We start from the raw sequence: 56,778 nt of genomic DNA on the forward strand, positions 1-56,778 counted from the left end.
CGCCTTGAGGAGCATGCCCAGGCTGGAGGCGGTCAGGCCCTTGCCCAGCGAGGAGGCGACACCCCCGGTGACGAAGATGTGCTTGGTCGTCGTAGCTGTGCTGTTTCTCAAAGCAGGCGGCGGCATGGCCAAGAGGGGGCTCCCGTGGTCGCGGCTGGCTGGGGGAAGGCACGGCTCGTCATGACGCATCGGTCGCGGCAGAGCCGTATCCGGAGATGTGCGTGAGGATCTCCGTGTCGCAGTCGAGAATGTGAGGTAGCGCTCCGAGCGTGTCGACGACGAATCCGTACAGGCTGGTCTCGTCCTCGACGCACACGTCAGCCAGGATGCTGTGACACCCTGTCACCGCGGCGCAGAAGCGCACCTCGGGACAGCCGGACAAGGCGGCACCGACGGTTTCGATGCCCGCCGGGTGAACCTTCAACCGCACCCGCGCTTCCACGGGACGGTCCAGGACGGCCGGATCGGCGACGGTACGCAGACGCAGCACCCGGCGCTCCAGGAGGGAGGCCACCCGCCGCCCCGCCGTGGCGGTGGAGAAACCGAGTTCCTTGCCGAGGTCGGTGAGGCTGACACGGGCGTTCCTCGTCAGGGCCTCGGCAACGCGCCGGTCGGTGGGCGTGAGGTCGTATCGACGTGCGGGTCCGGGCAAAGGCTGGACCAGGCTTGCCCGCAAGCGCTTCTCCTCCTCCTCGGTCAGGACGGGGGCGTGCCACTCGGCCTCGGTGCGAAACGCGCGCAGTGTGGTGTGTGCACTGACCACCGTGGCGTCGGGGAGGCCTGATATCCCCTTCAGCGGCAGGGAGGTCTGGCCCGGCCGTCCCTCCACGAGCAGATGGCACCACAGAAGGCCGGCCCCTCCGCTCACGACGGCGACGTTAAGTACACCAGGGTGCTTTGCCAATCCTTGAGAGGTATTTTCCAGACAATCCGTTGCGGTCCGAAGTCGGAGGTGTACGGAGTGTCCGAGTCCGCTGATCAGGGGGTCGTAGTCGGCCGTGCAGCGGATGGTCCCCGCGCTCAGGAGCCGCTGGACGCGCCGTGCCACCAAGCGCTCGTGCTCGCCGAGGATGCGCCCCACCTCTGCCACTCCAGCCCGGGGGTTGATCTGGAGCGCTGCCACGATGCGCTGGTCAAGGCCGTCACCGGCGTCTGAATCGTTCATCACGCCACAATGATGGCAGGATCTTTATCAGAAAACCGATGGGTGTTGTCGAGATCGATCATCTGAGGCAGACTCGCAGATCCATCGCCGAAGTGGCGCCTGGAGAGCTTGTCGTATCCGACCTGCCCGTACGGGCCGAAAGGACAGGGCTTTTGTTAGGCGAGAGCACCACCGCAGCAGTTCAAGAAGCCGTGACCTCCAGCGCGTTCCGCTCTGTTCTGGGGCGTTTCTGTTCCGGCGTCACCGTCGTCACCGCGATGGGACCCACCGGGCCCGCCGGATTCACCTGCCAGGCGTTCTCGTCGCTCTCCCTCGACCCGCCGCGCATCATCCTCTGTGTCAGCCGCACCTCGACGAGCTGGCCCGTCATCAGGAGCAGTACATCCTTCAGCGTCAACGTGCTGGCACAACACCAGCGTTCGCTGTGCGAGCGGTTCGCGCACTCCGGTGGTGACAAGTTCCAGGGCGTGGCATGGACCGCGTCATCGGACGGGGCGCCGCGCCTGGACGGTGCCACAGCATGGATCGACTGTCGCGTGCACACCGAGCACGACGGAGGCGACCACCTCGTGGTGATCGGCGACGTGCTCCGGGTCGAGGCACCGGCCGAGTCGCCACAGCCCCTGCTGTACTACCGCGGCGAGTACGCGCGGATCGCCAACGCCTCCTGACCGACGCGTGGCGAGGCGGCATTTCGCGCCGCACAGTGTGCAGCACCCCCTCCTTTTCCTTTCCTCTTTTCCGCGATGCCGTGCGCCGACGCCTGCCCGCGTGGCCCGCCGCATCGCACACCACCATGCCCGATTTCGGGCACGCCCACCCCTGATGAACAAGGAGTGATCCCGTCATGGAAACGAAGCCGAGCACTCGCACCGAAGCGACGCCCGCACAGCAGTCCGGCCTGCTCGCAGGGCTCGACGTCTTCGTGGGCGGACCGATCCAGCACGCCATCCTGGAGAACGGTTTCGTCGACCACTTGCAGGACGCGATCACCACGGCGATCGGCACCGTCCGGGACAACGGAGCGAATGCCTTCTCGGCTCACCTTGTGGAGAAGTTCGGGGCCGAGACGGCGTCGTTCACCCCTGAGCAGGTATCCGTGCGTGACTTCCGCTGGATGAAGAAGTGCGACGTCTTCGTGCCCGTCCTGCCGGTGCTGGAGGACGGGACCCTGCGACGCACGGACGGTACCCACGTCGAACTCGGCTGGGCCACGGCCCTGGGGCGTCCCATTGTCCTGATCACCAAGCAGCCCTTCGTCGACTCCGCGAGCCACCTCCTGAAGGGCCTGCACCGCGTCGGGCTCGTCCAGACCATCGACTTCGACGAGTTCACCGAGAAGCCGGCGCTGCTCACCGACGCCGTGCTCGCCGCCACCGAGCGGCAGCGCGAGGCCATCAGCGCGAGCCTCGTCGCCTGACCGTCACCCGCCCTCACCCCCACCTGCCTCACCCGCCGGACGGAGTCATCGAGTGCCCGACGCGTCGATCTTAGGCCTGCCTCTGGCCAACCCCGTGATAGTCGGATCCGGACTGCTGACAGACCAGGAACGCAACATCCGCCGACTCATCGAGCGGGGCGCCGGAGCCGTCGTCACCAAGACCATCCACCCCAACCCGCCGCAAGGCCTCGACGAGCGGATCATCCGTCTGCCCGTCGGGATGCTGAACAGCACCACCTACTCCAAACGATCGGTCAACCACTGGCTGAGTGTGCTGAGTTCGTTCGCCGACGACCGGCTGCCCGTCATCGCCTCCCTCCACGCCGACACCCCGGCCGAACTCGCCGCCTTGGCCAAGGACGTCGAGACGACCGGCTGCCAGGCCCTGGAACTGGGCATCTCCTGCCTCAACGAGGAGGAGGGGCTGGAGGACGACAACCCCGACCGGGTCTACGCCTACACTTCCGAGACCCGCGGCAGGACGGTGCTGCCGCTCTCCGTCAAGCTGGCGGTCGGCGAAGGGCTTCAGGACCGGGTGCGCGCCGCCATCGCAGGCGGCGCCGATGCCATCACCCTCAGCGACACCATCGGCGGCGCGGCCGTGTCCCCCGCGACCGGGCAGCTCGAACTGAACGGCGTCTTCGGCTACTCGGGTCCCGGCCTGAAACCGCTCGTCCTCGCCGCCGTCTGGCAACTGCGCAAGAGGGGCGTCGAGTTGCCCCTCATGGGCTGCGGAGGAGTGAGCAGCGGCCGCGACGTGGCCGACTACCTCAGCGTCGGAGCGAACGTGGCCCAGGTCTATTCGGCGCTGCACACCGACATGTACGAGACGCTGGAACGCATCGTGGCAGAGACCCGGGACCTCACCGGCTCCTCCGCCACCGCCCCGCTCCTGACGGAAACACCTCGGGAGGCGGCGATATGACCGCCCGACATTCCGGTGCCCCGCTGCTCACCGACCTGACCAGCGCCCAGGTCGCCGACACCGTGCGCGGACGTACCGTCGTGTGGCCCATCGGGGCGATCGAGCAGCACGGCCCGCACCTGCCGCTGTCCGTCGATCTGATCCTCGCGGAGGCATTCGCCACCGAGATCGCGAGAGAACTCGACGCGTTCACCCTGCCCGCGCAGGCCATCGGCGCCCGGTCCCTGCCACAGAGCGGCGGCGGGCTCTACTTCCCCGGCACGGTCTATGTGGCCGGCGACACCCTCGTCCGCGTCCTGCGCGAGACGCTCAGGGCGCTGTCAGCACTGCCCATGGCCCGTCTGATCGTGGTCAACGGACACTACGAGAACGAACCGTTCCTCTTCGAGGCGCTGGACCAGGTGCGAGAGCAGGGGCTGCTGGACAGCACGGAGGTCTTCGCGTTCAGCTGGTGGAGCCTGGTCCGGGACACCTGGACCGATGAGGAGATCCCCGAGTTCCCCGGCTGGCACGCCGAGCACGCGGGAATCACCGAGACGAGCCTCATGCTCCACCTGCGACCCGACCTCGTCACCGACGAACGTCCCGACCACGACAATCCTCCCCGGGCGGGTGTCTACCTGCACCCCGTCGACGTCGGACAGACCACCCACCGCGGAGTCCTGTCCTCGACCTCCGGCGCCGACGCCGGCCTCGGGGAGAAGCTGCTGCGCCATGTCGTGGACGAGACGACGGCCATGGTGCGCGACGGCACTGGGCTGCTCTTCGCCCAGACCCGCCCGGACCGCCGCCGCCCGGACCCGCAGCGCCGAACCGCCGCACATTCCGAAGGGAAACAGCCGTGACCCGGAAGTTCCACCTCGCCTGCATCTTCAACTTCACTCCGGACGACTGGCAGGGCCCCTTCGGCACCGGGGGCTCACCCTGGGACGGCAAGTTCCACACGGAGGTGGCCCAGGCGCTCGAACGGGCCTGCTTCGACTACGTGATCATCGAGGACAAACTGATGGTCCCGGAGAGTTACGGCGGTTCCGCCGAGCGAGCGCTGCGGCAGGGCATGGTCGTCCCCAAGCACGACCCGGTCCCGTTGGCCGCAGCGATGGGCCTCGCCACGTCCCACCTCGGTATCGTCGCGACGCTGTCGACCCTGGCGTACCCGCCGTTCATGACCGCGCGCCTCGCCTCGACGATGGACAGCATGCTCGGCGGGCGCTTCGGCTGGAACATCGTCACCAGCGCCGAGGACCTTGCCGCGCAGAACTTCGGACTGGACAAGCTGCCGTCACGGGACGTCCGCTACGCCATGGCCGACGAATACGTCGACGTCGTCCGGCAGCTCTTCGCCTCCTGGGACAAGGACGCCGTCGTACTCGACCGGGAGAAGGGGATCTACGCCGACCACACCAAGGTCCGCCCGATCCACTTCAAGGGTGAGCACTTCAGCGTGCGGGGTCCGTTGAACACGGTGCCCTCCCCGCAGCACCGGCCCGCGTTCGTGCAGGCCGGGGCCTCTCCCCGGGGCCGGGTCTTCGCCGCGCGCAACGCCGACTCGGTCATCGCCATCGCCAACGGGGTGGACGGGATGAAGGAGTTCCGGGACGACGTGCGCAAACACGCCGAGGCGGCCGGCCGCGACCCTGACGATGTCAAAGTCCTCTTCTGTGTGACGCCCACGCTCGGCGAGACGGAGCGGGACGCACGGGACAAGCACGAGCGGATGATCTCGTCGCCCCAGTTCATTCACGACATCCTCGCTGAGACCTCCGCACTCACGGAGATCGACTTCGCCCAGTTCGACCTCGACGAGCCCCTGCCGTACCGGCTCCAGACCAACGGCGAGCAGGGGTCGCTGGACCAACTCCAGCAGTGGGGCAGCGGCAAGACGCTGCGGGAACTGGTGATGGACGCCGCCGGCGGGTTGGTCTCCTCGGTGGAACTCATCGGCACCCCCGACCAGGTGGCGCAGCGGATGGGGGAGGTGATGGAAGAGGTCGGAGGGGACGGCTTCATGCTGACGACCCCGGTACTGCGGTTGAACCGCCACTGGGTCGCCGATGTCACCGACGGACTCGTGCCCGCGCTTCAGCGCCGCGGGCTGACCCGGGCCGCGTACACGCCCGGCCATACGTTGCGGCAGAACCTCGCGGAGTTCTGAGCCCGGTGGCAGACCGTGTCGAGCTCCGCTACGCACCGGTCGCTCCTGGATCCCGCAGCGCAGGACCTGCTGTTGCGGCAGGCGTACACCGAAGACCGCTTCACCGGCGAGGCAGTCCCCGGCGACGCACTGCGGGCCGTCCATGACCTCGTCCGCAACGGCCCGACGGCCTTCAACCAGCAGCCGCTCAGGATTCACCTCCTGCGCTCCGGGGCGAGCCGCCGCCGGCTGGTCCGTCATCTCTCGCCGAGCAATGGGGAGAAGACCCTTGCGGCATCGCTGACCGCACTGTTGGTGGTGGACACCGCGTTCCACCTTCGGCTGCCGGAGCCGTGTCCCGCATTTGCGGGAGCCGCCGCACTCTACGCGGAAGACCCCGCGAGGCGGGAACGATCCGCGCTGTTGAACGGCTCGCTGCAGGCCGCGTATTTCCTCGTCGGAATTCGCGCGCCGGACTCGCGGTGGGGCCGTTGAGCGGATTCGACCAGTCAGGAGTCGACCGGGAATTCTTCCCGGAAGCCGAGCAGTCGGCGCTACTGGTGGTGAACATCGGCAGCTCCGCAGGGACGGGTCCGCGACCACGCGGCCCGCGCCTGGCCTACGACGAAATCCACCGCTCCCTGTGAGAGCCGTCCGGCCCCGGCAGCCGCCCACCGTGCCACGGTCAGGCGGACCCGCCGGGATCGGACGGCGCCGCACAGCGCACCGTGTCGCGGTACCAGCGGCCCCACGTGTCCAACTGCTCCGTGATGGAGTCCAGCGTGTGGCCGACGTCGGTGAGCGCGTACTCGACCCGCGGCGGCACCTCCCGGTACACCGTCCGTTCCACCAACCCGTCCGCCTCCAACTCCCTGAGCTGGCGGGTCAGCATGCGCTGGGTGACACCCGGCAGGGCGCGCCTCAATTCGCCGAACCGGTGGGTTCCCGAGACCAGCTGCTTGAGAATGGCCAGTTTCCAACGGCCGCCGAGGAGCTCCATGGCGAACTCGACCGCGCAGTGATCCGAGGCTTCTTCGACGTTGGAACGCACACCTGACCTCCATTGGTATACAGCGTGGCACTAGAGGACACAAATGACCGTACTTGCGGCCCGCGTTGGTACTTCCGGAAGCTGAGGATATGACAGAGAGCAAGGTGCCCGCCGCGGCCGGATCAGCCGCCGGGACAGAGCGTGCAGAGCATTCGACGGACTCCGGGCAGCCGGGCCGGCCGGCCCTTCCCGCGCGACAGCGGTGGCTGGTGCTGGCCGTGGTGTCGGGGAGTCTCTTCCTGTGCGGCATCGACCTCACCGTCCTGCACGTCGCGGTGCCGAGCCTGAGCCGGGACCTTGAACCGAGCCCGGCCCAACTGCTGTGGATCGTCGACGTCTACTCGCTGACACTGGCCGCCCTCCTGGTGACCTGCGGAACCCTCGGCGATCGCATCGGCCGGCGCCGCATGGTGCTCAGCGGCTTCTTCACCTTCGGTCTCGCCTCCGCGGCGGCCGCCTTCTCGGCCTCGACCGTACAACTCATCGCCGCCCGGGCCGCGTTGGGCGTCGGCGCGGCGATGATCATGGCGTCCACCGTGGCGATCATCCGGGTCGTCTTCGCCGACGACCGCGAACGCGCCATCGCGATCGGCATCTGGACCTCAGCGCACAGTGTCGGGGCCACGATCGGTCCGCTGGTCGGCGGTCTGGTCACCGAGAAGTGGGGCTGGGGAGCGGTGTTCCTCATCAACGTCCCCGTCATCGTCGTCATCCTGGCCGTCGGCGCCCGGGTCATCCCCGAGTCACGCAACCCCGTACCCCGCCGCTGGGACGTGACCAGCGTCGCGCTGTCCGTCACCGGCCTGGCCGGCGTGGTCTACGCGCTCAAGCAGGCCGGTGAACACGCGGGGGTGAACACCGCCATCGTCCTCACGGCCCTCACCGGCAGCGCCCTGCTCTATGCCTTCGTACGACGCCAACAGCGCATCCGTGAGCCGTTGTTGGACTTCACTCTCTTCCGTGAGCGCAGCTTCACCACGGCCACCCTGTGTGTCATCGGCTGCTTCGGCAGCTACGTCGCCCTGCTGTTCTTCCTCACCCAGTGGCTGCAGCAGGTGGGCGCGTACTCGCCGGTGCGCGCCGGGCTCGCGCTGATGCCGCTGGCCGGTGCCAACGCCCTCGGTGCGGTCACGGCCCCCTGGGCGGCGAACCGGTGGGGCAACCGCTGGGCCCTCACCGGAGCGCTTTCCCTCTTCGCCGTCGCGTACGCCGCCATCGCGGCCGTCGGTGACACCGCGCACTACGGCGAACTCCTCATCCCGCTGCTCGCCGCCGGGTACGGCGCCGGCATCGTCATGACCCTGGGCGCCGACTCCATCATGGCCGCCGCGCAACCCGAGCGGTCCGGGGAGGCGGCCGCCATCCAGGAGACGTCCTTCGAACTCGGCGCCGGGCTCGGCGTCGCCGTCCTCGGCACCGTCCTGACCGCCGTGTACCGCACGGGACTGCCCGATGTGCCGGGCATCTCCGGAGAACAGCAGGCCAGAGCGGGGGAGTCGTTCGCCGCAGCGGAGGATGTCATGGCACACCTGCCGTCCCGGACCGCCGACGCAGTGCTGCACTCGGCACGGCACGCCTACGACCGTGGCTTCACCGCGGTGTCGGTGATCGCGGCGATCGGCCTGGCCGCCACCGCACTCATGGCTGCGGCCCTGCTGCGCCCCCGCCCGGCCGCGAAGCAGGCCGACGAGGACTGACCGGCCCCGGAAGACCAGGTCCCAGCCGTCAATGCCGGCCATCTGGACAGCGGTCAGCTGCTTCGGCATCTCACAGGTCGGAGAGCCCTCGCATGGGAGTGCTGGATGAGCCCTTCATAGTTCCGAGCATGGCGGCGGGCGTGCATCATCCACGCGAGCGACCTCTCGAGCCGGTTGAGGATCTTCAGACCGTTGTAGGCAGGGCGCTGGCCGGGTTTGTCGAGGACGAGGGCTGGGAGGACGTCGGGGTTCGGGGTGCCGTCGTCAAGGAGCACGGCGTCGTGTTCGGTGTCGCGGGTCACGATGCGGTGGGCGTCGTAGCCGTAGAGGTACTTCTTCTTGAGCGAGGTCTTCTTCTTGTTCGGACAGGGGTGGCGTCGACGCCCAGGGAGACCTCGGCCAGTCTCTGCCGTCTCGTCGGCGCCGGTGGGCGCAGTTCTCGACACGGTCGCGGTCGCAGGTCCGGGGGCGTGAAAGGCAGGCCAGGGCTGGACGGCTCTCACGCCCCCCAAGGGCACGGGCGCAGGGGTAGGGCGCCCGGGTGATTCCCTTGTGCGATGCGACGAGTTTGTGCGGTCTCTCGTCGTCGCGCTTTATGAATCTGTCACGCGGAATCCGGTCGCGGTATCTGTCAGCCGACTGCACAGCGACGGCCGTCGCCCTGTCGGAAGACGCCCGGCAGGCGGCACGCGCGGCAGCGCGTACCTGAGGTGTATTCGGCTGTCAGGTCCGAGCGTCGTTATCTGACGGCGTCGTTATCTGACAGGGTGCCTTCGAGTACGTCGCGGAGTTGCGAGCGGGCGGTGATGCCCAGCTTGGGGAAGACCCGGTAGAGGTGGGAGCCGACCGTGCGCGGTGAGAGGAACAGTTTTTCCCCGATCTCGCGGTTCGTCAGACCCCGGGCCGCCAGCTGGACGATCTGCTGCTGCTGAGGGCTGAGTTCGGTGAAGGCACTGGGCACGACGTCGGTCGCCTCGATGCCGGCGGCGCGCAGTTCTGCCTGTGCCCGCTCGGCCCACGGCCGCGCGCCGAGGCGGTTGAAGGTTTCCAGCGCGGCGCTCAGCAGCGGACGGGCCTCGGCGATACGGCGCCGGCGTCGGAGCCATTCCCCGTAGTCGAGCCGGGTCTGCGCCCGTTCGAACGGCCACTGCTCACCCGCGGGCTGCGCGAGCGCCGCCTGGAAGAACGGCTCCGCATGCTCGGGATCCGCCAGCAGGGCGCGGCCCCGGTCGATCAGTGCGGCCACCCGTGCCGACATGCCCGTACCGAGGCGCTTCGCCGACCGTTCCAACAGCTGTGCGGCGTGCTCCTGCTGCCCTCTGCGCACGGCTGCCGCCGCGAGTTCGGCCAGGACGGTGTAGGAGACGTGGTAGTGGACCGGATCGCCGTCGTCGGTGAACGCGGAGCGGAACTGTGTGTACGCGGTGTCGTAGTCGCCCTCGGCCACGGCCGCCATTCCCAGGGCCCGGCGTGCGAAGACCGCGACGGAGCGGCTCTCCAGCGGGTCGACGAGAGAGAGGGCTCGCTCGGCGAGCCGGCGTGCGGCGGGCGCGTCGCCGAGCAGTGCGACCACCGTGGCGTCGAGTGCCTGGGCACACGCCTCGGCATGGTCGAGCCCGGCCGATGACGCCATGGCCGCGATGTCGGCCGCCACCGAGCGGGCGTCGGCCCATCGGCCCTGCTCCAAGCGGGTCCAGCCGGCCGCGCATCCCAGTCCGTCCGGGAGCGGGCCATGCGCCTGCCACTGGTCGAAGGCCTCGTCGAAGGTTCGGGCGGCGAGGGTGGTCCGGTCGAGCAGCCAGGCGACGATGGCGAGCGCGGTCAGACGCTGGGCGTCGCCCTTGGCCTCGGCGATGAGTTCGGGCAGCACCGGTGCGAGCAACGCTCCTGCGCCGCCGGGGTCGGAGACGGCCATGACCCAGGCGTGCAGCGCCGCTCCGGCGGCATCGTCGGGCATGCCGGAGAGCAGGCTCTGGATCTGTCGCTGCTGGGACTCCTCGCCCGAGTAGTAGCGGACCACCGCTGCTGCGGCCAGCGCGTCGAGTACGAGGGGTGACCGGGTGTTCGCTGCCTCGTCGGCGACGCGCATGAGCAGGGCGAAGGCTGCTGTGTGATGGGGGCCAAGAGACATGAGCCGGCCGGTGGCCAGCGCGGCTCTGCCCCGCAGTGCCGGGTCGTCGGTGCACTCGCGGACTGCTGCGGCCAGGTGCTCCACCCAGCCGAGCTGACCGGTGAAGACGGCGCTGGCCGCGGCCTCGGTGAGCAGGCGCGCCCGGTCCTCGCGGTGCGGGCTGAGTTCCGCGGCGCGCTCCTGGGCTGCGGCGGCGGCCGCAAAGCCACCTCGGCGCCGGGCCCGGTCGGCCGTCTGCTGCAAGGCGGCCGATACGTCCCGGTCGGGGCGTACGGTCGCGGCGGCCAGATGCCAGGCGCGGCGGTCGGGCTCCTTGCGCAGCAGTTCCGCGAGAGCCAGGTGTGCCCTGCGGCGTTCCTCGAAGGACGCGGCATGGTAGACGGCGGAGCGGACGAGCGGGTGACGGAAAACGATCCCGGTTCCGTCCTGGCGTACCAGACCGGCCCGGTCCGCGGGCTCCCATGCCTTGTCGTCCGCCTCGGGCAGTCCCACGGCGGCTGCCTGCGCGTCCGCCGCGTCGGCGGCCGCGAGCAGCAGCAGGATGCGGCGGGTCGGTTCCGGCAGGTCCGCCGCGTGCCCTGCGAAGATCCGCTCCAGTCGGTCGGTGACCGGCAGCGGGCCCTCCACGCTGCTGCCCTCGGCGTTGCGGATCGCGGTGGCGTGGGCGAGTTCCACCAGGGCCAGCGGGTTGCCGGCCGCTTCCTCGAGGATCCGCACGCGGGTTCGGCCGGTGGGCGGTGTGGGCTGCCGGTCGAGCAGCCGGTTGGCGGCAGCACCGTCCAGCGGGCCGAGTTCGAGGCGCTCGTACCCCTTGTCGAAACCGGGCAGTACGGCCGCGGTGCGGACTCCGAGCAGCAGCGTGACGGGCTCGCTGTCCATGCGCCGCGCCACGAAGGAGAGCACGTCGAGGGATGCGCGGTCGATCCACTGGGCGTCGTCGACCACGACCAGCAGCGGGGCGGTCTCCGCCAGGTCCGACAACAAGGTCAGAACCGCCAGACCCACGATCATCCCGTCAGGGGCCTCGGCACACTCGTCGAGCCCCAGGACCGCGCGGAGCGCGGAGCGCTGCCGCGATGGCAGACCCTCCGCCTCGCCGAGAACCGGGCGCAGCATCTGGTGAAGACCCGCGAATCCAAGGTGCGCCTCGGATTCGCTCCCCACCGCTCGCAGCACTCGGTCACCCGCACTCCGTGCGCGATCGGCCGCGATGCCGAGGAGTGTGCTCTTTCCGGCACCGGGGTCACCCGTGAGGATCAGCACGTCGCTGTGGGACCGATCGGCGCCGACCCGCCGGACTATTTCTGCGGTCTCGCTTTCCCGGCCCACCAGCGCCGGACCGGAATTCCGCATCGAGCGCTGCTCCCCACGAGCCCTTCCATCGTTTTCCACGGATGCTCCAGGGAATTGAGATAGCCCAGATAGTAGTCGAGCCGTACGTCTCCGCACCGTCGGCCTCGGGATCGCCACGGCGGGACAACCGGTCGGTAGGCGCAAACGCCCCATCCGGTGGCCGACCAGCACCGATGCAGTCACGTGACGCATACCCTCGGCTGTTCGTCCGGCCACAGAATCGTGAAGCGAGCACGGTCGCGCCTTTCCGGGGCGGCGGGCAGGCACGATCGTGCGTCGCCGGTGGCGTCGTGCCATCACAGACGGGGCTCACGGAAGCCATACATCTCGACCGGAAGGCGCTGTCATGGTTACCGGACGCTCGTGGCTGGTCGGATTCGGATTCCGCACTCCATGCGGTCGGCTTGTACGCCACTTCTACGTCGTCGACGGCATGGCCGGTCCGGAGCAGGCCCGCGAGGCTGCTCTTGAGCGGGCGAACGCCCCGAGCGAACGCGCGGCGCATGGAAACCTGCGGCTCGATGACGGCTGTGTCGAGATGCGTCGCATGTCGCGTGACTTTCTGGGCGCCTGGCGGCTGTCCGTCCCAAGTCCGTGCACTGCGTAGCTCCTTGAACCCGGAAGCCATCGCCGACGGGGGCAGGCCTGTCAGCGCTGCGCGGTCGCCGATGCCGGCAAGGGACGCCCACGTGCTGCAGATCCCACGGAAGCAGTCACCTGACGCATACCGGACGGAACCCCGCATGCCGAGACTGGTGACGCGGGCGGTGGCCGGTCAGCACCCGAAGGCTCCCGCACGGCCGTGCACACGCGAAAGGACCTACAGAGATCCCATGGCGGCAAGGACAACGACATCGTTGTGGGACCGGTTCGCGGCCTTCGACCCTGGGCTCGTGCGTCTGACCTCCGCGATGCGCGCCGTGCTCGGCACCGCCGCGACCCTCGCCGTGCTGACAGGCCTGCGAGCGCCCGAGACGGCGCTCGTGGTCGGCGGCTTCACCGCGATGACGACGTCACTGGCCGTCAGCGACCTGCACCCGCGCAACCAGCTCATCACGCTCGGACTCGGCGTTCCGCTCTCCCTCGCGTCCCTGGCCGCCGGAGCCGCGCTGACGCCGTACCCGACAGCAGCCAAGCTGGTCTTCCTGGGGGTGATCCACCTCGCCGTTCAGGCCCGCCGGTTCGGTCCGCGAGGGCTGGGCCTGGGGATCTTCGGTTTCATGGCCTTCCTGCTGTCCCAGTTCACCCAGGCCCGGGCAGACCGCCTTCCGGGGTTCGGGGTATCGGTACTGGTTGCGTTCGGGGCCGTCACGGCCGTGTGGTGGTGCGTCGGCCCCGTTACGGCGTCCCGAGCCCTGAGGCGGCTGCGGCACGCATTCGACGTGCGTCTGCATGACGTCCTCCGGGACACGGCCGCGATGGTCGCCGCCGGGCAGGACGTCGACACCCGGAGCCGATCGTTGCAGGACCGCCTCGGCACACTGCACGCGTCAGTGCTGCTGATCGAGGACTTTCTCGACGAGCGCACCGCCGACGAGGACACCGAGGCCCTGCTGCCGCACCTCAGCCGGGTGGAGGTGGCCGCGCAGCGCCTGGCCGTACTGGCGGTCCGCGCGGTCCGCACCCCGGCGGCCCGCAGCGACCTGGCGGAACGGACGGCGCGACAGCGGCTCGCCCAGCGGATCCAGTCTCTCCGGCACCAGCCCATCGCCCGAACGGCCTGCGCGGCCGAGCGGTGCGCACAGGGGTACGAAGGTAGCCCGGCGAACCGGCCGACCGGCTCCGCACTCGTGCTGGACTGCTTGCCTGCGGTCGACGAACTCGCCGAAGCCCTGCGGGTTCTCGGCCCACGGGGTCGCCCGGCAGGACTCGGGACGCCTCCGCGCAAGCCCGCCTCACCCACCTTCGGGGCGCTGCTGCGCAGGGACACAGACAGCGAAAGCCTGCAGCGGGGAGCCACCCGTCAGGCGTTTCAGGTGACGGCTGCCTCGGCCCTCGCCACCGCGGGCGGTCATCTCCTGTCGCCGCACCTGTGGTACTGGGCCGTCGCGGCCGCATGGGTCGTCTTCATCAACAACGAGAGCACTGGCGAGGTACTGCTGCAGAGCCTCCGGCGGCTGGCGGGCACCGTCCTCGGCGTGGTGTTCGGCTACGGCCTCGCCGCCCTGGTCGGCGGAGACGGCCCCGTCCTCCTGGTCCTGCTCCTGCTGTGTATGTTCGGGAAGTTCTACACCCCGTCGCACGCCTACTGGGTCGTGACGTTCTTCATCACCGGCACGCTCAGCATGCTGCTCGCGCTGATGGACACCTTCTCGACGCACGTGCTGCTCCTGCGCGTCCAGGAGACCGCACTGGGAGTGTCCTGCGGGATCCTTGCCGCCGTCCTCGTACTTCCCACCACGGTCCGCCGCGCCAGCGACGAGGAACTGGTCGGCTTCCTGCGCGTCCTCGACCACATCCTGCGGGCCGTCGCGTCGGGAAGCACGGACACGCAACCCCCGACGAGCTGGGTCCGCGCGGCACATGACCTCGACCAGGCACTGGAATCCTTCCGCAAGGCCAGTCTGCCTCTCACCCATCCGTTTGCCCCGCAGCGCCGCCGCCGTCACCGAGCCCGCCACCTGCTGGAACTCCTCGAGGCCGGCGCGTACCACGCACGGAGCCTGGCCGCCACGGCCGAACGTCTCCCGGCGGGCCACGTCCCGGAGTGCACCGCCCGCCTCACCGCCGCGGCCGACCGCGCGCACCAGACCGTGACCCATCTGATCCGCGTCACCGGCCATCGACCCGAAAGCGTCCAACGAACGGCACGCCCCACGGTCATCGGGGCACTGGCCCTGCTCTCGGAGGAGCAACGCGTGAGCCGCAACTGGCTGTCGCCGGAGCACCGCCTGCTGCTGCACATCGATCGCCTCGACGCGACCCTGACCGCGCTCGTACGAGCCTTGGGCCCACTTGCCTCGGACGCCGACCGCACCACCGTGGTGCCCTCCGAGAGCGTGGACATCCCGTCGCCGCGCCACCCGGTCCAGGCTGCCGCAGTGAGTTGCGCCGTCCTCGCCGACCGGTGCGAACGCGCCCAAGCCGGTTAGCAATGGCCAGGTAGCGGTGTTCAGGTGCCGGTGAGAGTGACCGTGACCACCCCGAAGCCCCCTGTCCTTGCCCTTTCCGGCGTCAGCCACACCTACCAGGACCAGCGCCGCAGGACCACCGTTCTGCGGCAGATCGACCTCGACTTCGAGCGGGGCACCTTCTACACGATCCTCGGCCCTTCGGGCAGCGGCAAGACCACCCTGCTCAGCCTGGCCGGCGGCCTGGACAGCCCTACCAACGTCACCACCCGCTTCGACGGACAGGACCTGTCCGCCCTGGGCCCGAAAAGTCCCACGCCCTGAAAAGAACCGACCGGAAACCTCGACGCGCACGAACAGAACAAGTGCGTCATCGTCGTCACCCGCAACCAGGCCCTGGCCGCCGAGTCCGACCGAGTCCTGACCCCTGCGCAAAGGCTCCGACCGAGTCCTGACCCCTGCGCAAAGGCAAGGTGATGGCGGTGAGGAGGCCCGGCGACCGTTAGCCGGCACCCCGGCAGAACCCACTACCCGGCGGTACGACCGGCAAGCGGCCCGATACGGACCCGGCTTCGGCCTCGTGACCGCAGCGAGGTCGCCGCGTGCCCCGTGTGCCCGTTGAAGAGGCATCCAGGGATGGAACGCGGAACAGGAGCCGCCTTTCGTCGGCCTGCCAGGGGAGAGCCCCCTGCTCAGAGGTGTACGCACAGGTGCAGTCACGTGACGGATACCGCACCTGCCGGGGCCGCTCGTACGGTTGAGTAAATCCCCCGAATTCCAAGGAAATACCATGGAACAGATCACCCTCGGCAATGTCTCCATCACCCGGGTGTGGGAATACTACGGTTCCGTCGAAATGACGCCCGACACCTTCTTCCCGGAAAGCTCGAAGGAAGTCTGGGAGAACGGTGCCGACTGGCTTGCCCCGCATTTCCTGGATTCCGAGACCAACATCGTGAATTCGGCGATCCAGACCTGGCTGCTGCGTAGCGAGGGCAAGACGATCCTGGTCGACACCGGCGTGGGCAACCACAAGGAGCGTCCCTACGCCCCGGTCTGGAGCCGCCTCGAAACGGACTTCCTGGCCAACCTCGCCCGGGCCGGTGTCCAGCCGGAGGACGTGGACGTCGTGATCAACACGCATCTCCACATCGATCACGTCGGCTGGAACACCTACCTGGACGGGCGGCAGTGGGTGCCGACGTTCCCCAATGCCACCTACCTGATGCCGAAGGACGACTTCGACTTCTGGAACCCCGAGAACGGCCACCAGCCGCTGCTCGGCCGCGGCAACCAGAACGTCTTCGAGGACAGCGTGGCCCCGGTGCACCAGGCCGGCCTGACGCAGCTGTGGGAGAACAGCCACCAGATCGACGCGAACCTGCGCCTGGACGCCGCTCCCGGGCACACCCCCGGCTCCTCCGTGCTGACCCTCACCTCCGGCACGGACCGCGCGGTGTTCGTCGGCGACATGCTGCACAGCCCGGTGCAGATCCTGGAGCCGGACGCCAACAGCTGCTTCTGCGAGAACCCCGCCGAAGCCCGTGCCACCCGCCGCAAGGTGCTGGGCTGGGCCGCCGACAACAACGCGCTCGTGATCCCGGCGCATCTGGGCGGCCACGGCGCCACCGAAGTCGTACGCGAGGGAAGCACCTTCGCCGTGAAGGGCTGGGCGCCCTTCGCCCCGTACACCGAGCAGGGCTGAAGCCCGCGGAAAGGCACCACAGATGAGCCACCACCCCGAACCCGTCGTGACCACCGCGCAGGGAGCCGTCCGCGGTCTGCGTCAGGAGGACGGCACCGCCGCCTTCCTGAACATCCCCTATGCCGCCCCGCCCCTGGGCGCCGGCCGGTTCGCGCCGCCCGAGCCGCACGAGCCGTGGGACGGCGTACGGGACGCCACCGCCCCCGGACCCAACGCGCCGCAGTCCGAGCGCAAGCTCGGCAGCATCGACATGGCCCCCTACTTCGGCACCGGCTGGAGCCGCGGTGAGGACTACCTCACCGTCAACGTCTGGACGCCCGCCGTCGCGCAGAGCGACCTGCCGGTCATGGTGTTCGTGCACGGCGGCGGCTTCGTCGCCGGATCGACGCGGTCCGCGATGTACGACGGTTCCGCCTTCGCCCGCGACGGCGTCGTCCTCGTCACGCTCAACTACCGGCTCGGCATCGCCGGGTTCCTGGACCTGCCCGGCGCCCCGGCCAACCGCGGTCTGCTCGACGTCGTCGCCGCGCTGCGCTGGGTGCGGGAGAACATCGCCGGGTTCGGCGGTGACCCGGACAACGTGACGCTCTTCGGCCAGTCGGCCGGGGCCACCGTCGTCGGCGGCGTCCTCGCCACCGCGGAGGCCGCGGGCCTGTTCCGCCGGGCGATCGTGCAGAGCGGCAGCGGACTGGGCGCGTTCAGCACCGAGCAGGCCGCCCGCGTCACCGCCGCGGCTGCCGAGGTCCTGGGCGTCGAGCCGCACGTGGACGCCTTCGCGGAGATCTCCGACGAGCGTCTGGTGGAGGCCGCCTCCAAGCTCGCGGGCATCGACCTCAGGACCGCCACCCACGGCGACCCGCTGATCGGCCTGAGCCCCTTCAGCCTGGTCCTGGACACCCAGCCCGCCGAAGCCGTCGCCGCCGGACACAGCTCCGACGTCGACCTGCTCATCGGCACCAACACGGAAGAGGGCAACCTCTACCTGGTCCCGGTGGGCAAGTACGCGACCTCGACCGCAGCCGACGTCGACGACGCGGCGGCGCGCTCGCACCCGGATCCGGCGCGGCTCGTCGAGACCTACCGCACGTCACGCCCCGAGGCCTCCTTCGCGGAACTGCGCTCGGCCATCATGGCCGACGCCCTGTTCGGCGCTGGTACCCGCGCTCTGGCCGGCGCCCATGCCGCCCATCCGAAGGCCGTCACCTACGCGTACGAGTTCGCCTGGCGCTCCCAGGCCCTGGACGGAGAACTCGGCGCCACCCACGCCGTCGAGCTGCCCTTCGTCTTCGACCTCGCGGACCGGCCCGAGCTGAACGGCTCCGCCGCCCTGCTCGGCCCCGACAAGCCACCGGCGGATCTCGCGGAGCGCATGCACGAGACCTGGATCCGGTTCGCCGCCACGGGCGACCCGGGCTGGGACCCCTACGACACCGACCGCAGGGCCACGATGCACATCGACGCCGAGTGGACCCAGCTCGACGACCCCCGCAGCCAGGAACGACAGGCCTGGAGCTGACGCCCGTACCGCTCTCGCCTGCTCATCCCCTCCAAAGACCACCACCGCTTCAAGGAACACCGTGACCAGAACCGTCATCACCACCGAGCACGCCCCCTCTCTCCCGGCCCCGCTGTCCCAGGGCATCCGCAAGGGCCCCGTCCTGCAGGTATCCGGACAGCTCCCGTTCGACCCGACCACCGGCGAGGTCGTCGGCACGACGGTCGCCGAGCAGACCGCACAGGTCCTGCGCAACGTCACCGCCGTCCTCAAGGCGGCCGGCGCGGGCCTGGAAGACGTCGTGATGCTCCGCGTCTACCTCACCGACCCCGCCCACCTGCCCGAGCTGAACGAGGCGTACGCGGCAGCCGTCGGCGAGCCCTTCCCCGCCCGCACCACCGTCTACATGCAGCTCCCGCCGGGACTCCTCGTGGAGATCGACGCCCTGGCCGTGCTGGACGACTGACACAGCCACAGAACAAGGCCGGTCCGGCGCGGTTCAAAGGGGGACCGCGCCGGACCGGCTGGCCATTCCGGACAGCGAATTGGGGGAGGACGGGATGGATGGCCGTCTGCCGAAGGCGTGCATCAACCTGAGAGTTGTTCCGGCGGACCTGCTGGACGCCCTGTGCTCCCTGTCCGGGCGCCCTTCACCGCATTCAGGGCCCAATCCGGTACGCCGGGTCCATGGTCAGGTGCTCCACGCAGCGGCTTCGCTGCCGCCGGGCGCGCTGCAACCGGGCGATGTGAGCGCGGCCACCGATACGCGCCGGCCTCCTGAACGCCGACGTACCGCCCGCGGCCGAGGCGGCCGCCCGCTGCGTCCAGCACACGGTCGACGACCTGGGCCCCGTCGACCTCTGGACGTTGGCCCGCGACACCGCCATGACCCGCGACGACCTCGCATGGGGCGCTGCCGCGACCCTGGCGCGGGAACGCCTCGCACAGCCCGACTCTCTCGACGAACTCGCCGCGCAGGCCATCGTGGACGAACTCGCCGAACGGACCCCGTGCCGGTGGGGCCGTCACCACACAGACGCCGTTCGTGCCGCGCTGTACCGGACTCTGGCCGACCTCGCCGACCTGCTTCTGGAGGTGTCGGAATCCACCCCGACACCCCTGGACTGGACCGCCGACGACGACGGATGGCGGGCCTCGGCCGTGATCGGCGGAGTGGTCCACGACGTGGTGGTCCACAAGGCGGAGCACGCGCCCTCCGCCGCCCAGCCTGTCTGGCACCACCCGTCACCCCCAGGCGCACATGCCGCCTGGCAGTGGCGGATCACGAACGGACCGACCGGGCGCGCCTCCCACGGCTGCGGGCCGATCCCCTCCGCGCTCGCGGCGCGGCACGCCGCCGAGTGCGCGATCACGGCACTCGCCGCCGGAAGATGCAGTCTGTGAAGCAAGTGAAACTCGTTCCGTTCGCGGGGTACGACATCGACCGCGCCCTGAGCAGATGCCTGGACAGTCAGGGCAGTGGGAAACGATCTACGTGAGCGCGGGAAACGACCTCCGCCGCCCTCGCGTACCCGGTGATCAGCGAATTCCGCCGGTGCCCCACGGGGCGAGCAGTTGCTCGGGCATGGCTGCCTGTTGGTGCGCGACGATGCTGTACGCCCGGCCCTCACGGCGACTGTGGTCGGGGTAAGGCTCTGGCGGGCGATTGTTGGGCGCGGACTCGGGCCCCGTACTGGTCGGTTGTCTTGGAGCATCCGCCAGTAGGCGAGCGTTCAACGCCTGCTGGGTCCTCCGTAGGCGTCAGGGAGCCGGTGCCGTGCCGGCGTCGTAGGTGGCGCGGGCGGCGGTGATGTCGGCTCGGTGGCGTTCTGCCCAGCCGACGAGCCCGGTGAGGGTTGCGTGGAGTTCGCGGGCCATGGGTGTGAGGCTGTATTCCACCTTGGGCGGCACGGTGGGGTAGACGGTCCGGATGAGCAGGCCGTCGCGTTCCAGCTTGCGCAGGTTCAAGGTGAGCATGCGTCGGCTGATGCCTGTGATGGCGCGTTCCAACTCGGTGAAGCGGACTGGTCCGTGTGCGGCGGCGACGAGGATTCCGATGCTCCATTTGCCCGCGACGTGGTCGAGGACCTCGGTGAGCGGGCACGCCTCGTTGCTGACCTGGTTGGACACATCGGTGTGACTGCGTGACATGAAAGTGCCTCCTTTCGCCGCGCGTCATGGTTACAGAGGATGACCGCTGTAACAAGTCGTGCACCTTTGGAAGGAATCCCCGTGCGGAGAACCAACGCATCAGCACAGACATCACGTTGGTCGGCACTGGCCGTGCTCTGTTCCGGGCAGTTGATGGTTATTCTCGACGGGACCATCGTGAACGTGGCACTGCCGTCCATCCAGCAGGACCTCGGTTTCTCCTCGTCGGACCTGGCCTGGGTGGTCAACGCCTATCTCGTCCCCTTCGGTGGCCTGTTGCTGCTCTCCGGCCGGCTCGGCGACCTCATCGGACGCAAGCGCGTCTTCATCGCCGGCCTGAGCATCTTCACCACTGCCTCGCTGCTGTGCGGTGTGTCCCAGGACCCAGCGATGCTGCTCGCCGCCCGGTTCGTCCAGGGCATCGGCGGCGCGGTGACCTCCGCCGTCACTCTCGGCATGGTCGTGACCCTGTTCCCACAGCCGAAGGAGCGGGCCAAGGCCATCGGCGTCTACAGCTTCGTCCAGTCCGCCGGTGGCTCGATGGGCCTCCTCGCCGGCGGCGCCCTGACGCAGACCATCAGCTGGCACTGGATCTTCTTTGTCAACGTACCGATCGGCATCGCTGCTGCGCTGTCGGCCGGGCGCGTGCTCGCGTCCGAGCACGGTGTCGGCCTCGGCAGGGGAACCGACGTCGTAGGTGCGCTCCTGGTCACCTCCGCGCTGATGCTCAGCGTCTACACGATCGTCGAGACGACGAACTACGGCTGGACTTCCGCACACACGCTGAGCTTCGGCGCCGCGGCACTCGCCCTGCTCCTGGCATTCGTCGCCCGCCAGGCGAAGGCGGCCCACCCGCTCCTGCCGCTGCGCCTGTTCCGCTCGCGCAACGCCACGGGAGCGATGGGTATCCAGGCCCTCATGGTGGCCGGGATGTTCAGCTTCCAATTCCTGTGCGTGCTCTACCTGCAGAAGGTGCTCGGCTTCGACGAGATACACACCGGCCTCGGCATCTTTCCGGTCTCGGTCGCGATCGGCGCGCTCTCCCTCGGCTTCTCGCCCAAGCTGATTGCGCGCTTTGGCCCCCGTGCCGTACTCCTTCCAGGTCTCTCGCTCATCACGGCAGGTCTCGCCGCGCTCGGCCGCCTACCGGCAGGCGGGAGCTATGTCGTGGACGTCCTGCCCGCGTTGCTGCCGCTGGGCATCGGCTTCGGCCTCGCGATGCCGTCGCTGGCCACGCTCGCGATGTCAGCGGCCACGCCCCAGGACTCGGGGATCGCCTCCGGCATGTTCAACACCATGCAGCAGATCGGCAGCGCCTTCGGCCTCGCCGTCCTCAGCACACTCGCCACCTCGCATACGAATGCCCTGCTGGGCAATGGGGCAAGCACCGCCTCGGCACTCACGGGTGGTTACCAGCTTGCCTTCCGCATCGGCTCGGGCCTCGTAGCCGTCTCTCTCCTCCTCGCCGCCACCCTGCTGCGATCCCCCGCCACAGCACAACGTCCAGCGGCCGAGAAGAAGCCGGTCGCCGAGAACGCCGCTCGCTGACCAGGCGGCAACGCCGCGCCGGTCCCCAGAAGTGGACACCGGAACCGGGTGGAGGACGACGTCTACCCGCTCGTCAGCATCAAGAGCGCCTGCGCCTGGACGTCCCGGACAAGTCCGCGCAGAGCGTCCGACTACATGGCTCCGAAGCGATCAACGTCGAAACGGCGACGTTAAGATAGTGGGCGCATACACGCAGTGCTGGAAGGGGGCGCGTATGAGTGTGGAACTGCGGCACTTACGCGTATTCATAGCGGTGTGCGAAGCCAGGAGCTTCACCCACGCCGCCACGCGCATGATGGTCAGCCAGCCGGTGGTGTCACGGACCGTCCAACAGTTGGAGAAGGCGGTCGGAGCAGAACTGATCGACCGGAGCACCGGTGAGGCGCGGCCGACGGAGACGGGGGCCGTGCTGCTGGAACACGCCCGGGCGACGGTTGCCAGGTTCGACCACGCGCTGTCGAGCGCGCGCTCGGTCAACAGGCCACTCCTGCTCGGCTATACCTGGTCGATGCTGGACAGCCGGATCCTGAGCGCCGTGGAGACCTGGGAGAGCGATCACCCGCGAAATCCCATCGTCACGCGCCGTAGTGACGACCGGCTCGCCGGGCTGGGCGACGGGAGCACCGATGTCGCTCTCGTCCGCGAACGGCCGACGGGCCGCGCCGGCCACCCGGAGGACGAATACCGGAGCCTGACGCTGCTGAGCGAGGACCGTTACGTGGCCCTGCCCAGGGACCACCGGCTCAGCGGACGGACCGCGCTGCGGCTGGAGGATCTGACGACGGAGGTGTTCGTGGACAACACCGTCTCGGGCACCGTGCCTTCCGGGCTGTGGCCACCCGGCGGCGCGCCACAGAAACGGCTGCCGGTGGAGACGTTCGAGGACTGGACGTTCGCCATCGCCGCAGGACGCGGAATCGGTCTCACCCCGGCATCCACGGCCGCGCTCCGCCCCCATCCGTCACTGGCGTTCGTCGCATTGGCGGACGCCCCGGCCGTGGACCTCCACCTTGCCTGGCGGGCCGACGCCGAGCATCCGGCGCTCGCCAGGTTCACCGCCCACATGCAGCGGGCGTTCACCCCGTCCCCGTCTTCCTCACCCTCCTGATTCCTCTCACGCCTCCCTCTTACGTCCTGACGCATCAGCCCGTACGACGACGAACACGCCCGCCAGGACGACGAGCACGCCCAGGTAGGTCTCCAGCGGCGGCACCTGCCCGAGCCACAGGGCCGCCAGCAGGGCCGCCCCCGGTACTTCGAGCAGTGAGATGACGGCGACGGTGGCACCGCTCACCACCCCGAGCGACCGGTTCAGCAGCGAGTGCCCGAGCAGTTGGCCCGCGACGGTCAGCGCGGCCAGGGTCACCCATGTCCCGGCCGCGTACCCGACCAGCTCGCTGCCTGTGAACAGACACGCCGCCAGAAGAACCGCGGCCGCCGAGGCGTAGCAGATCAGCGTGTACGTCCCGGTGTCGAGCCGCTGCCGGACATGCTCACCGACGGACAGGTACGCCGCCAGGCACACACCACTCGCCAGCGCGAGCGCGTCCCCGGCCAGGGCGCGGGCGGACACCCCCACGTCGACGCTGCTCACGACCAGCACCCCGGAAATGGCGACGAGCATGCCCGCCCATCCGCCCTTCGGCACCCCACGGCCCCGGGCCCGGGCAATGAGCCCGGCCCACAGGGGCGTCGTGCACATCAGGGCCGTGGATGTCGCGACGGAGGTCATGGTCAGGCTCGGGATCCACATACCGAAGTGAGCCGCCAGGAACAGCCCGGCGAGCACGCAGTACAGGACATCGGACCGCCCGGGCCGCCGCCCGCGTGTCCGGCCGGCACCCCGTCGGTTGGAAACGCGGGTGAGCACGATCGCGCTGGCCGCCGCGTTGCGCCAGAACGCGATGGCCAGCGGGGGTGCCGCCGCGGCGGCGGCGAGGGGTGCGGCCAGTGAGATGCCGACGACCGCAACGGTGAGGAGCACCCACTCCGCGGGGGGCAGCGAACCGCCCGTCGAACGAGCGGGCAAGCGCGCCGCGACGCCGGGCGGCCGGGCCTCTTCTGCCTGGTCGTCGATCATGCTCTTCCTGGATTCCCTGTCTCCTCGGACTCGTTCACCAGGACGTGAACGAGAATCGCTGGTGCATCGCCCGGTCTGTGACGTAGAACTCCCTGGCTTCTTCCGCCTTGGCCACCAGAGCCGGATCGTCAGTGCGTTCCGCGATCTCGATGAGCCAGTCGTAACATGCCACGCTCGGCGTCTCCACAGTGAAGTGGAGCTTCGCCAGCGCGAATGCCAGGTCACGGAACGTGTGGCGGTTGCAGGCCGCCGAAAGGCGGCGTACGTCGAGCGTGAAATCTGGAGGCAGGGGACTCCGCTTGACGAGCAGCGGCTCGATGCCCGGCGTGTACGAACTCCGGTCGGCGAAAACGTCGGCCGGAGTGAATGGCCGGTCGAAGGAGAAGTCGAGGCAGAGCGATATCCGGCTGTCAGTCGAGAAGTTCGCCGCGCAGTGGACACCGGCGGCGTCCAGGAACCAGATCTCCCCCTTGCGCATCCGGAAGACCTGTTCCTCGTCGGAGTTGTAGGTGTGTTCGTTGTCCTCAAGCACCACGAGGACCCGGAAGTTCCGCTGCTGCGGCTCTCCATCCGATTCGTCAAGTTCAAGGAAATCCTTGTGCGGCATCATCGACGCGTCGACGATGTCCCTGCCACGGACCATGTCGAGCCGGTCCACTGCGAACGTGTTCCTGATGACCTCGTTCAGGTACGGGAGTTTCGTCGCATGCTCCGTCGGCCTGGCCGGGGACGCCGCTTCCCGGAACAGCGTGTCGTTGCCGTCCCCCGTATCGTTCCACAGCGGTACGTTCTTCCAGAATCCGCTGGTGAATTCGTCATACACCTCCTGGCCTTTCGGTAACTCTCGGATGGTGGCAACCTCGGGAGCCAGTCGAGTGTCGTCGAGGTTGAGCTTCCCAAGAATACGCGAGGTCATCTACTTTCCTTTGGTTCGATCTGTTATTCGGTGTTCCACCAGGAACACCGAAAGGACCACGGCGGTCATTCCGAGCCACTGGTGGGGACGGAGGGCCGTGCCGAACACGGCCAGGTCGAGCACCGCCGTGACAGGAGGGACCAGGTAGAACAGGCTCGCGACGCGCGTCGCGTTCCCCGTGCGCGCCATGGCGTGGAGAAGCGCCGTCGCGCCGGTCGACACAACGACGGCCATCCAGGCTTCGGCCACCCAGAAACCCGCGCCGGAACTGACGACGGGCTGCTCCGAGGTCAACGCGAGGAGCACGAAGACACAGCTTGCCGCCGTGTGCTGTAGGGCGATGCTCCGCCACAGCCCTATGTCCGTGAGCTTCCGCTGCGCGATGGTGCCCAGCGTCATGCACACCATCGCGGCCAGCGCCGCGCCGACTCCGTTCGTGGCCGTCAGCAGGTCCCCGGGGGCCGTGTGGTTGGCAACGACGAGCACGACGCCCCCGAGCCCGATCACGAGTCCCGCCCACGGGGCGCGCCGTCGACCGGCGACCGAAGCGGTGAGCAGAGGCTGTACGCCGAGGACCGCCGCCAGCATGCCGGGGGAGATGCCGAAGTCGAGGCTGAGGAAGAACATTCCCTGGTAGCCCACCTGCATGATGAGGCCGACGACGACGGCACGACCGCGATCGCCGCGGCCGACCGGCCTCGTGTCCCTCGTCCACCGGGTCACCGTCCAGGCGATGAGCGCGGCGAGGACGGCCCGGACGGCCAGGAAGGGAACGGGCGATGCGTACCGCAGGCCGAGTTCGGCGAATATCGCGCCGCTCGCCCACATGACCACGAAGGCCCACGGGGCGAGCGGCGCCAGTGAGTTCACCGACGTCCGGTACTCGGTCGCCGCCCGCATGTGTTCCCCTCCCTCAGTCCTCTGCACGGCCTCAGGCGGCTGGGGCGATGGAGAGACGCTCGTTCATCACGCGTTTCTCGACCATGTAGCGGCGCAGCTTCTCCGCCTTGTGGGTGAGGGTGTCGTCGCCGCTTCCCTTGCACACCTCGACCAGCCAGTCGTAGGTGGCCGTGATCGGGACGTCCGTCCTGAAGTGGACCTTGGAGAGAAGAAACAGGACGTCCTTGAAGTTGTCGTGGTCGATGACCGCGGCAAGCGCCCTGAGCCGTTCCGTGAAATCGGCGTCCTGCGGCTGCCGGAACGGCGTTTCCGGCGTGATGTCAGGGCGGTAGGTCTTCTGGTCGGTGAACACTTCCCAGTCCTCGAACGGACCGTCGAAGACGAAGTCGACACAGATTGACTGGCGACTCCTCGTCGAGAAGTTGACGGCGGCGTGGACCGATGCGGCGTCCAGGAACCAGACTTCACCCGGCCGCATCCGGAAGACACCGGTCTCGTCCGAGTGCAGGGCGGCCGGGTTGTCCTCCAACACCATGAACAGGCGGAAGTACTGCTCCTTGCGCTTCTCCAGTTCTACGAAGTCGCGGTGCGGTATCACCATGGCATCGACGAGATTGCGCGCCCGGACCATGGTCACCCTGCTCATGTCGAAGTGCTTGCGCACCAGGCTTTCCAGATATGGCAGCCGCTTGCCGTAATCCGTCTCCCGTGCCTGACTTTCGATGTCCCGGTACATGGTGTCGCTCGCCTCGCCGGAGGAATTCCACAGCGAGCAGTTCTTCCAGTAGCCGGAACTGAATTCGTCGTACGCTTCCTCTACGCGCGGGAAAGAGTCGATCGTAGCGAGGTCGTCGGCGAGCAGCACCCGATCGAGCTCTATCTTTCCGAGAATACGTGAAGGCATTAATCGTCCTCTACGTCGGCCTAGATTTCCTGCGTCCGGACTCATGACCCGACAAGAAAGGTAGCCGTCGGTCGCGTACAGACGGAAATGCACGGCACACATCACGGATACGGCCGGCACATTCCCCCAAATGAGCTCACCGAGCGACGAAGCCGCTGTGGCGCACGTCATAGTAAGCGCCTTTGTGCAACCTCGTACGGCCGGCCGGCTTCACACCTGCACCGCTAGGCCGTGCTCGACCATCGCTCCGTACGCATCGCTCATGCGGTGGCCGCATCCTCGGGCATGAGCTGGTCCAGGAGCCGGAAGGCACGGTGGGGAGAGAGGATGGCGCTCACCGTCCTCGAGGGCGAGGGAGTCGGCGCAGCCGACGAAGCATCGGGGGCCGATGTCCCAGATGATCGGCGACCGTAGATCCCCGGAGCAGCCTGGCAGAGCGACGTCGCCGGCTCCGATCTCCACGACGTGATCACCCTTGCCGTCCGGGGCCAGGGCGACGCCGGCGGACTTCTCACTCAGACGCTTGACGATCGCCCGCACCGAGTCGCCGGGCCTGGACGGCTGGACGCCGCGGATCAGCCGCCCTGGACGGGAGATTGCTCCCTCCGGCCTCGGCCCTGACAATGTCCGATCGCCCTCAGGATCGCGTGGCCCGCGCCAGGCACAGGCCACTGATACAACGTCACATCGGGTGGTCGCGGGGCACTTGGCGCACACGGGTGGAGCCCCTGAACAACTCGTTGGTGTCGCATCACCGAGCAACATCAGCAGGCCCTGGTGCCAGAGTCTTCCGTGTCGACGGCTGGGCCCTCCAGTTCGGTCGCCCTGGAGTGTGACTGTCACGCAGTGGCCATCTCCTGGCAGGTCATCGGCCCTTGACCGAGCCGGGCCCGCTCCACGAGCGCGCCAAGGACGCGCTGGTAGTCCACCGACAGCGCCGACCAGGCCAGCCCTTCACGCCACACCGGCACCTGCGACTTCGGCTTCGTTGCTTCCCGGGGCGCCGACTGCGCCTCTGCATTCCGCGGATCCTCGGTGACCTCTGCCGCGGCGGTGTTGCCGTCGTCCGGAGCCAGCACCGTATCGACCCGTCTGCGGGCGATCACCCACTCCTGCCATTCCTGCTCGGCCGCGGTGAGCTCGGCCTGGATACGGTCGGCCTCCTCACGCAGCCCGTCGACTCGACGCCGAGCGGCGAGTTCGTGCTGTTCCAGTAGTCCAACAACCGACGGCACCCGCGACCTCCCGGAGAGCAGCGACACGATAGGTGACGACTCCCACGGAACCACCGACCCTACGCCTGAGCAGCGAAAACGCCGTCAACAGGTACGGAAGGACAACAGCTGCTTAGGGGTTGACGCCCAGGGCCGGGTGGTGCGTGTCGCATCGTTGGACGTCCAGGGTGGGGCGGCTGTCTCGGCTGCCTGTAGACGGGGGCTCTGGGAGACCCAGGTTGTCTTGGGCCTGGTTGTCCCGATGGTTGGTGGCGAGGCTGTGGTCATGACCGACAGCAACAGCGATGTGACCGGTTTCCACGACCGTGTCGTCCTGATCACCGGTGGAACCAGCGGGATGGGCTTGGCCACCGCGCGTCTGCTCCTGGAAGCCGGCGCCGATATCGTCATCACCGGCCGCGACGATGCCCGCCTCGACCGCGCGGCCGAACAACTGGACAAGGTGTCCGACCGGGGTGCCCGGCTGTTCACGGTGCGGGCCGACTCCGCCAGCCTCACCGATCTCGACCGCTTGGCCGCCCTGATCCGTGAACGCCACGGACGGCTGGACGGGGTGTTCGCCAATGCCGGGGTCGGAGTGTTCCAGCGCAGTGGCGAGGTCACTGAGGAGGACTTCGACCTCAGTGTTGACGTCAACTTCAAGGGGGTGTTCTTCACGGTCCAGAAGGTTCTGCCGCTGTTCCAGGCGGCGGGTGGCGGTTCCATCGTGATCAACGCCTCGTGGACACTGCACCGGGGCCTGGCCGTCGCACCGGTGTACGCGGCTACCAAGGCCGCCGTCCACAATCTGGCCCGCACGCTGGGCAGTGATCTCGCCGGGCGCGGTATCCGGGTCAATTCCATCAGCCCGGGTTACATCGTGACCGAGATGTTCGATGCCGCCAACCCGGACCCTGCCTCGCACGATGCCATCCGCTCCCAGGTGCCGCTGCGGCGGCTGGGCCAAGCTCAGGACATCGCCGAGACCGTGGCCTTCCTTCTCTCCCCGCGGTCGTCATACATCACCGCCCAGGACATCGCCATCGACGGGGGCCTGGTGACTGCCATCCCCGCCTCCTGACGGCAGGTGGTGGCTGCCTGGCCCCGCCAGGGCCAGGCAGCCACCCATCACGACCGGCCACAATCGTCGTATGAGCACAGCGATCAACCTGGGCGAGTTCCTTCGCACCCGCCGCTCTCTCCTGCATCCCGAGGACGTTGCCCTGCCCGACTTCGGAGGTCAGCGCCGGGTCGCGGGCCTGCGCCGCGAGGAGATCGCGCAGCTCGCCGGAGTGAGCGTCGACTACTACACCCGGATGGAACAGGGGCGCATGCCCAACCCTTCGAGCGCGGTACTGGACGCCCTTGCCCGCGCACTTCGGCTGGACGGGGATGCCAGGCGGCACCTGCACCGCCTTGCCCGAGCACAGTCCGCGGCCCGGCACGTTCCCCGGCGCCAGGCCCGGCCGCAATGCGTGCGCCCCATGTTCCAGCGGTTGCTGGACGATCTGGTGGACATGCCGGCCATGGTCATGGGCCGGCGCATGGACATATTGGCCTGGAACACGGCAGCGGTCGCCCTCTTCGGCGACTATGCGGCCCTGGACCGAGCCGAGCGCAACATCGCCCGGATCACATTCCTCGACGAGACGTCCCGGGAACTGTACGCAGACTGGACCTCCTGCGCCCGCGGGAACGTGGCCTACCTCCACCTGGACGCGGGACGGCACCCCGAGGACCCCCAACTGGCGAGCCTGATCGGCGAACTGTCGATGAAGATCGAGGACTTCCGTCGCTGGTGGGCTGAGCACCCGGTGCAGGACAAGACCTCGGGGACCAAGCGATTCCGTCATCCGGTGGTCGGTGATCTGGAACTGGCCTACGAGACCCTGCGCGCAGCGGACGACCCTGATCAGGCCTTGATCACGTATGCCGCCGAGCCAGGCAGCCCATCGCACGACGGCCTGCGGATGCTACTGGCCTGGGCCACAGAGGCACCCTCCACGATGCCGGACGACGACCGCGCGCGCTGACCCTCTGGGCATCCGGGCCTCACCGCTGACAACTCACGCCCGCGTCACACGCGGTCCGCACTGAGAGGTCCTAACAGAAGTTGTCGTTCATGTGACTTTCGGTGTGGATGGTCGTTGGTCTGGTCGTGGGAACACGTCAGTCGAGGCCGTGGATCGTCTCGGACGAACTGTGATCACTCTGCGGGATCTTGTTCGTGCTGCATACCGGCATCCAGTGGGAGTACCTGCCTCAGGAGCTGGGCTTCGGCTCGGGCATGACCTGCCGGCCGCGCCGGGCCGCGTGGAACGAGGCCGGGGTGTGGCACCGACTGCATCTCGTGCTGCCGAAGAAGCTGCGGTCGGCCAAGAAGCTGGACTGGTCGCGGGCGGTGATCGACTCCTCCCACGTGCGGGCCGCTCGGCGGGACCCAACAGCGGTCCCAGCCCGGTCGACCGGTCGACCGCGCACGTCCAGGCAGCAGGCACCACCTCATCGCCGACGCCCAGGGCATCCCGCTCGCGGTGTCGCTGACCGGCGGCAACCGCAACGACGTCACCCAACTCCTGCCCCTGCCCCTGCTCGACAAGATCCCATCCGTCGCCGGGGTACGCCCGGTCATCGCAGAACAAGGCCAACCCCACGGCACCGGCCTGGGGGCATCTTCCGTTACCTGGTCGAGTGCACGATCGCCTGGCTGCACGGCTTCCGCCGCCCTCCGCACCTACTGGGAACGACGCGACGACATCCACGAAGCCTTCCTCGGCCTCCCCACCTGCCTGATCACTCACCGCCACGTCCAACGCCCTTGTTAGGACCTCTTTAGCCGACACCGCGCTTGTGGACTCGCCACCCGCGGACTGGGACACGTTCTCACTGGTCATCGATGCATCTTCCATGATCGGGAGTTACACCGAACGTCTTACAGCCCCCGGGGTGGCGGCGGGCGCGGCCGGAGTGATGAGGGTCACTATCGGTCGCTTTGTGACAAAGGCTGCAAATGCCAGTGAATCCTTTGCTTCGGCCAGGCATTCGGTCATCGTCGTGGGGGTCCGTCCGTGTCATCCCGAGATGGCCAGCCATGCCAGGAGCAAAAACAGAATGCAGAACTCCAGTTCCGTCCGTCTGCTGCGCCGTGCGGCCCTCGGCTGCGCGGTGGCCGTCTCGTTCGCCCTTGCCAGTCTCGGTACGAGCGCAAGCGCCGCAACCGGCGCCGGCGCGCAGGCCGTCCCTGTCGGCGCCCCGAGCGCTTCGATCGCCCACAGTGCGGCGACGTACGGCCGGACCGTGGCACTCACCTTCGACGACGGCCCGGGGCCGTTCACCGGTCAGGTCCTGGATCTGCTCGCCCAGTACCACGTACAGGCGACGTTCTGCCAGATAGGCAACCAGGCCGCCGTGAACCCCGCCCTGGTCAAGCGCATCCTCGCCGACGGCCACCGGCTGTGCGACCACACCGTGGACCACCCCCAGCCGATGCGTACCCTCCCGCACGCCACGCAGGTCCACGAGATCACCGCGGCCAAGGAAATGATCAGCAAGGCCGGCGGGCCGGGCACCCGGATCAGGTGGTTCCGTGCCCCCGGCGGCGACTTCAGCCCCGAAAACCGCCGGATAGCCGTGCAGGACGGTCTACGCCCGCTGGGCTGGACCGTCGACCCCCGTGACTGGTCGCGCCCCGGTGTCGCCTCGATCGTCGCCACCGTGAAACGGGAACTGCGCCCCGGCGGCATCGTCCTCATGCACGACGGCGGCGGCAACCGCAGCCAGACCGTGGCGGCCCTGCGCGAACTGCTCCCCTGGATGACCCGGCAGGGCTACAGGTTCAGCCTTCCCGCAAGCTGACGTAGCGGCTTAATTCCGACACACGAGGGGCCCAGGGCGACCGGCTCGTTGGCCAGCATCGCCAGGGCCGGCCAGCCGATGAGCAGCAGCGGGCCGCCGACTGCGATGACCGGACCGGGACGCCGGTCGGACAGCCGGCCGCCGACGGTGACGCCCACGAAGGAACCGCCGCCGAAGAGCACCAGAGCGACAGAGATCCACAACTCGCCCAGCCCGGCCCTGTCGGTCACCACAGGGGCGAGGAAGGTGAGGCTTCCGAAGGTTGCCGCATTCACTAGGCCGTATCTCTCAACTTCGTAGCCAGACGATGACCGCCGCAAGCACGGCTGCAGAGCGATAGACGATCGCGAGTTTGTCGTAACGGTGGCCAGGCCCCGCCACTGCTTGAGCAGGCTGAAAGATCGTTCCACGACATTCCTGCGCTTGTAGGTCTCGGTGTCCCAGAGCGCGGGGTCGTCCGTCACTGCGGCCCTTTCGCCTTCGGTTGGTCTGCTGATCGGCGCGCTCGGGGATCACAGTGCGGATGCCACGGGCTGCAAGGTCTGCGCGGACCTGCTTGGAGGAGTACGCCTTATCTGCGAGCAGAGCGTCCGGTGCGGTGCGTGGCCTGCCGCGGCCGAGTCGTGGGACCCGGATGTCGCCCAGCAAGAGGGGGAGGACCTGCGCGTCGTGGACCTGGCCCGCAGTGACTACGACGGCCAGCGGGCGGCCGTCGCCGTCCACGGCGTGATGGATCTTGGTTGTCAGGCCCGCGCGGGACCGGCCTACTGCGTGGCCCGCTGGCTCGCCGCCGGTCGCAGGAGATTCGCTCTCGCCGCGGTAGGTGGCAGCGCCGGTGTCCTTCTCCGGCTGGGCCGTGTTTGTGGCGTGTTGGTGGGCCCGGTTGATTGTCGAGTCGACCGAGACCGTCCAGTCGATAGCGTTGATCGAGTCCGTCGGGGCGGTCAGCTGCGTCAGAACCGTGTCCCAGGTGCCGTCCGCCGCCCATCTGCGATGACGTTTCCAAACCGTCTGCCAGGGCCCGAACGCTTCGCGGGGCAGGTCTCTCCAGGGGATTCCGGTGCGGTACCGGTAGATGATCCCTTCGATGATGCGGCGGTGGTCGGCGAACGGACGCCCTGCCCCCCTGCGTTGCGGGGAAGGCAGGGCGCCAGGCGCGCCCACTGCTCGTCGGTCAGCAGGCGTATGCGCCCGCTCGTGGTCACCGAGGCTGGTAGGCGGTGGCCAGCACGGAGACGGTGACCTCATCGGGCAGGAGGCCGTCATCGCTCAGGTCTGCACGGCTCACGTGGCGTGCGCTCGGTGTCATCGTCACCAGATCCAGGGCATCCAGCCTGGTCAAGGGTGCGGTGTACTCCACTTGTTCGGTGACGGCGGCCTCGAAGAATGGATCCAGCGCCCGGTGCAGGCGCTGTTCCTTGGCCGGGTCGATCGTGACCATCACAGGCAGCCGGTCACGCACCTCGGCTAGGTGCCGCTCGGTGGGACGGATCACGATCAACCGGCCGGTCGGGCGCAGTACGCGGTGGAACTCGGCCGGGTTGCGCGGGGCGAACACGTCCAGCACGACATCGGCCACCCCGTCGGCCAGCGGGAAGGGACGGAAGACGTCCCAGGCCACCGCCGCGGCTCGGTCGTGGGATCGGGCTGCCGAGCGTAGTGCACGCACCGAGGTGTCCAGACCCAGTCCACGGGCGCCGGGCAGGCGGTCGAGTACGCCAGCCAGGTAGTAGCCCGTACCGCACCCCACATCCACCACCGTGGACTGCTCAGACACGGCGCCGACCGCCATGCGGGCTCCGACTTCGCGGACGGGCGCGTAGGCGCCAGTGGACAGGAACCGGTCCCGGGCCTGGACCATGGCTGGGTCGTCGCCGCTGGTGGCGCGGGTGCCCGTCAGCAGACTGGCGTAGCCGTGGCGGGAGATGTCGAAGGTGTGGCCCACCGGGCAGCGCAGCGCGCCGCGGTCGGGGTGCAGGTGGCGCCTACGGCACGTTGGGCAGCACAGCAGCTCTAGGGACAGTTCGAGGGCAGGGGGAAGCGACACGGGCACGAGGCACTCCTGGCAAGGGGTGAAGGGAAGGGACCGTGCCTGCACGCGCACTTGGACCCGTCACTGCTTCAGAAAGGAACGGGCAGCGGCGGGAACGTGGTTCACGCAGCAGGCACGCCAAGGAGGGCGACGCCGTCCGACATCGCCCTCAACGCCTTCCGATCACAGGAAGCAGCAGTGCGGGGTGCTCATGAATGCCACGTCGTGAGTCTACGAGCATGGTCGAAGCCCCTCATGTCCCGACGGACTTGGGAGACACGACCTAGTGCGCCGAGCAGCATCACCAGAATCAACCGCGGCCGTGTGAGCTGGGCGAGCTCCGCTCGCAACCCTTGCCTGGCCGTCGCCCCATCTTCATCACGTCCTGCTGGGATTTCTTTCAGAATGCCGAGAGCTGCAGGCAGAGACCGGCGACAGCCCAGAAGGTGGCCCGCCAGCTGAGCAACGTGCCGAGCACCGAGCCGCCAGGGACACCGGCAATCGTGGCCACCGTCGTGCCTGACAACAGCACGGCCAGCGCACGTCCCTTCCTGCCGGGTGGAACCAGCGTGGCCGCAGCCGTCAGAGCGACGGCAAGGAACCCTGCGTTCGCGAGTGCGGCGACGACCCGGGTGGCAAACAGGACCGGGAAGCTGGTGGTGGCGCCGACGGCATGAGCTGCCGCGAACGTGAGGATGAATGCGAGAAGGCCGGCGTGCCGGGGCCAGTTGCGGGCAAGCGCGGCCACCAGGGGTACGCCGGGTACGCCGACAATCATGCCGATCGCGAAGGCCGAGGTGAGCACGGCTGCTGTCCCGACGGTGACGTCGAAATCCGAGGCGATGTCCGGTAAGAGGCCAGCGAGCATGAACTCCGAGGTGCCCATGGCGAAGACCGCCAGGGCAAGCAGGTACAGCGGGAGAGGCATCGAGTGGCTCCGGGGTGAGGAGAGGCACGAGAAGGTCATCTCGTCACCGCGGCCAGCCCCGAGCGCACACTCGTCGCAGCGCAGAAAGCGGCACGACGACAGGGCTACGAGCTCAGTGGTTCAGGGGGATGACGGCGTGACCGATAGCCCCGCCTTGTCTGACTCAGGACTCGACATGGCCCGCACGGTACCCGACCGATGCCCGTCGAAGCATCTTGGTTTCCCTGACATCGGCCTGTGTCACCAACGTCATGTCCCGCAACAGTCAGTTGGCCGGCCGAGGTCTCCTGTCCCGACTCCGCGCCAGGCGTCCTACAGATCGTCGGACAGCGGCAACTGGGCTCGTTGCAGCGCTTCTCGTCCAGACTGCACGAACGCCAAAACAGCTTGCCAGAAGGGGGCGTAACACTCGTCAAATCGCTGGCTTGCGTCGGCTTCGCCTCCGATCATGGCCTCAAGAGCCCGATAGTTTCCGGAGGTCGCACGGCGTAGTCGATGCGCTGCCGTCGCGACGTCCTGCGGCCCTTCGAGATCCACCACCGCTACGCGGTGACGAAGTACGGAGTACTCGTCGCGCAGCCTAAGGCGCAGATCCTTGAGGACACTGATCCGATTGTCCTCGTCGGGATCGCCCTGGGCGTCGGTGACCTTCCAGTAGAGGTCTCCCATTCGCTGTGCCTGCTCAATGACGTCCACATACGCGGCGCGACGCACTGCCCGTATGCGATCCGTTTGCTGGCTGATTGCAGCTGTCTGGGCTTGTATGCGTGCCGCCCTGGCCGTACCTCGGCTCGTCACCCAGCTCGCGACCACAGCAGTACCCGCGGTCAGGACCCCGACCCACAATGTGTTGTCAGCCATTCGATCATTGTTGATGGTCAGAGCACCCGAGTGGCCAACTATCGCTGAACCTGGTCATCTAACGGTGCGCGTCACAGCCGGAGCACTGCAGGCCCGCTAGACGAACTCCCCGACGACGACACCCTGACCGACGCCGACGCCCTCCATGCGGCACCCCAGCTCCCGTATGCCGGTGCCTCTCTGGAAGAGGTGAGCCGGTGAACTCCCACGCAGTGGTGCCGGAGGGCATCGCCCGCCCGAGGCAGGCGGGGTGGAAGCCGTGATGAGCCACGCAGTGAACCAGCCGGCCCGCTGTACAGGCCCGCTGCCGATCGTGCTGATCTCCGTCTCGTGCAGCTTCGCGATCGGTCTCGCGGTCCCCACCATCCAAGTCGCCCCCTGAGTTCCCGTCCCTGCTGGACGCAGCCGATCGGAAGGCCCCCCACCCCGAGAAGCCCCGGCAGGCGCGGCCGCAAACTCCCGCGCATCAGCTGCCGAACCAGGCGTCGATCAACTCCGGGCCGGGCGCGACGCAGATGACGGTGCAGCGGTTGAGGTCGATGGCGAAGTCCTCGCGGGCGACGTCGGGAGCCTGCCTGTGTCAGGCGGGGCTGAGGCGGGAGCGGGCCGAGCACGCGGATGCGGTGGGTGGGTCCGCTTATGACCGCCGTCTCACTTGCGCAACGGGTTCAGTGAGGGGAGCCGTGGATCAGCGCGGATCGCGGCCAGCGCGCCTCCTCGCCCGGGGCGGCGAGGGTGCCGATCAGCCGGGGAGGCCGTCCCGCAGCCGCCTCGGACGCCTCACCGAAGCCCATGCCGCCACGGGTTGCCCGGCCGGCTCGGCGGCCCAGCGTTCTGTGGCCGCCGCCGTCGGGCATGCGGCCGAGTTTCTTGACGACCGAGCCACCTGATGGTGCGTCAGCACCATCAGGGCCCGCACCGTCGCGATCGCGTACCACGGATGGATTCGCCTCTCGGTCAGGAGAGAACTGGTTGCTGGGCGGTAGCCCCCGGAGCCGCTCTCCGATAGCGTACCGACTAGACGGTATGAATGGGTGTGTCCCACTCGCCGTCGCGTGCTCGATGAACAGACACACTTCATCCGACACAGGACGGCGCCTCCTCATGATGCAGAACACGGACCACGCGAGCCTGGCCCTCGCACGCCAGACCTGGAGAACTCTTGAGCCCTACCACGGGGCCGTCTACTTCTCGCCCGAATCCACAGCCCAGTACGCCGAGTTGGGCGTGGACGCCAGGACGGGGTACTTCGCGTCCCGTTCCGCCGCACTCGGCGCCGCTCCGGCGGATCTGGTCATCGCGACGTTCTACAACTTCAATCCCCAACTGGTGCGCCGAGCCATACCCGCGGCATGGGAGGCCGCGCCGCCGCAGCGGTTTGCCGCCGCCCGGCTCGCCGGGATCGACGCCACGCTCCGCCGCATCCTCGGCGCGGACATCTCCTCACCGGCGCTGGCCCGCGCAGCGGAACTGGCCCGTACCGCTGCTGAAGTGGCCGTGCGCCATCCACAAGGCCGCCCCCTCTTCGCCGCGCACGCCGCACTGCCGTGGCCGAGCGCACCCCACCTCGTGCTCTGGCACGCGCAGACTCTGCTGCGGGAGTTCCGTGGCGACGGCCACGTGGCGGCACTACTGGCTGCCGGACTGAGCGGGCTCGAGGCTCTCGTCACGCACGCCGCCACAGGCGACATCGGCGCAGAGGTGCTGCGCGACTCGCGGGCATGGACGCCGGAGCAGTGGGGGCACGCCGTACAGAACCTGCGTGAGCGCGGATGGCTCGACGATGGACCCCGCCTGGCCTTGACCGAGGACGGTACGCGGCGCAGGGCGGAGATCGAGCACACCACCGACAGACTCGCGGCTCTCCCTTACACCACGCTCGGCCCTTCCGCCTGCGCCGAACTTTGTTCACAGGTGAGGCCGTTCAGCCTCGCGGTGGCCAAGGAGCTCCTGCCCTGGGCAGTCGACCGCCTCAGCGAAGAGAGCGCATGAGACAAGAGAGCGAGGCCGGGAATCTCGGCAGCGGCCCATCTCGACGATCCTCGAAGCAGCCGAGGTGCTCGCGGCGCTGCCCCGGCGCACGTCGCCTGGCCTGTGCAGTTGAGGTGCCTCGACCGGCACAGGCTTCTCACCTGACGGGAGTCGCATGCGGTGCGCTCAGGCGTGGGCGGACAGATCGGCGCTGCGGGGCAGGCACTGTGGACTCTTCATCGTGGACCGGCAGTCAACGTCCGTGATCTGATGCGCAGTTGGGCTACCCGCGCTGCCCAACGCATGATGCCCCCTCACGGGCAGGCGACGGCTGAACAGATGTTGCCCTGCCGGCCCGGGTCGACACCGCGCGGGTTCTCGCGCACAGGCGCACGGCCGCGCGCCTGCGGTAGCCGATCAGGGAAACGCCGCCGGCCTCTGATCGTCTCGCGCCCGGCCGACGAATGGATCCGTATCGCCGTCGTCGACCGGACTCCCACCCGCCTGCCGGTGGTACGCGAGGCCGGCGGCCGTGACCAGTGCGGCCAAGGCGCCAGGGGGCGGTGCGACACAGGAAGTAGGCGACTCCGCGGACGAGTTCGCCGGTCTTGTTGCCCTTCTTTCTGGGCACGGGCGAGCGACGGATCAGCAGATGCCGTTCGAAGTCATCGGCGGTGAGGGCTAGTGCTGTGACCGGCAACGTTCACCGGTTTGCCATGGATGAACGGAAAGCCAGGCAGGGCGGAACCGATGTCTGGACTACTGCGCTGAGGGAGCGCGCCGTGCGGTGAGCACGGGCTGGTAGTACCCGCTGGAGGCCGGACTGTGCCAGGTGACGTTGGTGAAGCCGGCTTCAGCCACGAACTCTGTCAGCTGCGGGGTCGTCAGCGCCCAGTAGGTGCTCCGGCGGACTCGGACATGCCAGGTGTTCTCCGCGGAGGTGAGCTGGAAGTGCTCCAGGTCGTAGCGCTCGCCGTCTTCATGCCAGTGCCACAGCTGGAAGGTGATCACTTGGCCATCGCGTGTTTCCGAGACCTGGGGAGGCGTCGCCGTGGGTCTGGTCTGGCGCGTCTCGTCATAGGCCCGGACAGTGATCACCAACAGTCCGTCATCTCGGAGCACCCGTCTCATGCCGAGGAGTGCCGCCCGGAGATCTTGCCCGGAGAGCAGGTGCGGGAGCGAGTTGTCCGCGCAGAGCACGACGTCGAATGACGTCTCCTTGAACGGCAGTTGGCGCATGTCAGCCGCAGCGGCCGGAAGCCGGATGCCCCGGGCCGCCGCCTCGGCGCCGGCGCGCGCGGCGGCGACCGGGCTCAGGTCGCTGCCGATGACCTGGTGCCCGGCCAGGGCCAGCCCGATGGCCTGGGTGCCGATCCCACACGAGCAGTCCAGGACGCTGTGCGGTCCCGCGCCGAGAGTTTGGCGGACGAGCCCGCCCAATACCTCGGCCTGGTAGGCAATGCTCGCGTCCCAGTCCCGGAACATCAGGTGGTAGTCGTGGGCCAACTCGTCGTAGAAATCCCGCACGGAGAGCTCGAACATGTATCCCACAGTAGTGCGCGGCCGCCAGGGAGGACGGGTAGTTCAGGCAGCGGCTGCCTGACTTCGGCCGCCCCAGCGGATGCCCTTCTCGCTGCGGATACGGGCGCGTTCGCGGCGTTGGGCAGCCAGCACGTCGGGGTGTCGGGTGTTCACGTTCCGCCAGCGGAGGTAGGCGTGGAGGGCTCGGGTCTGCGCGGTGTGGTTGCGGTAGTTGGAGTTGGCGATGGTGAACTGCCGCAATGGTCCGAAGTGGGCCTCGATCGGGTTGGCCCAGGACGCGTACGTCGGGGTGAAGCAAAGCTCGACCCGGTTCTTCTTCGCCCAGCTCCGGATGGTCTCGCCCTTGTGAGCGGAGAGGTTGTCCAGGATTACGTAGACCGGGGCACCGTCCGGGCGGGCCGCGCGGATCGACTTCAGGGCGGCCAGGGTGTTCGCGGCGCCCTTCTTCCTGCGGTTGACGCCCCACAGGGTGTCGTCGCCGACGGAGTAGCAGCCGTGGAAGTACCGGACGCCGTGGGTGCGGTGGTAGGTCGCGGGATGGCGCTCGGGGTGGCCGGCGCGGGCCCAGCCGGCTCCGGCGGTGGGACGGATGCCGAGCGGGCCGAACTCGTCGAACGCAAACACCCGGTCCGGGAAGTGCTCCAGCACGTGCTCGATCCGGTCCAGCTTGGCGTCGCGCTCGGGGTCGGGAGATTCCTTCCAGGTCTTGGTGCGCTGGAAGGTGACGCCGCGGCGGGCGAGCAGGCACCGTAACGCCTCGCGGCCGATCCGGATCACACGGCCGTGTACGCGGCGTAGGTAGGCGGCGAGTTTGCGGAGGGACCAGCGGGTGAAGGGCTGTCCGAGCTTGATGGGGCGGGTGGTGGCCGTCTGGATGACGAAGTCCTCGTCGTCAGGCTTGAGCAGGCGGGGTCGGCCTCCCGCCCACCGAGGGTTCAAGCAGGCCAGACCGATCTCGTTGAACCGGTGGATCACGTCCCGGACCGTGTCCTCGTCGGCCTGCACCAACTTCGCGATCACCGGCACCCGGTTCCCGCCGGCCGAGGCCAGTATCATCATCGCCCGCCGGTAGCGCACCGTGCTGGTGCTGCCCCGGCGCACGATCTGCTGCAGGTTCTGCTCCTCCTGGTCAGTCAGTCTGCGCACACGGACAGGCTCAGCCACCACACCCCCCAGCAGTCGGATCGGACGTCACCACTCATCCAACGGCCACGACCACCAACCCGGCGAACCTACGTGGTCAGAGCACTAGTTGGACGACGGTCCAGTCGTACTCGCGTGGCCCCTTGGCGCCATCACCGCACGAGTGGTGCCCAAATGCTTCCTCGGGCACCACGGCGTACAGCTCGCGGGCCTGACGGGTGCGGCTGTCCGGCAGCGGCAGCACCTCAACCTTGAGCTTGGTGAGCAAGTAGCGCACCCGGCGCTCCTCAAGCCAGGCGCGTAGCGTGCGGCACTGTCCGTACGCCTCGTCGGCAAGGAAGTAAGTGAACGGCACTCCGGCGCCCAGCGCCCGCTCCATCACGCACCGGGCCAGTTCCCGTTTCGTCTCTTGAGGTCGCCGGTCTCGTCCGTGATCAGTACCGCGTCGTCGGCCGCCAGGGCAGCAACTGCACAATGCAGGACCTGATCTGACGCCAGCGGCTCACCGAGGAAGACAAGGCCCCCCGTCTGATCACGGACCCGCTCAGGCCGCAGGTGCCTTGGGACCCCCACCTCTAGCGGCTGCGTGCGTGCCGGAGAGCGGATCTGATCGTCAGTCGGTCCGCGACACGGCCTCGACCACACTGATCTGATGGATCTTGCGCCGACGCGGGCTGCAGTGGACATCGACGACGTCCCCTACCCGGAACCGGTCCTTGAGCTCCGGGTTCGCTTCGCGTGAGAACATCGGTCGGCTCCACTGGTCGACCTCGAAGGACCAGGCTTTCCGCGTCGCCGGGTCCTCGATGGAGCAGCAGTAGTGCGTGACATCCGTGTACGGGTCGTCGTGGTGAGTGTCGTAGTCCCAGCGCGAGACGACGGCACCGCGAAAGCTCGACTCGTCGGGAACCGCCAGGACCCGACGGCGAGCCGGCAGCCACAGGCCCCACAGCAGTACGCCGGCGAGCAACGGAGCGGTGTCCCATTCCCAGGCCAACGCCGGGCGGTGCGCGGTCAGGGTCACCGCGACCAGGGTGCCAAAGGCGGCGCACACGGTCATGGCCAGCAGCACGAGCTGCCGCAGGTGTCCCCAGCGCGGGGGATCCAGCGGCCCGGCGTCCACGACGTGCCATGATCTGCCGTACGAGGACCAGATCCGCCGCGGTTCGCGTACGGGAAGCGCCGATTCGGGACCAGCTGCTCCCACTTGGCGTTTGGGCAGCCGATGCTCTCCAGCGCGGTCGTGGGTCCGCCACTCGCGCGCGGCCTGCCGTCCGGCGGCCGTCAACCTGGGCCCGGATTGGAGCGGGACGTCTGACAGCGGGACCAGCCCCAACAGGCTGAGCAAGAGGACCGCTTTGAGAATGACCCGCACCGACTCGGGACTGAACGAAATGCCGGCCCACAGGGGGCCGAACCAGGCCGCGAGGGCCGCACCCCGATACAGCAGCGTCACGTACTTGTTCCGGGCCTGCCGTATGAGGCCAAGAGCGGTCGCCTCGTTGCGGACACTGTTCTGAAAGCCGCGCCACCATACCCAGAACTCGTCGCCGTCGCCCGGCCCGAGGGCGCCGATCGGCACGCGGTCGACGCCGCCGCGGCAGCGCCGGCGGATCCGTTCGACCACCAGTTCCTCGACGGGCCGCAGCGGTGCCGAGTCGGCGGTCTGCGGGACGATCCGTACGGTCACCGTACCGTCGGCTTTCTCTTCACCCTGCAGTCGGCCCGTGCGGACCATTTCCAGGGCGGTGGTCTCGATGCCCTTGGGAGTTGGCTCCCCGTCTCCCATAAGGAGGTTCACCACACCCGCGGTCAGCATTCGATATTTCATACGCCCCCCAGAAATGTGACCGAGACGACTGTAGATGCTCTTGGGGATCACCGCATCGGGGAATTCACGCAGCCGAGGCATCGTCGAAGCTGATGTCCGAGCTGAGAGCCACGAGGTGTTCACCGCTGCCCTGTTGAAATAGCGGGCTCAGTGGGTGCGTGGATCTCTGCGGCGATTCAGCTGCGCGGGCGCGCTGTCGCCCTTCTGCGCACCAACGGGACCAGCGTCTCGGCCAGGCCACTGGTGAGACTCCGTCAGGTCGGGCCCCGTTACTGTTGGGCCGCCTGCGCAGGTGCGCAGTTGAGGGGCTTCGCCAAGGGGGGTACCAGGCATGTCAGAGGGGTTGGCCCAGTGGGGGCCAGAGCTTTTCATGACGCGGGAACGGGAGCTGCGTCGCGGCCTGGCACCCGAGAACGACGTGGGAAGGGACATAGCGCAAGGGGGGTTCGAGCCCTGCCTGCTGACCCTTCTGCGGCTGTCGGTGGGCAGGCACTCGAGCACGGGTCTCACCGGTGGGTGGTTCCCGAGGGCGCTTGCCCGCACCGGCCACCTCGTCCGCGCGGCTGAGCTGGTGTACACGATCAGTGACGAGCTCGAGCAGGGTACGGAACTACTGGAGCTGGTGCAGGCCGCGGCGGGCGCGGGAGACCTGGGCGGCGCTCAGGCGCTGGCCGAGTCGATTCCCCTACGGCAGGTGCGGGACCGGGCACTGGTCGCCCTCGTGCCGGCGTGGGCCCGTGCCGGTGAGCGTGACCGGGCCGTCGCTCTGGCGGAGAGGATCCGCTACCCGCACAACTGGGGGTGGGCCTGGGCCCTGTTGGCGAAGGCGGTGGCGGACAGCGGCGACATCGATGAGGCGCTCAGGTTCGCCGCTCGCGCCGACGACGTGGTGAGTTCTTACGCCGTCGGCGGGACGGAACAGGTCCTCGCCCTCCTCGTGGAGGTGGCCATCGCCAGCGGCGACCATGAACGGGCCGCCGCACTTGCCGACCGCGTGGAGGACATCACCCGCTCCCGCGACTCGACAAGGTGGTTCGAGCCACGGCCCCTGGCGGTGGTGTTGGCCCGCGAGGCGCTGGCGGGAGACCTTGACCGGCTCGATGCTCTCCTGCGCACCCCGCCCGGACCGGCCGTCGGCGCCGGGGGCACCCTATGCGGGTGGGCGCTCGGCGAAGCCGCCGAACAGGACATGGTGGTCCCGGAAGGAGACCCGGACGAGGCCGCCGTTCGCCCGTTCCCTCCCGGATCCCCGCTCGACGCCTGGGACATGGCCTGTGTGCTGGACGCGGTCGTTCACAGCGCCGACCAGGACGTGGTCCTGGCCCTGGCCGACCGCGCAGAGACACTGCTCGAGACCGGCGGCGGCCGTGATCACGACATTCTGCTGAGATCCGTGACACTCCTGCTGGCCAGGCATGGGCAGGTCGAGCGGGCCATGGCCCTCGCCGGCCGTCTCGACCCCGATCTGTCCGTGGCGCGGCAGGCGGACGTCGTCGGGGAACTGGCCCGGTCCGGTGACACGCGCGGTGCCGAAGCTCTCGCCTACACGATCAACGACCGCAGGGCACAGGACAGGGCGCTGATCGAAGTGGTCCGGGAGCTGGCCCGGCGCGGCGATCCGGGCTGGGCCGAGGCTCTCGTCCACTCGATCAACGACCGCTGGGCGCAGGGCGAGGCACTGGTCGCGGTCGTCCGGGAGACGGCCCGGCACGGCGATCACCCCCGGGCCGAGGCTCTCACCCGCTCGATCGCCCACCGCGCGACACGAGCCCGCGCCCTGGCCGCACTCGTGGAGTTGTCCGAGCCGTCCCACGCCCGCAGGCTCGCCGCGCAGGCCGTGATGGTTGCGGGCGACTGGCAGCCTGTTCTGCCGGTCCTGGAGCGGATCCTGCCCCGTTCCGTGGCAGTGGTCGCCGATCGGATGATGAGCTGATCCGGGGCAGCCTCCTGATTGTCAGTGCTGCCTGCGACACTCGTTCCATGATTCCCAAGCTGCCCTTGCACAGCCCTCGTTGGCTTGACCTCGACGGTGTGAAGGTCGAAGAGGTGAAAGCACTCCTGGAGCAGTTGTCCTCCGCGGCTGCCACCGGGAGCAGCGATGGATGGAGGCAGACTTGGACGTACCTGGCCGGCGGCCTGATGGACGACGGGACCGTCTTCGACGGGGCCTATGCGGCTCTGCCGCATCTCGTCGAGGCGGCAGCGGCCCTGCCTCCGGGACAGACCGCGGACTTCTGGGTGGACTTGGGATGCATCGTGACCGCGGAGGACAGGCCCCCCGTCCCGGCCGATCTCGAGACGGGGTTCGCCGCCGCACTGCGTCTGGCCGAGCGGGCGGCCACCCGAAGCCTCCTTGCCGCCGATACCGCCCCGCGGGTCTGCGCCCACCTCGTGCTCGCCTGCGTGGCCTTCGCCGGCCACCACATGGGCCAAGCGCTGTGGCGGTTCCCCGATCCCCGGGAAGGTGACCTCCTGCTGATATGTCCCGAGTGCGGGAGCGATACCGAGATCCCCGACTTCTTCGCGGACCCGGCACGTGCGCCCGCCGAGGCTCCGGCGCGCCCTGATCCCGCCCATGTCAGGCAGGGAGGACATCCCTGGGGCGAGGTCGCTGCCGCATTGCGGGAGGAGGCGGTGGGGGAGGAGTGGGAGCCCTTCCTGCGGGTGGCACGCGACGTCGCGGTGGCAGGGGTACCCCCCGAAACACCGGGACAGGCCGTCCTGTGTCTGGTTGTCGGCATGGTCGCGGCCGCGGGCACTACGCAACAGGACGCAAGGGAGTTGGCCCGCCAACTGAGGGCGCTCACCGGAGACTTCCGCTGCTGGGACTGCGAGCAGACCTGGACGATCGCCGACGGCCTGGCGGAGAACCCGGACGGTGCGAGCCCCCGGCTCCGTCTGACGGAGGCGTGGGCGGACTCCGACGAGTCGGGCGCCATGGGGGAGTCGACGGCGCCCGGACGAACAGGTGAAGCGGCGACTCGGTTCCGGCAGGACGGCAACGCGGTGCTCGCGGCCGACGGCACCCTCTGGGGCCGTATGTCGGTGTTCTCCGATGTACCGGTGTTCTCTGATTCGACGCCCGGCTCATCCGGGGGTGTCGACGCGCTGGCGGTGGTGTCCCGCCCGGGTCGGCCAGCGCTCGTGGCCGGCGCCGGGGACAGGGGCGTGGTGTGCCTGTGGGACGCGGCCGACGCCCGGCTCGTCCATGCCCCGCTGCCAGGACATCGTGACCGAATCCGCTCGATGACGGCCCTGCCCCTGCCCGACGGCCGCGTCCTTCTGGCGAGCGGAGGCGACACCGGGACGATCGCCCTGTGGAACCCCGTCACCGGGCAGCCGGTCCGTGAACCGGCCGGGCACTGGCCTGGCGGGGTGACCGGAATGTGTACCGCGATCGTCCCCGACGGCCGCCCCCTGCTCGTCACCGCCACCCCCCGAGGCGCGGTCCGGCTGTGGGATCCGGACACCGGTGAGTGCGTCGGGCGCCTCAACCCCTATGGCAGTCCGATCCAGTCGATCGCCGCCGTCCCGATCTCCGCCGGCCACACACTGATCGCGGCCGCGGATACCGGGGGCCGCCTTCATGTGTGGGACCCGGCCGTCGAGGACCCCTGGGAACGCGGCGCGGCCGTGCAGTTGAGCGCCCGTGCCCTCGCTGATGCCGACCACCGGGTGGCAGCCGTGGCGGCTGTGCCCACACCCGACCGAACCATGTTGGCCACCGGAGACAACCAGGGCGTGGTCATGCTGTGGGACCTTGCCACCGGTGTCCCGGTCGGCGACGGTCTGCCCGCCTCGACAGGCACCGGGGGCCTGCCGGTCATCACCGCCTCCACCCTGCACGGCGGCCGCACGGTCCTGGTCACCGGCACCCGTCACGGTCACCGGCTGCGGGTATGGGAACCGGAGACCGGCGCGGTGGAGCACATCGCCCTGGATGTGGTGCTCACCTGTCTGGCCACCGCGGGTCCGGACCTGATCGTCGGGCACGACCGCGGGGTTCTCAGCCTCCCGCTCACCAGACAATGAACGCGTTCAGCCGAAACCCGTCTCACCCCGTCGCGCGGAGCCTCGGGACGGATGCCGAGAACCCGCCCGACATGCGCGAGGACGGCGCGGTCGGCGGCGGTGAACGTGGGGTTGCCGACCTGACGCTGCAGGACCAGCAACTGGCGGCGCAGCGCCAGGATCCCGCTGTCCTTGTCGCGGTCGCTCATCGGCAGAAGGCGCAGGCGTGCGAGGGTGTTGGTGGCGGCGAGATAGGTCAAGCGCAGCAGCACGAAAGAATCATGATGGTGTACGCGCCTGTGCACGTGAAGAGACTGGGTGGGCTGGGGCACGGCCAGAGATCGGCGGTCAAGGCCGCGACCTGGGCGGATGATTTCTCGGCACCCGCAGTGCTGCGCCAGGTGCGGCTGCTGGTGCGCCCCGATACGGTGCTGCGGTGGCACCGCGACCTGCTCGCGCGTCACCAGCGCCACCTCCTGCACACCCCGCGCGAGTTCGAGGACTTCTACAACTCCCACAGGCCGCATCAGGGCATCACCAACACCCGCCCGCTGCAACCGCTCCCCAAACCGATCACCGACCCGGACGCCATCGCCCACCTCGACATACGACGACGCGATCGCCTCGGCGGAATCCTCCACGCGTACGAACATGTCGCGTGACCTGCGCGGACGAGTTTTCCGGCAAGAGCAATGTCACCGAGTTGCGGCCCTGGCCGGATGGGTGTTTCAGAGTGTCGGCAGGCCGAGCGCGATCATGGTGGACGACAGTCCGTGCCAGGTGCGTACGTCCCAGTGGGTGAGTTGCTGCCAGCGCTGAAGGCGGTACTTCACAGTGTTCGGATGCAGGTGCAGGACGCGAGCTGTTGCGGTGAGCGAGAAGCCGTTCTCGGCGAACCTGAGCATGGTCTCTGCCACGCCGGGGTGTTGTTGCGCGGCCTCTCGGCTCGGCTCGAGCAGCACCGCGAAGCGTTGCGCCGTGGGTGCCAAGGTGGCGAGCAGCCAGTGGTCTGCGAAGGATTTCACCTGTCCCGGATCCGTCAGGGGCAGCGCCGCTCTCGCGTCCGCCATGCTCATCGCCGCGCCGGGGAGCCCGGTCCGCGGCAGGCCGATGCCGAAGCTCGCGTCAGGGTTCTGCCGCTGGGCCGATTCGACCACGGCCTGCGGCGAGATGTCCTGGACCAGGGCGATCATGAGGTTGCCGCGGGTCGCGCAGCGCAGCGTGCCCGGCCACCGGCGGTGCCGCAGATCCATCATGCGCTCGTCGGTCCAGGCCTCGGCCGGTGAGCACAGCGCCTGGAACCCGCCGGCCGGGTCGAAGGTGAGGGCGGCAGCCAGTTGCTCGAGGTCGACGCCGGCGGGCGCGGCGGTGGCAAGTCCGTCGAGGAACTGGTGGGTCAACCTCAGGAGCGTGGCATCGGCAGCGCGGACGGCAACGCCGTACGCCTCGGCGGCCGCGCTGCTGGAAGCCTGTACCCACGTCCAGACCATCCCGACGATCGAAAGGAGTTGCGCGCCGGCCCGGGTGCCGTGCGACTGAGCACGCGCGAGCAGCACGTTCCACATCTCGCGGTAGCCGACGTGGTAGGCCTCGATGAGGGCGTGCAGCGGCAGGCCGGAGGCGGCGCGTTCGGCTCCGAGCGCATGTGCGGCCGCGACCTCTTCGCGGGTGGGCGAGCGGCGTGCGGCCACGCCGGTCAGCAGTCCCTGGTAGTGGCGGGTGACGTCGCGTTCCTGCTGCTCGCGGTCCACGATTCTGTAGCTCGGGATCTCGAGCCGTATGCGGTCGACGATCCTCGGGATCACCGTGGGCAGTTCTGCGGCGAGTGATGCGCAGAGTTCGACGACGGGCTGCCACGCCGCGGCGGTGTCGCCCTGCGCCCCGGCCCCTTCGGCCACGGGCTCCACCATGGCCCCTCCCGATATGTGGATTTCGTAGTGCTCTCTTTCGCGATTGCATGGCAGCGGCGCTGCGACCACGCTTCGACGATAGGAGATCAAGAACGTGCACGCTGCACTTTTGTGGACTTCGCAAAAACGGTGCGGGGAAGTTCTCGGATTCGGTTCTGGTCCCGCGGACTGCCCGTCAGCAGGCTGGACAGCGGACGCCGCAGGGGCCTGGCCTGGCCCCCGGCGAGAGGTCCTGAAGATCCGGGTGCACGGGAGGACGCGTGGAGACTCCGATGGAGTTCAGTCATGAATCGGTCGTCGTGCGACGCGGGCGGCGGAGCCGGCTGCCGATCGTCGTCGCAGTGCACTCCACTGCTCTCGGCCGTGCGGTCGGCGGCTGCCGGATGTGGGCGTACGACAGCTGGGAGGACGGCCTGCGCGACGCGCTGCGCCTGTCGGAGGGCATGACCCGTAAGTGTGCTGCCGCCGGACTGCCGAACGGCGGCGGCAAGACGGTCGTGGTCCTTCCCACCGGGCGGAGCCTCACCGCGGACGAGCGCCGCGCGGCGCTGCACGATGTCGGCGACATCGTGGTGGAGTTCGGCGGCGCGTACGTGACCGGTCCCGACGCGGGGACCGGACCGGCCGACATGGCGGTCATCGGCGAACGCACCGAGCACGTGTTCTGCCGGCCGCAGGCCGCCGGCGGAAGTGGTGACCCCTCGCCGTTCACGGCCCTGGGCGTCGTCGCCGCGCTGCGCTCGACCTGCCTGGCACTGTTCGGCTCGCCGGACTTGGAGGGCAGGAGATTCGCGGTGATCGGTCTCGGACACGTCGGGGAGCAGATAGCCCGGCAGTTGGCGGCCGCGGGAGCCGAGCTGATCCTGAGCGACGTCGACCCGGCGAAGCGCTCCCTCGGCGCAGAACTGGGCGTGGTGTTCGCCGAACCCGACGCAGCGGCCACCGCCGAGGTGGACGTGCTCGTCCCCGCCGCGCTCGGCGGCCTGCTGACCCGGGATCTGGTGGCGCGGCTGCGCTGCGGCGCGGTGGCGGGCGCGGCCAACAACCAACTGGCCGATCCTGGCGTGGCGGAGCTGTTGCGGGAGCGCGAGATCCTCTGGGCCCCCGACTACATCGCCAACGCCGGCGGTGTCGTCAACGCGGTCTCGCGCGAAGTCCTGGGCGACGAACCGGAGGAGGCGGTCAAGCGCATCGAGTCGATCGCCGACACACTGACCGGCCTGTTCGAAACGGCCGCGCACACGAAGATCACGACCGCGCAGGCCGCCGACGACCTCGCGCGCCGGCGCCTTGCCGCACCGGTTCCCACCGCGCCGAAAACGGCATGAACCCCCGGGTATACGTGCTGGCCCTGGCCACTTTCACCGTCGGCACCGAGGGGTATGTCATCGCAGGCGTGCTGCCGGAGGTCGCGCGCTCCATGGGAGAAGCCGAGCCCGACCAACAGGCTGACCCCGGCCCGCGTCCGCCGCGAATTTCTGCACCTACGCCCGCAGGCCGCCTGCCCCGCCAGAGCACCAAAACCTCCCACCCCGGCCCAGGACGGCCACCTGGCCGCAAGAACACCCGGCCCACCCGGCGCTACGACGTGCACACAGTTCCCAAACCAGGCACCGAGAAACAGCGAGCCAAGAAGTCAACAACCCCATGACCCCGCCGCACGGGTCAAAGATCAAGCTAAACGGACACCGGGAACCGTACCCACCTCGTCATCCTCGCTCGCGAGGCGGAACTTGTCGGGTGTACCCCCCGGCTGACCCATCGCCGCGCCGCCTCGCCGCGCCGGACGCCGCCGGAAGCAGCGGCAACCTCCGGCCGCTACGGGATCGCGCGCGCGGCCTCGGTGAGGGTGGTCGCGGTTCGTACGGCGCTCGCGACCGCGGCCTGCGGGTCGAGCCCGCACAGGTCGGTGAGTGTGAAGAGCGCCTCCGCGCTGACGACCACGGCGAGGTCTCGCTTGAGCTGGGCGAACGCCTCCGGATCTGTCGCCCCCAGCGTGCCCTCGAGGGGGGCGAGCGCGTGGTCGATCAGGCCGAAGCGGATTCCGGGGCGCGCGGACACCGACGCGGGCCGGGTGATGGTGGCCGAGATCATCGCGCGCACCGATCCCTGGCGGGCGAGTATGCCGCGAAGCAGGAACTCGCAGGCGAAGGCGACGCGTTCGACGGGGTCGGTGGAGTCCGCGACCGGGGCGAGCGCCTCTGCGGGGGGCGGCCAGGCACCGGCCAGGGCCTCGCTGATCAGTGAGGGCAGGTCGGGGAAGTATCGGTATGCGGTGGCCTCGGAGACGAGGGCCGCGCGGGCGACCTCGGGCATGGTCACCTCGCCTCCCGTGCCGATGAGCTCACGGGCGGCCTCCACGATCGCCGCACGGGTGCGCTTCTTCTGGTTGGCGCGGCCGGTGCCGGCCTGCGTCGTCGCCATTGGTACGCCCTCACTCCTGCTTGTGCATTCCGGACGCATCTTACCACTGTCGACCCTCGTTATGAGAGTGGACTTGCATGATGAGGGTTGACCCCCTAATCTCAACCCCGAGAGTTCGTGAGAGCGAGCTCTCATAAAGATGAAAGAGGACGGAGACGGCCATGAGTGACATGAACGGCACGAGTGAGGAGACCGGTGTGAACGACGTCTCCCTGGTCGGCCCCGACGGCGGCGAGACGATCCGCCTCGGCGCGACGCAGATGCGCATCCTCGAGGACGGCAGCACCACCGGCCACCGCATCGGCATCGGCGAGATCACCGTCGCCCCCCATACCCAGGGCCCACCGCAGCACCGCCACGCCCAGCACGACGAGGGCTTCTACGTCGTCTCCGGCACCGTGCACTTCACCGTCGGCGACACGACCCACGCCGCCCCGGCCGGCAGCCTTGCGATGATCCCGCCCGGCGCCCCGCACACCTTCGCCAACCTCGGCGACGAACCGGCGGTGATGCTCAACACCTTCACGCCCGACCTGTACGTGCAGTACTTCCGCGACCTGCGGGACATGATCGCCGGCGGCCAGGAGATGACCCCGGAGTCGACGATCGAGGTGATGAGCCGGTACGCCACGGTCCCCGCCACCGACTTCGCGTAACGACGGCCCGACCTTCCCTTCCTTCCCCCTCAGCCCAGCCCAGCCCACTCAAGGAGAACCACCGTGATCAGCACCACCTACCCCGTCACCCTCGATCAGGGCGACCTCGACATCACCGTCGACCTCCACGGCGAGCAGGGACACCCCTTCCTGCTCCTGCACGGCGGTGGCGGACCCCAGACCGTCGCCCCCTTCGCCCAGCTCCTGGCCGAGCAGCGGCCGGCGAGGATCTTCGCCCCCGTTCACCCCGGCTTCGGCGGCACCGCCCGCCCCGACTGGCTGACCGACGTCACCACTCTGGCAAAGGCCTACATACGGCTGCTCGACGTACTCGGTCTGGAGGACGTCGCCGTCGTCGGCAACTCCATCGGCGGCTGGATCGCCGCCGAGATCGCCGCGCTCGGCAGCGACCGGATCACCAGCGTCACCCTCATCAACGCGGTCGGAATCGACGTCCCCGGCCACCCCGTTGCCGACACCTTCCCGCTGACACCCGTCGAGTTGTCCCGGCTCTCCTTCCACGACCCCTCGAAGTTCCGCTTCGACCCGAGCGCGCTCTCCGACGAGCAGCGCGCGGTCATGGCCGGCAACCGCGCCGCCCTGCAGATCTACTCAGGCCCCGACGACATGGCCGACCCCACCCTGCGCGAGCGCCTGGCCAAGGCGAGCGTGCCCACCCTCGTCGCCTGGGGCGAGAGCGATCAGATCGTCGACGCCGACTACGGACGCGCCTACGCGGCGGCCATCCCGGACGCTCGGTTCGAACTGCTGCCGGGCACCGGCCACATGCCCCAGGTCGAGACCCCCGGACAACTCCTGCCCGTGGTCTGGGACTTCGCTGACGCCCACGCCACCAACCGACCCACCCACTGAGCCGGGAGCGCCTGGTGTCCGAGGCCCTGGAAGCACCCGAAACGTCGGAAGCACCTGAACGGGGGCAAGCATCCGAAGTACGCGAACCGGCTGACGTGCACCCTACACCGGCCGAACCCGCCCTCCGGCGGCGGCAGTCAATCGTCCTGGCCGTGTGCTGCCTGAGCGTGCTGCTGGTCAGCCTCGACACCACCGTCCTCAACGTCGCCCTGCCCGCCGTGCAGCGGGACTTCGACTCCTCGGTCTCCGGCCTGCAGTGGACACTCGACGCCTACACCATCGTGCTGGCCGCACTGCTGACGCTCGCCGGCTCCACCGCCGACCGCGTCGGGCGGCGGCGGATCTTCCGGCTGGGGCTCGTCCTGTTCACCACCGGGTCGGCGCTGTGCAGCCTGGCGCCGACACTCGGGTGGCTGATCGTCTTCCGGGTGGCGCAGGCACTGGGCGGCTGCATGCTCACCCCGGTCGCCATGGCCATCCTCACCAACACCTTCACCCAGCCGCGTCAGCGGGCGCGAGCGATCGGCATCTGGGGCGGGGTCGTCGGCATCAGCATGGCGGCCGGGCCGATCCTCGGCGGCGCGCTGGTGCAGTCGGCAGGCTGGCGGTCGGTGTTCTGGCTGAACGTGCCGATCGGCCTGGCCGCACTGCTCCTCGCCACGCTGTACGTCCCCGAGTCCCGGGCGCCCCGCGCCCGCCGCGCCGACCCGGTGGGCCAGCTCCTGGTCATCACCTTGCTCGGCACCCTGACGTACGCCGTCATCGAGGCGCCCGACCAAGGCTGGACCTCAACCCCGGTCGTGGTGTGCCTGATCACGGCGGCGGGCGCGCTGGCCGGCTTCGTCCCGTACGAGAACCGTCGCACCGAACCTCTCATCGACCCCCGCCTCTTCCGCAGCGCCTCCTTCAGCGGCGCCACCGCCACCGCGGTCTTCGCCTTCGCCGCACTCGGCGGCTTCCTGTTCGCCAACACGCTCTACCTGCAACGAGTATTGGGGCTGAACGCCCTGGACACCGGCCTGCACCTGCTGCCGATGGCGGTGCTGTCCCTGGTGTGCCCGCCACTGTCCGGACGGATCGTGGGCAGCCGCGGCCCGCGCATCCCCCTGCTGCTCGCGGGGGCGGGCATCGCCGCCAGCGGAGTGCTGGCGGTGCTTGTCACCCGCTCCACCCACCCCTCCTACACACTGCTCTCCCTGACGTACGCGCTGTTCGGCTTCGGCTTCGGCTTCGTCAACGCACCGATCACCGACACGGCGGTCGCGGGCCTGCCGCGCGCCCAGGCCGGGGTCGCCGCCGCGGTCGCCGCGACCAGCCGCCAGGTCGGCTCCTCGCTCGGTATCGCGGTGATCGGCGCCGCGATCGCCGCCGGGGCAGGCCCGGCAGCCTGGTGGATCATCGCCGCCTGCGGCCTGGCCATCCTGGTCCTGACCACCGTGACCACGCCCCGCCGACCCTCGCAGACGGCACGGCGACCGAGCGCTCATGACGCCGGTCACGCTGAGCGAAGCCGACTTCAAAACGCTACTTCGAAGACCATGCCTGCGGACATCCCGCGGTTCGCCCGCGAGTCCGACCGCTCGCCGAGGCAGCGAACACGCCTGCCGCGACCGGGCAACACCGCGAAACGACTCCCGCTCCCGCCGACCAAGCCCCGCTCGCGCCTGTACAGGCCGCGTCCACCGACTTGATCTCTCCCATGGCGGAAGGCAACCGCATCATGTCCCGAACCTCCTCGACGCTCGTCCTCGTCCCCGGCGCCTGGCAGGGCGGCTGGGTGTGGCAGCCGGTGGCCCGGCGGCTGCGTGCTGCCGGACACGAAGTCGTGACGCTGACCATGCCCGGCCCGGCCGCCAAGACTCCCGGGCCGACCTGCAGCTTTCCGACGCCGTCGACCACGTCGTACGGGAGATCGAGCGACGTGATCTGGACAACGTGGTCCTGGTGGGCCACAGCTGAGGTGGATACCCGGTTACCGGTGCCGCACACGAGGTGCACGATCGGCTGGCGCCACCTCATGGTCAACGCCGAGCGGAACACCGAACTCGGGGAGGACATCCGGACCCTGCGCCGCGAGGACGCTGACCGAACGTAATCCGCTCTGCGGCGAAACCAGGACCAGGCCAAGGCGATAGTCGCTAGAGGGCGTCTGAAAAGCCGGTCGGCGGGCTGATCTTGCGAGGCGCCGCACGAGGAGCATGGCCATGGTGAGGTAGATGGCGTTCTCCGAGCAGACGCGCAGGTACTCGTAGGCCTTCGATAGCCGGCGCACCGTCCCAGCCAGGCGAACGTCCGCTTTACCACCCAACGCCGCGGGACCACTGCGAAAAGGGGCACTGCCGGCAGCGTCCCCGCTGTCGTCCAGGTCGAGCGGAATCCTCCGTCACGGCTTTGCATGACCTCCACGGTGATGCCGGCGGCTTCCCGGGCCCAGGTATGGAAGTCGGCGCCGCGGTATCCCTGGTCCTCCCACATGTGCCGAAGGCGCGGGAAGGCATCGGCAGCCCGGGAGAACAGCACCACGGCGCCGTCGCGATCACCGACGCTCGCCGGGCTCACCCAGGTGACCAGGACAGTGCCGCGGGTATCGACGAGCAGATGGCGCGTGGTGCCGCTGACTTTCTTGCCGCCGTCGTACCGTGCAGGCCGCCGCGTTCACTGGCCCTGACACTCTGACTGTCCACGATGGCCGCGCCGGGAGTGGGATCACGGCCGATCTCCTCCGGCGGGACGTGTGCACTGCAGCTGACGATGCGCGACCCGCACATGTAAACCAGGTCTGGGCCGGATCAACGGGCACGGCCTGATGTGGCAGCTGAAGCACCTGCCCGCGCCGCAGGTGTCGGTCCTGGTCGCGGGCAGCAAGCATGGTGAGAAGGGCTACCCGCGCACCCTGGCGTTCATCAAGGCGGTCGAGGCGCCCATGCGGGTGGTGTCGATCCTGCCGGAGAGCGGCAGCCGCAACTTCCCGACCTTGGTGCGCGAGACGCCGGCCACCCTGAAGTGGATGAACCAGTAGCTGACCTTCCCCCAGGACGTCGTTCCCCGCCACCACAATCCGGGCCACACCGCTGTCCGCGCCTCCGGCCCCGAACCCTCCGAGACCCCCACCAAACGCAGGTGACGTAGGGCACCTACCCCTTCGGTACAGGGATGTCGGCGCTGCTCAGCGTCTGAGGTCGGTCCGTGAACACTCTCAGTCGCACGCGCAGATGGGCTCGGTGCGGGACGGAGTAGCGTCCAGCGGTCGGCACCAGAACGTAACGCGCCGACTCGTGCGGGCGCAGCACGGTGGGGCCGCTGCGGACGGTCCAGTACCCCGAGGCGTTCTCGCTGGTACTGGCCGCGAAGTTCGGGGTCAGCGGGGTGCCACCGGTGTTCGTCGCCTGTACGGTGAGCCGGCTGATCCCGCGGCTGTCCCCCCGTACATCACCCACTACCAGTCGGATCGGCGGGCCGCTCGCGGCGGCAACGGTCACGCACACCACGGCCGGAGCCAGCACCGCTGCGGCGACTGCCGTGCTGACGGCCCGCCGCCGGCCGAACGGCAACCGGGGCTGCCAGGCCGAGGCAACGGCGGACGCAGGGGCGGTCGCGGCGGCTGCTATCCAAAGCGGCGTCATCAGCAGGTAGTAGCCGTCCTGCGACCGCGTGGCCAGGTAGAACGCGCACCACGGCAGCACGGTCGCGGCCGGACCCAGCCGCCGCACGAAGAGCACGAACAGCACGAGCAGCCCGGCGGCCATCAGCATGCTGCCGTACGAGTAGAAGTCCAGCCGACTGCTGCCGTCGGAGAAGTAGTACGACAGGCCCATGATGCCCTGGCCGTGCAGCACCCCGTGCTGGGTGAACGGCAGAACCAGGCCGGAGAGCCAGGCCCGAGGGCCCTGCGCGATGAAGTACGCGTTCGCGGCCAGCGCCACGACCGCCGCGATCCCGGTGAAACGCGCGACCACGCCGAACGCGGCCCGTGCCGACAGTTCGCCGCGCCGCAGCGCGTACACACCGACCAGCAGGAACGGTGTGAGGAACCAGGGCAGTTGTTGGGTCGCACACGCGGCCCCGAGGAGCCCGGCGCGCACGATGTCCCAGCGGCCGAGCCGCCCACCAGCACCTGTCGCGGGCCAGCCGATCACCACCGGGATGAGCAGCACCAGCGCCGGGATGGCCGGATAGCCCATGGCCGCGTACCCCTTGAGCATGGGAAAGCCCAGACAGACCGCCGTCGCGGCCGACCGCCAAGGCGTCGGCAGCAGCCACCACAGCACCGCGGCGCCGACGATCAGCAGGAGAGTCGGGACGAGGGTGACCGCCTTGGCGCCGATCACCGCGTACACGGGGGCGATCAGCAAGAGCGCGAGCGGCGGGTAGGCGAACGAGTAGTCCGCGCCGCCCGACATCGTCTTCGTCACAGCGACCTGGTGCTGCTGAAACACCCACGGCCACTCGTGCCCGTACACCGCATGCCCGTGTACCAGTTCGTGCGTTGCCTGGGTCATCAGCACCGTCTCGTCGTTCATTGCACTGCTGACGGCGTACGAGCACAGTGCCAGCATGAAGCCCAGCAGCAGCGCTCCCGCGTCGACTTGCACGAGGGCACGCCGGCTGCGCACGGCGAGGGCGAGGATCGCGAGAATCAGGATCCCGGCGTAGCCGACGGTGATGACACCACCGACCGCCGGCCGCGTCGTGATCGCGGCATTCCAGTCGTCACGAGTACCGATGAACAGGCTGATGAGAGCCAGCAGCGTGATCGCTCGGTGCAATGGTGCAGGGGCAGCCGGTGACGGCACCCCCACACGGTGGGACGCAGTATCGGGGACAGAGACGGTGGCGTCGGCGGTCTTGCTCATGCAGGGA

49 protein-coding genes and 8 pseudogenes are annotated in these 56,778 nt (G+C 69.0%); 32 read left to right on the forward strand and 25 right to left on the reverse strand.

What is annotated here, in order from left to right; genetic code table 11:
- Positions 1–126: hypothetical protein (locus ACFY1U_RS48945; protein ID WP_390700662.1), on the reverse strand; the 126-nt coding region annotated here is incomplete at its 3' end.
- 52 nt (positions 127–178) lie between these two features.
- On the reverse strand, positions 179–1,165 hold the full coding sequence (locus ACFY1U_RS48950) for an Lrp/AsnC family transcriptional regulator (protein WP_390700585.1): 987 nt from the start codon (positions 1,163–1,165) through the stop codon (positions 179–181).
- Between the two features lie 38 nt (positions 1,166–1,203).
- On the opposite strand from ACFY1U_RS48950, the gene ACFY1U_RS48955 reads away from it, so the two are divergent.
- The 7 genes from ACFY1U_RS48955 to ACFY1U_RS48985 all read left to right on the forward strand — a co-directional run bounded on the left by ACFY1U_RS48955 (position 1,204) and on the right by ACFY1U_RS48985 (position 6,312).
- Positions 1,204–1,836: a flavin reductase family protein gene (locus ACFY1U_RS48955; protein ID WP_390700586.1), complete on the forward strand. Its 633-nt coding sequence runs from the start codon at positions 1,204–1,206 to the stop codon at positions 1,834–1,836.
- A gap of 176 nt (positions 1,837–2,012) precedes the next feature.
- Positions 2,013–2,585 carry a nucleoside 2-deoxyribosyltransferase gene (locus ACFY1U_RS48960; RefSeq protein ID WP_390700587.1) on the forward strand — a complete coding sequence of 191 codons (573 nt, stop codon included), beginning with the start codon at positions 2,013–2,015 and terminating at the stop codon, positions 2,583–2,585.
- Between the two features lie 52 nt (positions 2,586–2,637).
- The gene (locus tag ACFY1U_RS48965) at positions 2,638–3,531 is read left to right on the forward strand and encodes a dihydroorotate dehydrogenase (protein WP_390700588.1); all 894 of its coding nucleotides are present in this window, start codon (positions 2,638–2,640) and stop codon (positions 3,529–3,531) included.
- Positions 3,528–4,376, forward strand: a complete 849-nt coding sequence (locus ACFY1U_RS48970; RefSeq protein WP_390700589.1) for a creatininase family protein — start codon at positions 3,528–3,530, stop codon at positions 4,374–4,376. Before ACFY1U_RS48965 ends, ACFY1U_RS48970 begins: the two co-directional genes overlap by 4 nt.
- Positions 4,373–5,686 (forward strand): NtaA/DmoA family FMN-dependent monooxygenase, encoded by a 1,314-nt coding sequence (locus ACFY1U_RS48975; protein WP_390700590.1) that lies wholly within the window; start codon positions 4,373–4,375, stop codon positions 5,684–5,686. The genes ACFY1U_RS48970 and ACFY1U_RS48975 overlap by 4 nt, the downstream gene beginning before the upstream one ends.
- 15 nt (positions 5,687–5,701) lie before the next feature.
- On the forward strand, positions 5,702–6,160 hold the full coding sequence (locus tag ACFY1U_RS48980; RefSeq protein ID WP_390700591.1) for a hypothetical protein: 459 nt from the start codon (positions 5,702–5,704) through the stop codon (positions 6,158–6,160).
- The gene (locus tag ACFY1U_RS48985) at positions 6,157–6,312 is read left to right on the forward strand and encodes a hypothetical protein (RefSeq protein WP_390700592.1); all 156 of its coding nucleotides are present in this window, start codon (positions 6,157–6,159) and stop codon (positions 6,310–6,312) included. The genes ACFY1U_RS48980 and ACFY1U_RS48985 overlap by 4 nt, the downstream gene beginning before the upstream one ends.
- Before the next feature lie 38 nt (positions 6,313–6,350).
- Here ACFY1U_RS48985 and ACFY1U_RS48990 read toward each other — a convergent pair whose 3' ends face one another.
- Positions 6,351–6,716: a winged helix-turn-helix transcriptional regulator gene (locus ACFY1U_RS48990; protein WP_390700593.1), complete on the reverse strand. Its 366-nt coding sequence runs from the start codon at positions 6,714–6,716 to the stop codon at positions 6,351–6,353.
- Between the two features lie 89 nt (positions 6,717–6,805).
- On the opposite strand from ACFY1U_RS48990, the gene ACFY1U_RS48995 reads away from it, so the two are divergent.
- Entirely contained in the window at positions 6,806–8,413 is a 1,608-nt protein-coding gene (locus ACFY1U_RS48995) for an MFS transporter (RefSeq protein ID WP_390700594.1), read from the forward strand.
- A gap of 53 nt (positions 8,414–8,466) precedes the next feature.
- On the opposite strand, the gene ACFY1U_RS49000 is transcribed toward ACFY1U_RS48995, so the two are convergent.
- Both ACFY1U_RS49000 and ACFY1U_RS49005 read right to left on the reverse strand, forming a co-directional pair.
- The gene (locus ACFY1U_RS49000; protein WP_390700664.1) at positions 8,467–8,859 is read right to left on the reverse strand and encodes a hypothetical protein; all 393 of its coding nucleotides are present in this window, start codon (positions 8,857–8,859) and stop codon (positions 8,467–8,469) included.
- 293 nt (positions 8,860–9,152) lie between these two features.
- Positions 9,153–11,897, reverse strand: a complete 2,745-nt coding sequence (locus ACFY1U_RS49005; RefSeq protein ID WP_390700595.1) for an AAA family ATPase — start codon at positions 11,895–11,897, stop codon at positions 9,153–9,155.
- An 833-nt stretch (positions 11,898–12,730) separates the two neighbouring features.
- Here ACFY1U_RS49005 and ACFY1U_RS49010 point away from each other — a divergent pair.
- The 6 genes from ACFY1U_RS49010 to ACFY1U_RS49035 all read left to right on the forward strand — a co-directional run bounded on the left by ACFY1U_RS49010 (position 12,731) and on the right by ACFY1U_RS49035 (position 19,572).
- Positions 12,731–14,989, forward strand: a complete 2,259-nt coding sequence (locus tag ACFY1U_RS49010) for an FUSC family protein (RefSeq protein WP_390700596.1) — start codon at positions 12,731–12,733, stop codon at positions 14,987–14,989.
- A gap of 36 nt (positions 14,990–15,025) precedes the next feature.
- The gene (locus ACFY1U_RS49015) at positions 15,026–15,292 is read left to right on the forward strand and encodes an ATP-binding cassette domain-containing protein (RefSeq protein WP_390700597.1); all 267 of its coding nucleotides are present in this window, start codon (positions 15,026–15,028) and stop codon (positions 15,290–15,292) included.
- A 466-nt stretch (positions 15,293–15,758) separates the two neighbouring features.
- A complete protein-coding gene (locus ACFY1U_RS49020; RefSeq protein ID WP_390700598.1) occupies positions 15,759–16,673 on the forward strand; it encodes an MBL fold metallo-hydrolase in 915 nt (304 codons plus the stop codon).
- A 22-nt stretch (positions 16,674–16,695) separates the two neighbouring features.
- Positions 16,696–18,189, forward strand: coding sequence for a carboxylesterase/lipase family protein (locus tag ACFY1U_RS49025; RefSeq protein WP_390700599.1), 1,494 nt, complete (start codon positions 16,696–16,698; stop codon positions 18,187–18,189).
- Positions 18,190–18,250: 61 nt separating this feature from the next.
- A complete protein-coding gene (locus ACFY1U_RS49030) occupies positions 18,251–18,634 on the forward strand; it encodes a RidA family protein (RefSeq protein WP_234545155.1) in 384 nt (127 codons plus the stop codon).
- A gap of 419 nt (positions 18,635–19,053) precedes the next feature.
- A complete protein-coding gene (locus ACFY1U_RS49035; RefSeq protein ID WP_390700600.1) occupies positions 19,054–19,572 on the forward strand; it encodes a hypothetical protein in 519 nt (172 codons plus the stop codon).
- A 357-nt stretch (positions 19,573–19,929) separates the two neighbouring features.
- On the opposite strand, the gene ACFY1U_RS49040 is transcribed toward ACFY1U_RS49035, so the two are convergent.
- Entirely contained in the window at positions 19,930–20,319 is a 390-nt protein-coding gene (locus tag ACFY1U_RS49040) for a winged helix-turn-helix transcriptional regulator (RefSeq protein ID WP_390700601.1), read from the reverse strand.
- Between the two features lie 153 nt (positions 20,320–20,472).
- Here ACFY1U_RS49040 and ACFY1U_RS49045 point away from each other — a divergent pair, with 153 nt between their 5' ends.
- Positions 20,473–21,867, forward strand: coding sequence for an MFS transporter (locus ACFY1U_RS49045; RefSeq protein WP_390700602.1), 1,395 nt, complete (start codon positions 20,473–20,475; stop codon positions 21,865–21,867).
- A 214-nt stretch (positions 21,868–22,081) separates the two neighbouring features.
- On the forward strand, positions 22,082–22,975 hold the full coding sequence (locus tag ACFY1U_RS49050; protein WP_390700603.1) for a LysR family transcriptional regulator: 894 nt from the start codon (positions 22,082–22,084) through the stop codon (positions 22,973–22,975).
- A gap of 6 nt (positions 22,976–22,981) precedes the next feature.
- On the opposite strand, the gene ACFY1U_RS49055 is transcribed toward ACFY1U_RS49050, so the two are convergent.
- The 5 genes and pseudogenes from ACFY1U_RS49055 to ACFY1U_RS49075 form a co-directional block, all read right to left on the reverse strand.
- Positions 22,982–23,947 (reverse strand): EamA family transporter, encoded by a 966-nt coding sequence (locus tag ACFY1U_RS49055; protein ID WP_390700604.1) that lies wholly within the window; start codon positions 23,945–23,947, stop codon positions 22,982–22,984.
- 34 nt (positions 23,948–23,981) lie between these two features.
- Positions 23,982–24,863, reverse strand: coding sequence for an aspartyl/asparaginyl beta-hydroxylase domain-containing protein (locus ACFY1U_RS49060; RefSeq protein ID WP_390700605.1), 882 nt, complete (start codon positions 24,861–24,863; stop codon positions 23,982–23,984).
- The gene (locus tag ACFY1U_RS49065; protein WP_390700606.1) at positions 24,864–25,763 is read right to left on the reverse strand and encodes a DMT family transporter; all 900 of its coding nucleotides are present in this window, start codon (positions 25,761–25,763) and stop codon (positions 24,864–24,866) included. It abuts the gene before it with no gap.
- A 31-nt stretch (positions 25,764–25,794) separates the two neighbouring features.
- The gene (locus ACFY1U_RS49070; RefSeq protein ID WP_390700607.1) at positions 25,795–26,628 is read right to left on the reverse strand and encodes an aspartyl/asparaginyl beta-hydroxylase domain-containing protein; all 834 of its coding nucleotides are present in this window, start codon (positions 26,626–26,628) and stop codon (positions 25,795–25,797) included.
- Positions 26,629–27,515: 887 nt separating this feature from the next.
- Positions 27,516–27,902: pseudogene (locus ACFY1U_RS49075) on the reverse strand (hypothetical protein); the annotation flags it as partial.
- A gap of 223 nt (positions 27,903–28,125) precedes the next feature.
- On the opposite strand from ACFY1U_RS49075, the gene ACFY1U_RS49080 reads away from it, so the two are divergent.
- The 5 genes and pseudogenes from ACFY1U_RS49080 (at position 28,126) to ACFY1U_RS49100 (ending at position 31,736) form a co-directional block, all read left to right on the forward strand.
- A complete protein-coding gene (locus ACFY1U_RS49080) occupies positions 28,126–28,962 on the forward strand; it encodes an SDR family NAD(P)-dependent oxidoreductase (RefSeq protein ID WP_390700608.1) in 837 nt (278 codons plus the stop codon).
- Between the two features lie 70 nt (positions 28,963–29,032).
- Positions 29,033–29,914, forward strand: a complete 882-nt coding sequence (locus tag ACFY1U_RS49085) for a helix-turn-helix transcriptional regulator (RefSeq protein WP_390700609.1) — start codon at positions 29,033–29,035, stop codon at positions 29,912–29,914.
- Between the two features lie 173 nt (positions 29,915–30,087).
- Positions 30,088–30,463 (forward strand): annotated as a pseudogene (locus ACFY1U_RS49090) (transposase); the annotation flags it as partial.
- 42 nt (positions 30,464–30,505) lie between these two features.
- A pseudogene (locus ACFY1U_RS49095) lies at positions 30,506–30,706 on the forward strand (IS5/IS1182 family transposase); the annotation flags it as partial.
- A gap of 286 nt (positions 30,707–30,992) precedes the next feature.
- Entirely contained in the window at positions 30,993–31,736 is a 744-nt protein-coding gene (locus tag ACFY1U_RS49100) for a polysaccharide deacetylase family protein (RefSeq protein WP_390700610.1), read from the forward strand.
- 32 nt (positions 31,737–31,768) lie between these two features.
- On the opposite strand, the pseudogene ACFY1U_RS49105 reads toward ACFY1U_RS49100, so the two are convergent.
- The 6 genes and pseudogenes from ACFY1U_RS49105 to ACFY1U_RS49130 all read right to left on the reverse strand — a co-directional run.
- Positions 31,769–32,014, reverse strand: a pseudogene (locus tag ACFY1U_RS49105) (Cmx/CmrA family chloramphenicol efflux MFS transporter); the annotation flags it as partial.
- Between the two features lie 10 nt (positions 32,015–32,024).
- A pseudogene (locus ACFY1U_RS49110) lies at positions 32,025–32,941 on the reverse strand (IS5 family transposase).
- Positions 32,938–33,789: a methyltransferase domain-containing protein gene (locus tag ACFY1U_RS49115; protein ID WP_390700611.1), complete on the reverse strand. Its 852-nt coding sequence runs from the start codon at positions 33,787–33,789 to the stop codon at positions 32,938–32,940. Before ACFY1U_RS49115 ends, ACFY1U_RS49110 begins: the two are co-directional and overlap by 4 nt.
- A gap of 263 nt (positions 33,790–34,052) precedes the next feature.
- Positions 34,053–34,696: pseudogene (locus tag ACFY1U_RS49120) on the reverse strand (MFS transporter); the annotation flags it as partial.
- A 312-nt stretch (positions 34,697–35,008) separates the two neighbouring features.
- A complete protein-coding gene (locus ACFY1U_RS49125) occupies positions 35,009–35,557 on the reverse strand; it encodes a hypothetical protein (protein WP_390700612.1) in 549 nt (182 codons plus the stop codon).
- A gap of 668 nt (positions 35,558–36,225) precedes the next feature.
- Positions 36,226–36,414: a hypothetical protein gene (locus ACFY1U_RS49130; RefSeq protein WP_390700665.1), complete on the reverse strand. Its 189-nt coding sequence runs from the start codon at positions 36,412–36,414 to the stop codon at positions 36,226–36,228.
- Positions 36,415–36,661: 247 nt separating this feature from the next.
- Between ACFY1U_RS49130 and ACFY1U_RS49135 the strand changes: the two genes are divergently transcribed.
- On the forward strand, positions 36,662–37,549 hold the full coding sequence (locus tag ACFY1U_RS49135; RefSeq protein ID WP_390700613.1) for a hypothetical protein: 888 nt from the start codon (positions 36,662–36,664) through the stop codon (positions 37,547–37,549).
- A gap of 738 nt (positions 37,550–38,287) precedes the next feature.
- On the opposite strand, the gene ACFY1U_RS49140 is transcribed toward ACFY1U_RS49135, so the two are convergent.
- The 4 genes from ACFY1U_RS49140 to ACFY1U_RS49155 all read right to left on the reverse strand — a co-directional run bounded on the left by ACFY1U_RS49140 (position 38,288) and on the right by ACFY1U_RS49155 (position 42,032).
- Positions 38,288–39,070: a methyltransferase domain-containing protein gene (locus tag ACFY1U_RS49140; protein WP_390700614.1), complete on the reverse strand. Its 783-nt coding sequence runs from the start codon at positions 39,068–39,070 to the stop codon at positions 38,288–38,290.
- Between the two features lie 42 nt (positions 39,071–39,112).
- Positions 39,113–40,234: an IS630 family transposase gene (locus tag ACFY1U_RS49145; protein ID WP_390700615.1), complete on the reverse strand. Its 1,122-nt coding sequence runs from the start codon at positions 40,232–40,234 to the stop codon at positions 39,113–39,115.
- 76 nt (positions 40,235–40,310) lie between these two features.
- A complete protein-coding gene (locus tag ACFY1U_RS49150) occupies positions 40,311–40,688 on the reverse strand; it encodes a transposase (RefSeq protein ID WP_390700616.1) in 378 nt (125 codons plus the stop codon).
- A 138-nt stretch (positions 40,689–40,826) separates the two neighbouring features.
- Positions 40,827–42,032, reverse strand: coding sequence for a hypothetical protein (locus ACFY1U_RS49155; RefSeq protein ID WP_390700617.1), 1,206 nt, complete (start codon positions 42,030–42,032; stop codon positions 40,827–40,829).
- Between the two features lie 382 nt (positions 42,033–42,414).
- Between ACFY1U_RS49155 and ACFY1U_RS49160 the strand changes: the two genes are divergently transcribed.
- From ACFY1U_RS49160 to ACFY1U_RS49170, 3 genes are read left to right on the forward strand one after another with little or no spacing between them, the layout of a single operon-like run.
- The gene (locus ACFY1U_RS49160; RefSeq protein WP_390700618.1) at positions 42,415–43,977 is read left to right on the forward strand and encodes a hypothetical protein; all 1,563 of its coding nucleotides are present in this window, start codon (positions 42,415–42,417) and stop codon (positions 43,975–43,977) included.
- A 47-nt stretch (positions 43,978–44,024) separates the two neighbouring features.
- Entirely contained in the window at positions 44,025–46,076 is a 2,052-nt protein-coding gene (locus ACFY1U_RS49165; RefSeq protein ID WP_390700619.1) for a WD40 repeat domain-containing protein, read from the forward strand.
- On the forward strand, positions 46,073–46,717 hold the full coding sequence (locus ACFY1U_RS49170; RefSeq protein WP_390700620.1) for a hypothetical protein: 645 nt from the start codon (positions 46,073–46,075) through the stop codon (positions 46,715–46,717). Before ACFY1U_RS49165 ends, ACFY1U_RS49170 begins: the two co-directional genes overlap by 4 nt.
- 66 nt (positions 46,718–46,783) lie before the next feature.
- Here the strand turns inward: ACFY1U_RS49170 and ACFY1U_RS49175 are convergent, their stop codons facing one another.
- A complete protein-coding gene (locus ACFY1U_RS49175) occupies positions 46,784–47,965 on the reverse strand; it encodes a PucR family transcriptional regulator (RefSeq protein ID WP_390700621.1) in 1,182 nt (393 codons plus the stop codon).
- A gap of 260 nt (positions 47,966–48,225) precedes the next feature.
- Between ACFY1U_RS49175 and ACFY1U_RS49180 the strand changes: the two genes are divergently transcribed.
- Both ACFY1U_RS49180 and ACFY1U_RS49185 read left to right on the forward strand, forming a co-directional pair.
- The gene (locus tag ACFY1U_RS49180) at positions 48,226–49,293 is read left to right on the forward strand and encodes a Glu/Leu/Phe/Val dehydrogenase dimerization domain-containing protein (RefSeq protein ID WP_390700622.1); all 1,068 of its coding nucleotides are present in this window, start codon (positions 48,226–48,228) and stop codon (positions 49,291–49,293) included.
- 84 nt (positions 49,294–49,377) lie between these two features.
- Positions 49,378–49,616: pseudogene (locus ACFY1U_RS49185) on the forward strand (transposase); the annotation flags it as partial.
- A gap of 167 nt (positions 49,617–49,783) precedes the next feature.
- On the opposite strand, the gene ACFY1U_RS49190 reads toward ACFY1U_RS49185, so the two are convergent.
- Complete coding sequence (locus ACFY1U_RS49190; RefSeq protein WP_390700623.1) at positions 49,784–50,389, reverse strand: TetR/AcrR family transcriptional regulator; 606 nt, start codon at positions 50,387–50,389, stop codon at positions 49,784–49,786.
- Between the two features lie 161 nt (positions 50,390–50,550).
- Between ACFY1U_RS49190 and ACFY1U_RS49195 the strand changes: the two genes are divergently transcribed.
- The 4 genes from ACFY1U_RS49195 to ACFY1U_RS49210 all read left to right on the forward strand — a co-directional run bounded on the left by ACFY1U_RS49195 (position 50,551) and on the right by ACFY1U_RS49210 (position 54,013).
- Positions 50,551–51,045 carry a cupin domain-containing protein gene (locus ACFY1U_RS49195; protein ID WP_390700624.1) on the forward strand — a complete coding sequence of 165 codons (495 nt, stop codon included), beginning with the start codon at positions 50,551–50,553 and terminating at the stop codon, positions 51,043–51,045.
- 63 nt (positions 51,046–51,108) lie between these two features.
- Positions 51,109–51,918: an alpha/beta fold hydrolase gene (locus tag ACFY1U_RS49200; protein ID WP_390700625.1), complete on the forward strand. Its 810-nt coding sequence runs from the start codon at positions 51,109–51,111 to the stop codon at positions 51,916–51,918.
- Between the two features lie 95 nt (positions 51,919–52,013).
- Complete coding sequence (locus tag ACFY1U_RS49205) at positions 52,014–53,609, forward strand: MFS transporter (RefSeq protein ID WP_390700626.1); 1,596 nt, start codon at positions 52,014–52,016, stop codon at positions 53,607–53,609.
- A 29-nt stretch (positions 53,610–53,638) separates the two neighbouring features.
- Positions 53,639–54,013, forward strand: a complete 375-nt coding sequence (locus ACFY1U_RS49210; protein WP_390700627.1) for an alpha/beta fold hydrolase — start codon at positions 53,639–53,641, stop codon at positions 54,011–54,013.
- Between the two features lie 173 nt (positions 54,014–54,186).
- On the opposite strand, the pseudogene ACFY1U_RS49215 reads toward ACFY1U_RS49210, so the two are convergent.
- Positions 54,187–54,546: pseudogene (locus ACFY1U_RS49215) on the reverse strand (transposase); the annotation flags it as partial.
- Positions 54,547–54,724: 178 nt separating this feature from the next.
- Between ACFY1U_RS49215 and ACFY1U_RS49220 the strand changes: the two are divergent.
- Positions 54,725–54,937 carry a hypothetical protein gene (locus ACFY1U_RS49220; RefSeq protein WP_390700628.1) on the forward strand — a complete coding sequence of 71 codons (213 nt, stop codon included), beginning with the start codon at positions 54,725–54,727 and terminating at the stop codon, positions 54,935–54,937.
- Between the two features lie 115 nt (positions 54,938–55,052).
- On the opposite strand, the gene ACFY1U_RS49225 is transcribed toward ACFY1U_RS49220, so the two are convergent.
- Positions 55,053–56,771, reverse strand: coding sequence for a hypothetical protein (locus tag ACFY1U_RS49225; RefSeq protein WP_390700629.1), 1,719 nt, complete (start codon positions 56,769–56,771; stop codon positions 55,053–55,055).
- Between the last annotated feature and the right edge of the window lie 7 nt (positions 56,772–56,778).

The sequence above is a fragment of the Streptomyces sp. NPDC001351 genome (assembly GCF_042896045.1).
In the GTDB taxonomy this organism is placed as follows: Bacteria; Actinomycetota; Actinomycetes; order Streptomycetales; family Streptomycetaceae; genus Streptomyces.

Excerpts from the sequence above, each read along its gene's own strand:
- ACFY1U_RS48950 (WP_390700585.1), bottom strand. The coding sequence starts at position 1,165 with ATGAACGATTCAGACGCCGGTGACGGCCTTGACCAGCGCATCGTGGCA.
- ACFY1U_RS48955 (WP_390700586.1), top strand. The coding sequence starts at position 1,204 with ATGGGTGTTGTCGAGATCGATCATCTGAGGCAGACTCGCAGATCCATC.
- ACFY1U_RS48960 (WP_390700587.1), top strand. The coding sequence starts at position 2,013 with ATGGAAACGAAGCCGAGCACTCGCACCGAAGCGACGCCCGCACAGCAG.
- ACFY1U_RS48970 (WP_390700589.1), top strand. The coding sequence starts at position 3,528 with ATGACCGCCCGACATTCCGGTGCCCCGCTGCTCACCGACCTGACCAGC.
- ACFY1U_RS48995 (WP_390700594.1), top strand. The coding sequence starts at position 6,806 with ATGACAGAGAGCAAGGTGCCCGCCGCGGCCGGATCAGCCGCCGGGACA.
- ACFY1U_RS49005 (WP_390700595.1), bottom strand. The coding sequence starts at position 11,897 with ATGCGGAATTCCGGTCCGGCGCTGGTGGGCCGGGAAAGCGAGACCGCA.
- ACFY1U_RS49010 (WP_390700596.1), top strand. The coding sequence starts at position 12,731 with ATGGCGGCAAGGACAACGACATCGTTGTGGGACCGGTTCGCGGCCTTC.
- ACFY1U_RS49020 (WP_390700598.1), top strand. The coding sequence starts at position 15,759 with ATGGAACAGATCACCCTCGGCAATGTCTCCATCACCCGGGTGTGGGAA.
- ACFY1U_RS49025 (WP_390700599.1), top strand. The coding sequence starts at position 16,696 with ATGAGCCACCACCCCGAACCCGTCGTGACCACCGCGCAGGGAGCCGTC.
- ACFY1U_RS49035 (WP_390700600.1), top strand. The coding sequence starts at position 19,054 with ATGACCCGCGACGACCTCGCATGGGGCGCTGCCGCGACCCTGGCGCGG.
- ACFY1U_RS49040 (WP_390700601.1), bottom strand. The coding sequence starts at position 20,319 with ATGTCACGCAGTCACACCGATGTGTCCAACCAGGTCAGCAACGAGGCG.
- ACFY1U_RS49045 (WP_390700602.1), top strand. The coding sequence starts at position 20,473 with ATGGTTATTCTCGACGGGACCATCGTGAACGTGGCACTGCCGTCCATC.
- ACFY1U_RS49050 (WP_390700603.1), top strand. The coding sequence starts at position 22,082 with ATGAGTGTGGAACTGCGGCACTTACGCGTATTCATAGCGGTGTGCGAA.
- ACFY1U_RS49055 (WP_390700604.1), bottom strand. The coding sequence starts at position 23,947 with ATGATCGACGACCAGGCAGAAGAGGCCCGGCCGCCCGGCGTCGCGGCG.
- ACFY1U_RS49060 (WP_390700605.1), bottom strand. The coding sequence starts at position 24,863 with ATGACCTCGCGTATTCTTGGGAAGCTCAACCTCGACGACACTCGACTG.
- ACFY1U_RS49065 (WP_390700606.1), bottom strand. The coding sequence starts at position 25,763 with ATGCGGGCGGCGACCGAGTACCGGACGTCGGTGAACTCACTGGCGCCG.
- ACFY1U_RS49085 (WP_390700609.1), top strand. The coding sequence starts at position 29,033 with ATGAGCACAGCGATCAACCTGGGCGAGTTCCTTCGCACCCGCCGCTCT.
- ACFY1U_RS49100 (WP_390700610.1), top strand. The coding sequence starts at position 30,993 with ATGCAGAACTCCAGTTCCGTCCGTCTGCTGCGCCGTGCGGCCCTCGGC.
- ACFY1U_RS49125 (WP_390700612.1), bottom strand. The coding sequence starts at position 35,557 with ATGGCTGACAACACATTGTGGGTCGGGGTCCTGACCGCGGGTACTGCT.
- ACFY1U_RS49130 (WP_390700665.1), bottom strand. The coding sequence starts at position 36,414 with ATGCCCGACGGCGGCGGCCACAGAACGCTGGGCCGCCGAGCCGGCCGG.
- ACFY1U_RS49135 (WP_390700613.1), top strand. The coding sequence starts at position 36,662 with ATGATGCAGAACACGGACCACGCGAGCCTGGCCCTCGCACGCCAGACC.
- ACFY1U_RS49140 (WP_390700614.1), bottom strand. The coding sequence starts at position 39,070 with ATGTTCGAGCTCTCCGTGCGGGATTTCTACGACGAGTTGGCCCACGAC.
- ACFY1U_RS49155 (WP_390700617.1), bottom strand. The coding sequence starts at position 42,032 with ATGCTGACCGCGGGTGTGGTGAACCTCCTTATGGGAGACGGGGAGCCA.
- ACFY1U_RS49160 (WP_390700618.1), top strand. The coding sequence starts at position 42,415 with ATGACGCGGGAACGGGAGCTGCGTCGCGGCCTGGCACCCGAGAACGAC.
- ACFY1U_RS49165 (WP_390700619.1), top strand. The coding sequence starts at position 44,025 with ATGATTCCCAAGCTGCCCTTGCACAGCCCTCGTTGGCTTGACCTCGAC.
- ACFY1U_RS49170 (WP_390700620.1), top strand. The coding sequence starts at position 46,073 with ATGAACGCGTTCAGCCGAAACCCGTCTCACCCCGTCGCGCGGAGCCTC.
- ACFY1U_RS49175 (WP_390700621.1), bottom strand. The coding sequence starts at position 47,965 with ATGGTGGAGCCCGTGGCCGAAGGGGCCGGGGCGCAGGGCGACACCGCC.
- ACFY1U_RS49190 (WP_390700623.1), bottom strand. The coding sequence starts at position 50,389 with ATGGCGACGACGCAGGCCGGCACCGGCCGCGCCAACCAGAAGAAGCGC.
- ACFY1U_RS49195 (WP_390700624.1), top strand. The coding sequence starts at position 50,551 with ATGAGTGACATGAACGGCACGAGTGAGGAGACCGGTGTGAACGACGTC.
- ACFY1U_RS49210 (WP_390700627.1), top strand. The coding sequence starts at position 53,639 with ATGTCCCGAACCTCCTCGACGCTCGTCCTCGTCCCCGGCGCCTGGCAG.
- ACFY1U_RS49220 (WP_390700628.1), top strand. The coding sequence starts at position 54,725 with ATGTGGCAGCTGAAGCACCTGCCCGCGCCGCAGGTGTCGGTCCTGGTC.
- ACFY1U_RS49225 (WP_390700629.1), bottom strand. The coding sequence starts at position 56,771 with ATGAGCAAGACCGCCGACGCCACCGTCTCTGTCCCCGATACTGCGTCC.